Source organism: Thalassotalea euphylliae (assembly GCF_003390395.1).
GTDB lineage: Bacteria > Pseudomonadota > Gammaproteobacteria > Enterobacterales > Alteromonadaceae > Thalassotalea_F > Thalassotalea_F euphylliae_C.
The window spans coordinates 3,633,302-3,690,972 of record NZ_QUOV01000001.1; the positions used below are offsets into that span (position 1 = coordinate 3,633,302).

The 57,671-nt window shown below is 43.4% G+C and carries 53 protein-coding genes and 1 tRNA gene (2 of these 54 running past the window's edge); 17 read left to right on the forward strand and 37 right to left on the reverse strand.

All coding sequences use genetic code 11. From position 1 onward, the window contains the following. From DXX92_RS15910 to DXX92_RS15975, 14 genes are all read right to left on the reverse strand, one after another. A protein-coding gene (locus DXX92_RS15910) for a type II secretion system protein (RefSeq protein WP_116001437.1) crosses the window boundary here: on the reverse strand, positions 1 to 168 show its 5' portion. It extends 501 nt beyond the left edge of the window; the window shows 168 of its 669 coding nt (coding positions 1-168); its start codon is at positions 166 to 168; the stop codon falls past the left edge of the window. Continuing rightward, a complete protein-coding gene (locus tag DXX92_RS15915; RefSeq protein WP_116001438.1) occupies positions 158 to 718 on the reverse strand; it encodes a type IV pilin protein in 561 nt (186 codons plus the stop codon). Before DXX92_RS15915 ends, DXX92_RS15910 begins: the two co-directional genes overlap by 11 nt. A gap of 192 nt (positions 719 to 910) precedes the next feature. Continuing rightward, positions 911 to 1,420 (reverse strand): type II secretion system protein, encoded by a 510-nt coding sequence (locus DXX92_RS19345; RefSeq protein WP_116001440.1) that lies wholly within the window; start codon positions 1,418 to 1,420, stop codon positions 911 to 913. Between the two features lie 50 nt (positions 1,421 to 1,470). Beyond that, positions 1,471 to 2,106 (reverse strand): type II secretion system protein, encoded by a 636-nt coding sequence (locus DXX92_RS19350; RefSeq protein WP_116001442.1) that lies wholly within the window; start codon positions 2,104 to 2,106, stop codon positions 1,471 to 1,473. A 122-nt stretch (positions 2,107 to 2,228) separates the two neighbouring features. Beyond that, on the reverse strand, positions 2,229 to 2,720 hold the full coding sequence (locus tag DXX92_RS15930) for a hypothetical protein (RefSeq protein WP_116001444.1): 492 nt from the start codon (positions 2,718 to 2,720) through the stop codon (positions 2,229 to 2,231). Next, positions 2,720 to 3,955 carry a type II secretion system F family protein gene (locus DXX92_RS15935; protein WP_116001446.1) on the reverse strand — a complete coding sequence of 412 codons (1,236 nt, stop codon included), beginning with the start codon at positions 3,953 to 3,955 and terminating at the stop codon, positions 2,720 to 2,722. The genes DXX92_RS15930 and DXX92_RS15935 overlap by 1 nt, the downstream gene beginning before the upstream one ends. 8 nt (positions 3,956 to 3,963) lie before the next feature. Next, positions 3,964 to 5,676, reverse strand: a complete 1,713-nt coding sequence (locus DXX92_RS15940) for a GspE/PulE family protein (protein ID WP_116001448.1) — start codon at positions 5,674 to 5,676, stop codon at positions 3,964 to 3,966. Positions 5,677 to 5,679: 3 nt separating this feature from the next. Continuing rightward, positions 5,680 to 7,011 (reverse strand): tetratricopeptide repeat protein, encoded by a 1,332-nt coding sequence (locus DXX92_RS15945; protein WP_116001450.1) that lies wholly within the window; start codon positions 7,009 to 7,011, stop codon positions 5,680 to 5,682. Further along, positions 7,008 to 7,946 (reverse strand): ExeA family protein, encoded by a 939-nt coding sequence (locus tag DXX92_RS15950; protein ID WP_116001452.1) that lies wholly within the window; start codon positions 7,944 to 7,946, stop codon positions 7,008 to 7,010. Before DXX92_RS15950 ends, DXX92_RS15945 begins: the two co-directional genes overlap by 4 nt. A 52-nt stretch (positions 7,947 to 7,998) precedes the next feature. Then, the gene (gene mshL / locus DXX92_RS15955; RefSeq protein ID WP_116001454.1) at positions 7,999 to 9,657 is read right to left on the reverse strand and encodes a pilus (MSHA type) biogenesis protein MshL; all 1,659 of its coding nucleotides are present in this window, start codon (positions 9,655 to 9,657) and stop codon (positions 7,999 to 8,001) included. Positions 9,658 to 9,668: 11 nt separating this feature from the next. Beyond that, positions 9,669 to 10,055, reverse strand: coding sequence for a hypothetical protein (locus tag DXX92_RS15960; RefSeq protein WP_147301975.1), 387 nt, complete (start codon positions 10,053 to 10,055; stop codon positions 9,669 to 9,671). Next, on the reverse strand, positions 10,048 to 10,794 hold the full coding sequence (locus DXX92_RS15965; RefSeq protein ID WP_116001458.1) for a hypothetical protein: 747 nt from the start codon (positions 10,792 to 10,794) through the stop codon (positions 10,048 to 10,050). The genes DXX92_RS15960 and DXX92_RS15965 overlap by 8 nt, the downstream gene beginning before the upstream one ends. Beyond that, on the reverse strand, positions 10,794 to 11,399 hold the full coding sequence (locus tag DXX92_RS15970) for a PilN domain-containing protein (RefSeq protein WP_116001460.1): 606 nt from the start codon (positions 11,397 to 11,399) through the stop codon (positions 10,794 to 10,796). The genes DXX92_RS15965 and DXX92_RS15970 overlap by 1 nt, the downstream gene beginning before the upstream one ends. Beyond that, positions 11,392 to 12,318 carry a hypothetical protein gene (locus tag DXX92_RS15975; RefSeq protein WP_116001462.1) on the reverse strand — a complete coding sequence of 309 codons (927 nt, stop codon included), beginning with the start codon at positions 12,316 to 12,318 and terminating at the stop codon, positions 11,392 to 11,394. The genes DXX92_RS15970 and DXX92_RS15975 overlap by 8 nt, the downstream gene beginning before the upstream one ends. Before the next feature lie 333 nt (positions 12,319 to 12,651). Here DXX92_RS15975 and DXX92_RS15980 point away from each other — a divergent pair, with 333 nt between their 5' ends. Further along, on the forward strand, positions 12,652 to 13,614 hold the full coding sequence (locus DXX92_RS15980; protein WP_116001464.1) for a 1-aminocyclopropane-1-carboxylate deaminase/D-cysteine desulfhydrase: 963 nt from the start codon (positions 12,652 to 12,654) through the stop codon (positions 13,612 to 13,614). Here the strand turns inward: DXX92_RS15980 and DXX92_RS15985 are convergent. The 7 genes from DXX92_RS15985 to DXX92_RS16015 all read right to left on the reverse strand — a co-directional run bounded on the left by DXX92_RS15985 (position 13,568) and on the right by DXX92_RS16015 (position 19,531). Continuing rightward, positions 13,568 to 15,415 (reverse strand): EAL domain-containing protein, encoded by a 1,848-nt coding sequence (locus DXX92_RS15985; RefSeq protein WP_116001466.1) that lies wholly within the window; start codon positions 15,413 to 15,415, stop codon positions 13,568 to 13,570. The genes DXX92_RS15980 and DXX92_RS15985 overlap by 47 nt on opposite strands. A 200-nt stretch (positions 15,416 to 15,615) precedes the next feature. Next, on the reverse strand, positions 15,616 to 16,068 hold the full coding sequence (rplI, locus tag DXX92_RS15990) for a 50S ribosomal protein L9 (RefSeq protein WP_116001468.1): 453 nt from the start codon (positions 16,066 to 16,068) through the stop codon (positions 15,616 to 15,618). A 17-nt stretch (positions 16,069 to 16,085) separates the two neighbouring features. After that, positions 16,086 to 16,313 carry a 30S ribosomal protein S18 gene (gene rpsR, locus DXX92_RS15995; protein ID WP_116001469.1) on the reverse strand — a complete coding sequence of 76 codons (228 nt, stop codon included), beginning with the start codon at positions 16,311 to 16,313 and terminating at the stop codon, positions 16,086 to 16,088. Between the two features lie 62 nt (positions 16,314 to 16,375). Beyond that, on the reverse strand, positions 16,376 to 16,678 hold the full coding sequence (gene priB / locus DXX92_RS16000) for a primosomal replication protein N (RefSeq protein ID WP_116001471.1): 303 nt from the start codon (positions 16,676 to 16,678) through the stop codon (positions 16,376 to 16,378). Positions 16,679 to 16,688: 10 nt separating this feature from the next. Next, positions 16,689 to 17,087: a 30S ribosomal protein S6 gene (gene rpsF / locus DXX92_RS16005; RefSeq protein ID WP_116001473.1), complete on the reverse strand. Its 399-nt coding sequence runs from the start codon at positions 17,085 to 17,087 to the stop codon at positions 16,689 to 16,691. Between the two features lie 195 nt (positions 17,088 to 17,282). Further along, a complete protein-coding gene (locus DXX92_RS16010) occupies positions 17,283 to 18,392 on the reverse strand; it encodes a GGDEF domain-containing protein (protein ID WP_116001475.1) in 1,110 nt (369 codons plus the stop codon). A 356-nt stretch (positions 18,393 to 18,748) separates the two neighbouring features. Then, positions 18,749 to 19,531 carry an SDR family NAD(P)-dependent oxidoreductase gene (locus tag DXX92_RS16015; protein WP_116001477.1) on the reverse strand — a complete coding sequence of 261 codons (783 nt, stop codon included), beginning with the start codon at positions 19,529 to 19,531 and terminating at the stop codon, positions 18,749 to 18,751. A gap of 424 nt (positions 19,532 to 19,955) precedes the next feature. On the opposite strand from DXX92_RS16015, the gene DXX92_RS16020 reads away from it, so the two are divergent. Beyond that, entirely contained in the window at positions 19,956 to 21,236 is a 1,281-nt protein-coding gene (locus DXX92_RS16020) for a DUF945 family protein (protein ID WP_181901768.1), read from the forward strand. A 103-nt stretch (positions 21,237 to 21,339) separates the two neighbouring features. Here DXX92_RS16020 and rlmB read toward each other — a convergent pair whose 3' ends face one another. From rlmB to DXX92_RS16035, 3 genes are all read right to left on the reverse strand, one after another. Beyond that, positions 21,340 to 22,092: a 23S rRNA (guanosine(2251)-2'-O)-methyltransferase RlmB gene (gene rlmB, locus DXX92_RS16025; RefSeq protein WP_116001481.1), complete on the reverse strand. Its 753-nt coding sequence runs from the start codon at positions 22,090 to 22,092 to the stop codon at positions 21,340 to 21,342. A 60-nt stretch (positions 22,093 to 22,152) separates the two neighbouring features. Continuing rightward, positions 22,153 to 24,612 (reverse strand): ribonuclease R, encoded by a 2,460-nt coding sequence (gene rnr, locus DXX92_RS16030; protein ID WP_116001483.1) that lies wholly within the window; start codon positions 24,610 to 24,612, stop codon positions 22,153 to 22,155. An 86-nt stretch (positions 24,613 to 24,698) separates the two neighbouring features. Then, positions 24,699 to 25,322: a tetratricopeptide repeat protein gene (locus tag DXX92_RS16035; protein ID WP_116001485.1), complete on the reverse strand. Its 624-nt coding sequence runs from the start codon at positions 25,320 to 25,322 to the stop codon at positions 24,699 to 24,701. A 435-nt stretch (positions 25,323 to 25,757) separates the two neighbouring features. Between DXX92_RS16035 and DXX92_RS16040 the strand changes: the two genes are divergently transcribed. Both DXX92_RS16040 and DXX92_RS16045 read left to right on the forward strand, forming a co-directional pair. Further along, complete coding sequence (locus DXX92_RS16040) at positions 25,758 to 26,771, forward strand: sensor domain-containing diguanylate cyclase (protein WP_116001487.1); 1,014 nt, start codon at positions 25,758 to 25,760, stop codon at positions 26,769 to 26,771. Between the two features lie 276 nt (positions 26,772 to 27,047). After that, a complete protein-coding gene (locus tag DXX92_RS16045; protein ID WP_116001489.1) occupies positions 27,048 to 28,235 on the forward strand; it encodes an HD-GYP domain-containing protein in 1,188 nt (395 codons plus the stop codon). 122 nt (positions 28,236 to 28,357) lie between these two features. Here the strand turns inward: DXX92_RS16045 and DXX92_RS16050 are convergent, their stop codons facing one another. Continuing rightward, positions 28,358 to 30,274, reverse strand: coding sequence for a methyl-accepting chemotaxis protein (locus DXX92_RS16050; RefSeq protein ID WP_116001491.1), 1,917 nt, complete (start codon positions 30,272 to 30,274; stop codon positions 28,358 to 28,360). A 772-nt stretch (positions 30,275 to 31,046) separates the two neighbouring features. Between DXX92_RS16050 and DXX92_RS16055 the strand changes: the two genes are divergently transcribed. After that, positions 31,047 to 31,760, forward strand: a complete 714-nt coding sequence (locus DXX92_RS16055) for a substrate-binding periplasmic protein (protein ID WP_147301976.1) — start codon at positions 31,047 to 31,049, stop codon at positions 31,758 to 31,760. A gap of 63 nt (positions 31,761 to 31,823) precedes the next feature. On the opposite strand, the gene DXX92_RS16060 is transcribed toward DXX92_RS16055, so the two are convergent. Further along, positions 31,824 to 34,373, reverse strand: coding sequence for a TonB-dependent receptor plug domain-containing protein (locus DXX92_RS16060; protein WP_116001495.1), 2,550 nt, complete (start codon positions 34,371 to 34,373; stop codon positions 31,824 to 31,826). Between the two features lie 459 nt (positions 34,374 to 34,832). On the opposite strand from DXX92_RS16060, the gene DXX92_RS16065 reads away from it, so the two are divergent. After that, on the forward strand, positions 34,833 to 35,774 hold the full coding sequence (locus tag DXX92_RS16065) for a GAF domain-containing protein (RefSeq protein ID WP_147301977.1): 942 nt from the start codon (positions 34,833 to 34,835) through the stop codon (positions 35,772 to 35,774). Positions 35,775 to 35,992: 218 nt separating this feature from the next. Here DXX92_RS16065 and DXX92_RS16070 read toward each other — a convergent pair. Continuing rightward, a tRNA-Leu gene (locus DXX92_RS16070) sits at positions 35,993 to 36,079 on the reverse strand. Positions 36,080 to 36,331: 252 nt separating this feature from the next. Here DXX92_RS16070 and DXX92_RS16075 point away from each other — a divergent pair. Next, positions 36,332 to 36,880: an RDD family protein gene (locus tag DXX92_RS16075; protein WP_116001499.1), complete on the forward strand. Its 549-nt coding sequence runs from the start codon at positions 36,332 to 36,334 to the stop codon at positions 36,878 to 36,880. Between the two features lie 141 nt (positions 36,881 to 37,021). Here the strand turns inward: DXX92_RS16075 and lptG are convergent, their stop codons facing one another. After that, positions 37,022 to 38,086, reverse strand: coding sequence for an LPS export ABC transporter permease LptG (gene lptG / locus DXX92_RS16080; RefSeq protein WP_181901769.1), 1,065 nt, complete (start codon positions 38,084 to 38,086; stop codon positions 37,022 to 37,024). Continuing rightward, positions 38,086 to 39,264: an LPS export ABC transporter permease LptF gene (lptF, locus tag DXX92_RS16085; RefSeq protein WP_116001503.1), complete on the reverse strand. Its 1,179-nt coding sequence runs from the start codon at positions 39,262 to 39,264 to the stop codon at positions 38,086 to 38,088. Before lptF ends, lptG begins: the two co-directional genes overlap by 1 nt. A 333-nt stretch (positions 39,265 to 39,597) precedes the next feature. On the opposite strand from lptF, the gene pepA reads away from it, so the two are divergent. The 4 genes from pepA (at position 39,598) to DXX92_RS16105 (ending at position 45,084) form a co-directional block, all read left to right on the forward strand. Then, positions 39,598 to 41,106, forward strand: coding sequence for a leucyl aminopeptidase (pepA, locus tag DXX92_RS16090; protein WP_116001505.1), 1,509 nt, complete (start codon positions 39,598 to 39,600; stop codon positions 41,104 to 41,106). Between the two features lie 44 nt (positions 41,107 to 41,150). Next, entirely contained in the window at positions 41,151 to 41,585 is a 435-nt protein-coding gene (locus DXX92_RS16095; RefSeq protein ID WP_116001507.1) for a DNA polymerase III subunit chi, read from the forward strand. Positions 41,586 to 41,682: 97 nt separating this feature from the next. After that, a complete protein-coding gene (locus DXX92_RS16100) occupies positions 41,683 to 44,538 on the forward strand; it encodes a valine--tRNA ligase (RefSeq protein ID WP_116001509.1) in 2,856 nt (951 codons plus the stop codon). A 336-nt stretch (positions 44,539 to 44,874) separates the two neighbouring features. After that, positions 44,875 to 45,084: a cold-shock protein gene (locus tag DXX92_RS16105; protein ID WP_116001511.1), complete on the forward strand. Its 210-nt coding sequence runs from the start codon at positions 44,875 to 44,877 to the stop codon at positions 45,082 to 45,084. Positions 45,085 to 45,168: 84 nt separating this feature from the next. Here the strand turns inward: DXX92_RS16105 and hemH are convergent, their stop codons facing one another. From hemH to DXX92_RS16135, 6 genes are all read right to left on the reverse strand, one after another. After that, positions 45,169 to 46,185, reverse strand: coding sequence for a ferrochelatase (gene hemH, locus DXX92_RS16110; protein ID WP_116001513.1), 1,017 nt, complete (start codon positions 46,183 to 46,185; stop codon positions 45,169 to 45,171). Between the two features lie 49 nt (positions 46,186 to 46,234). Then, positions 46,235 to 46,774 (reverse strand): glutathione peroxidase, encoded by a 540-nt coding sequence (locus tag DXX92_RS16115; RefSeq protein WP_116002475.1) that lies wholly within the window; start codon positions 46,772 to 46,774, stop codon positions 46,235 to 46,237. A gap of 407 nt (positions 46,775 to 47,181) precedes the next feature. After that, positions 47,182 to 48,459 carry a c-type cytochrome biogenesis protein CcmI gene (gene ccmI, locus DXX92_RS16120; protein ID WP_116001515.1) on the reverse strand — a complete coding sequence of 426 codons (1,278 nt, stop codon included), beginning with the start codon at positions 48,457 to 48,459 and terminating at the stop codon, positions 47,182 to 47,184. Positions 48,460 to 48,462: 3 nt separating this feature from the next. Beyond that, complete coding sequence (locus DXX92_RS16125; RefSeq protein WP_116001517.1) at positions 48,463 to 48,930, reverse strand: cytochrome c-type biogenesis protein; 468 nt, start codon at positions 48,928 to 48,930, stop codon at positions 48,463 to 48,465. A gap of 1 nt (position 48,931) precedes the next feature. Further along, positions 48,932 to 49,480: a DsbE family thiol:disulfide interchange protein gene (locus DXX92_RS16130; RefSeq protein ID WP_116001519.1), complete on the reverse strand. Its 549-nt coding sequence runs from the start codon at positions 49,478 to 49,480 to the stop codon at positions 48,932 to 48,934. Positions 49,481 to 49,504: 24 nt separating this feature from the next. Then, positions 49,505 to 51,475, reverse strand: a complete 1,971-nt coding sequence (locus DXX92_RS16135) for a heme lyase CcmF/NrfE family subunit (RefSeq protein WP_116001521.1) — start codon at positions 51,473 to 51,475, stop codon at positions 49,505 to 49,507. Between the two features lie 368 nt (positions 51,476 to 51,843). Between DXX92_RS16135 and ccmA the strand changes: the two genes are divergently transcribed. From ccmA to ccmE, 5 genes are read left to right on the forward strand one after another with little or no spacing between them, the layout of a single operon-like run. Continuing rightward, the gene (gene ccmA, locus DXX92_RS16140) at positions 51,844 to 52,482 is read left to right on the forward strand and encodes a cytochrome c biogenesis heme-transporting ATPase CcmA (protein WP_428977349.1); all 639 of its coding nucleotides are present in this window, start codon (positions 51,844 to 51,846) and stop codon (positions 52,480 to 52,482) included. Position 52,483: 1 nt separating this feature from the next. Beyond that, positions 52,484 to 53,191, forward strand: a complete 708-nt coding sequence (gene ccmB / locus DXX92_RS16145; RefSeq protein WP_116001525.1) for a heme exporter protein CcmB — start codon at positions 52,484 to 52,486, stop codon at positions 53,189 to 53,191. Then, a complete protein-coding gene (locus tag DXX92_RS16150) occupies positions 53,192 to 53,980 on the forward strand; it encodes a heme ABC transporter permease (RefSeq protein WP_116001527.1) in 789 nt (262 codons plus the stop codon). Beyond that, positions 53,980 to 54,198: a heme exporter protein CcmD gene (gene ccmD, locus DXX92_RS16155; RefSeq protein WP_116001529.1), complete on the forward strand. Its 219-nt coding sequence runs from the start codon at positions 53,980 to 53,982 to the stop codon at positions 54,196 to 54,198. Before DXX92_RS16150 ends, ccmD begins: the two co-directional genes overlap by 1 nt. Positions 54,199 to 54,234: 36 nt before the next feature. Next, on the forward strand, positions 54,235 to 54,747 hold the full coding sequence (gene ccmE, locus DXX92_RS16160; protein WP_116001531.1) for a cytochrome c maturation protein CcmE: 513 nt from the start codon (positions 54,235 to 54,237) through the stop codon (positions 54,745 to 54,747). Between the two features lie 253 nt (positions 54,748 to 55,000). Here the strand turns inward: ccmE and DXX92_RS16165 are convergent, their stop codons facing one another. Both DXX92_RS16165 and DXX92_RS16170 read right to left on the reverse strand, forming a co-directional pair. Next, entirely contained in the window at positions 55,001 to 55,705 is a 705-nt protein-coding gene (locus DXX92_RS16165) for a SapC family protein (protein WP_116001533.1), read from the reverse strand. A 109-nt stretch (positions 55,706 to 55,814) separates the two neighbouring features. Continuing rightward, positions 55,815 to 56,426, reverse strand: a complete 612-nt coding sequence (locus tag DXX92_RS16170) for a TetR/AcrR family transcriptional regulator (protein ID WP_116001535.1) — start codon at positions 56,424 to 56,426, stop codon at positions 55,815 to 55,817. A 223-nt stretch (positions 56,427 to 56,649) separates the two neighbouring features. On the opposite strand from DXX92_RS16170, the gene DXX92_RS16175 reads away from it, so the two are divergent. Continuing rightward, positions 56,650 to 57,671, forward strand: partial view of an efflux RND transporter periplasmic adaptor subunit gene (locus DXX92_RS16175; protein WP_181901770.1) — the 5' portion only. Its footprint extends 106 nt past the window's final position; the window shows 1,022 of its 1,128 coding nt (coding positions 1-1,022); the start codon lies at positions 56,650 to 56,652; its stop codon lies off the right edge, out of view.

A 57,671-nucleotide genomic window follows, 5' to 3' on the forward strand; every position in this document is an offset into this window, starting at 1 on the left:
AAAAGAAATCGATAACACAACAATGCCAATAATCAACTCAATCAAGGTAAAACCCTTGGTTTTTTTAAGTTGAAGTTTACCTAATTGGTTAAATTTATGATTGTCCTGCAGTCCAGCTTGCTCACTAGACAAGCAAGTACTAGATAAGTGGATTCGTCTACTGGGCATGAATATACCCCTGAGATTCGATTAAAATAGTCAGCGTTTCAGTGCCTTTTATCTCAATGCTGCAATTATTACCGCAACTGGGTACACCCCATTTATCAAAACTAATTAATCCATTAGATGCTGATGTAGAGAAGGTCACATTGTCACTAGCAGTAAGTTCAGTTAGGCGGGTAAAGTCATTGTCGCGATCGCCAAAATCACTCGTAAAGCCATTACAATTAGCATTATCAGGAATACCTAAACGCGTGCTGTCAATAAGAATGCGATTACACGCACTAGCATCTTGATTCATCGCACGTTGCTGAGCATTACGCAGTATTGCGATAGCTTGGGTGCGATAGCTATATTCTTCAAAGCCATCAGAGCCAGTAAAGCGAGGTAAGATAGTTGCAGCTAAAACGCCAATAATAATAATAGTGACAATCAACTCTAGCAGTGTAAAACCGACTTGAGCGTTAAGTGTGCTGAAACTTTTAGGTAATGCAGATTTATCGATAGAGAGTGTATCTCGCCTAGCGCAGTTAGTTATTTTCAACGAATTATTGTCCACGCCAGCTACCTTTCCTTACTCATGCGACAATCTTGAGCGACAAATAACGTTCGATTAACGTATTTATACTATTGATTAGTATACTGTTAACAATGCAATAGTCCAAATTGCTAAACTAGTCCCAAGACTACTAAATCTCAGATAAAAAAAGAGGGCTAAAGAGCCCTCTTTTTTATTTATTACTACCAGTTGTTATGTACAAGGTGTAGGTTCAATAGTCGGGCGACCGTTTGCTGCGTTAACTTCAGTATAAACGATAGAACAATTGTTACCAATCGCTTGACCAGAGCTTGGCTCGCGACCTTGCGGGTATATTACAACTGATTTAGGTGTTCCTGTGATTTCATGAAAAGTAAAATCAGTGTCGTCGTCGGCATTACTGATATCTAGATCTAAAATCAATTGCAAGTTAGCAGCTGTTGCTTCTGGATATCCAAACAAAATATCAACATCACCAAAGTTGGTTGTTACATCTTCATCAGCTGCATTTGAATCTTGGTTACCCTCTACTAATGACTTGCTATATACTAGTGTTGCTGCACCTTCTAAAGCTGCCTCAACACCATTTAGTACAGAATTTTGTGCATCATCTTGCAGATCAATAAATCTAGGCGCTGCAGTAGCAGCTAAAATACCTAAAATAACAATTACAACGACGAGTTCAATTAAGGTAAAACCTTTTTGCTTCTGTAATGTTTTCATAATACGACTCTTTATTTATTAATAATTAACGTTTTTATCTTAAGACTATATTAGTTGTTAATATAAACAACTACGGAGCTATTCGCAGGATTGTAGGTAAATAAATTACCCGTGCCAGTTGCTGCCCCTGCTGTTGGCGCAATAAAGTTACCGTTAGCATCTTGATTGAGTGACTCTTTTAAGTAAAAAGCACAAATATTAGAGCTGGCTGGCGGCTGATTGGCAATAATAGTTGCTAAGTAACTTGCACCACTATTGTTATTTAAATTGCCAATGGTTGATTCTATGACCGGAGGCTGCTGCAAAATATTCTGCCAAATTTGTACACAATTGCTCACGTCAAAAGCTGCGCCTAGCGTTGCGCCATCGGTTAAGCCTGTCACATAACCTGGTCTAACGTTCGCTTGGTTGTTCGCAGGAGTTGTTAGTACAAGATTAACGCCATCATAGTTGACTGAGTTAACCGTTGCATTGTTAATACTGCTCTGTGGGCGCCCTTCCGCTTCCCACTGCGCTCTCACCAGTGATACCGCAGTAGCAAAGCCACCTGCCATACCTTCAATATTGGCTTGTTTAGCTTGGTCGGTTAAATCTAAAAACTTTGGAATAGCGGTTACCGCTAAAAACCCCAAAATAACGACCACAATAACCAACTCGATTAATGTAAAACCTGATTGTTTTTTCATGGGAACACCCGTTAATTCCGTATCTTGCTAGATTCTAGCAACGAATTGTTACATAAGTCACTGACTTTTCGCCTAACTTTAGGTCATTTTCAGCACAAAAATAGATACCAGCTTGTATTAGGTTATAGCAGTACTTTACCGCTATGTCGCTGATAATCAAAATACTGCCCTTGGGCAAAATAATATCGACAGACTTTATCTATGCTCAAGTCCTCATTATTTTCTATCGCTATCGGCTGGGTATTTAGCTCCAATACTGAAATAGGCTGATTTAGTAATTCCAGCGGCATATCCAGCACCAACTGCCAAATAGCTTCGCAGTTTACGCCATCTGGCCAACCAAATTGATTAACCTTTACTTTATTGGTTTGTCCTAAATTATCACGTAACTCGATAACCTGTGGGCGACCATCCATCAACCATTGGCCATGAATCGCATTGACTTTGGTGGTAAAGCGATTCGCCAAGGCACGAAAGCCTGCTTCCTCAATCGAGCTTTCTTGCTTAAAAAAAGCATATAGAAAATTCGCCATTAGCAAGGTAATCAATACGCCAATAATAATTAACTCAAGCACGGTTCGCTCTTTGTGCTCTGCCACTACTTGCTTAAGCATTACTTACCTTGAAATGCTGAAGCCATATCCCACATTGGCGTAAATATACCAAGTGCGAGTACCAGTACCATTGCCGCAACAATCACCAGTAAAATAGGTTCAATTCGCGCTGTTAGTGTACTTAAATCATAATCAACTTCGCGTTCATAATAATCACCCACTTCTTCAAGCAGTTCATCAACGCGGCCCGTTTCTTCGCCAACCGCCACCATTTGTAATACTAGTGGTGTGAATAAAGTGCTAGTGAGTGACGTGCGTAACAGGCTTTCACCACTTTCAATACCTTGGCGCATTTTGATAATTTTATCGCGCATATAATCGTTATCAACGGCATCAGCGACTAGGCTTAGGCCAGAAGTCATCGGCACACCCGCTTTAAGTACTATTGCGAAACTATGGGTAAAACGCGACAAAATTGAGCGCTCAATTATACTACCAACAACAGGAATTTTTAGTTTGCGTTTATCCCATTGATAGCGTCCTGCCTCCGTTTTCACATATGCCCGTATACCGATAATGGCGGCAATCAAGCTAGCTAACATATGAGGCCAATAATCAAGGAAGAAGTTTGAACTATTGATCAATAATTTAGTGGCAAATGGTAAGTCTGCACCTAAACGGGAAAACATGTTTGCAAAGGTCGGGATAACAAAAATGTTGAGGATGACAATGGCGATAACAACCGCCGCAACCACAAAACTAGGGTAGCGTAATGCTGACTTTATTCTTTTTCGCGTTTCTTGTTCGCGCTCAAAGTAGGTCGCTAATTTTAAAAATGAACCATCTAATTGACCGGTATTTTCGCCTACATGAATAATCGAAATAAACAAAGAGGAGAAAACCCTTGGGTGCTGATTAAGCGCGGAAGACAACGCATAACCGCCTTCAAGCTGGCTAGCAACTTCAGCGAGCACTTTGCGCAGCTTTGGTGATGCACTAGATTCTGCTAAACCATTAATGGCTCGCAAAATAGGAACGCCAGAGCGCATTAATGCGTACATTTGGCGACACAGTACTATCAGATCATCCAGTGCCACTGGCGAAAAACCCAATAGCTCGCCAATATCAATATTTCCCGTCGATACTTGCTGGTTTTCTTTCCCTTGTTCAATCGATACAGGCGTAATTTGCTGACGCGCTAATAGCTCAGCCACCGCATTAGCAGTGGTTGCTTCTAATGAGCCTTTTACTTGACTACCTTGCGCATCACGCCCGATATAGTTAAACATTGCCATGATTTAGATTAACCCGCTACGTCTACGGTTTCGACTAACCTTAGCACTTCTTCAACACTGGTTATACCTTCAACGGCATAATCAAAAGCGGCTTTAGCAAGCGGTTTAAATGTTGGGTGGCGTTTCGCTTGTTCGGTAAATGCTTCGGTGTCTTCTCGTTTTAACGCAGCCATCATTGGCTCGTTCATTTCTAGTAACTCAAATACACCGATACGGCCACGATAGCCCGTATACTGGCATGATTGGCAGCCTCTGCCATGTTTAAAAGATATGCTGTTACAATCTAATCCAGTTAAGTTATTTAGCCACATTTTTTCTTGTGCATCTGGGCGATAGTCTTCAGTGCAGTTTTCACAAATTCTGCGCACTAAGCGCTGGGCAATGACAGCACGCAATGAACTACCCACTAAGAAACCTGCAGCGCCCATATCAATCAAACGCAGTGCACTGGTAATCGCATCATTGGTATGCAGTGTTGATAAAACCAAGTGACCTGTTAATGCGCCTCGAAGACCAATTTCTACAGTTTCACTATCACGCATCTCACCCACCATAATAATATCGGGATCTTGTCGTAATGCAGTGCGCAGTACACTAGAGAAAGTTAAATCAATTTTGCTACTTACCTGCACTTGGTTGATACGCGGTAAACGATATTCAACCGGGTCTTCTGCGGTAATAATTTTCTTTGACGATTGGTTTAATTCGCTTAGCGCGCCGTAAAGCGTAGTTGTTTTACCGCTACCGGTTGGTCCGGTCACTAACACCATACCATGTGGACGACTTATTTGATGGCGTAAACGCTGCACCAATTCAGGTGGCATACCGGTTTCATCAAGCGATAAAATACCCGCTGACTGATCAAGTAAACGCATCACCACAGACTCACCATACTGCACTGGCATGGTCGACATCCGCACATCAACGTTGTGACCTTTCACTTGCAAATTAAAACGACCATCTTGCGGTAAACGCTTTTCAGAAATATCTAGCCCAGCCATCAGCTTTAACCGCAATACCAAAGCGGCAGCAATTTTGTTCTCATTAAGAATGTTCTCTTGCAGCACGCCGTCAATACGCTGGCGAATGCGAAGTTGCTTCTCATCTGGCTCAATGTGAATATCAGAAGCGCGCATTTGCACAGCGTCTTCAAATACCGATTGCAATAACTTACCTACTGTTGCATCACCACCGTCATCGAAGGTAGATGACATATCAAAATCAGAGGTTTGTTCGTATTCTTGCTCTAGTTGGCTGGCAAACGATTCAATCTCAGCCGTACGACGATAAAGGCTATCAAACGATTCGAATAACTGCGACTCCATCACCACCGCAAGTTGAATGCGTTTTGGGGCAAGCATTTGCTCTAGCTGATCAAGCGCGTTTAAGTCGGCAGGGTCGCTCATACCAATCAGCACGCTGTCACCGCGATCTTCCATCACAAGTGCACGCAAACGGCGAGCATGAACTTCTGGCAATAGCTTAGCCACCTCGCCCGGTACGCGCAGTTGGCTAATGTCCATAAATGGCACATCCAGTTGCTGCGCTAAAAATTCCAGTAATTGACGTTCGCTGATATAACCTAACTCGATCAACACATCACCAAGTTTTCGACCAGAGGTTTTTTGGCTATTCAGCGCCTGCATTAGCTGATCATTACTGATAATGCCTTCGTGAACCAATAAGTCACCCAGACGCATTTTTAACTTTGGTGCAGCCATCGTCTACTCTCCTAATTCTGTCATTCGTTGCTGAGCAAACTGCTGGGTTTGCAAAGACAATCCACCAATCGCTAATGCCTGCTGGTATGCATTCAAAGCATCATTAAATTGGCTGCTTTGGTCAAATGCAATTGCTAGCCCCAAGTACCATTTAGCTTGGTTTGGTTGCAGTAGCACCAACCGCTGATATGCACTAACGGCGGCTGGTAATTGCTGATATTGCTGCGCTACCGTTGCTAACATCGATTGATATTCAACCTGCGGCACGTTAGCTAATATCACTAAGGTTTCAAATGCTTGTGCCAATTGTGGTGATGTTTGAGATGATAACTGGCTAGCACTTTGAGATTGGTTTTGCTGGTAGTTTTTCAGCAGGATTTTAGCTTTCATTAACCGAAAATCTGGTTCGTTGGGCGATAAGCTAATTCCTTGATTCAGTAGGTTCATCGCGGCTTGATTCGCCCCTCTTGCAAACCAAATCGCTGCTAGTTGCTTTCTCGCATTTTTGTTTTCAGGAGCAAGCAGTAAGGCGTCTTGCAACAATTGCTCAGCTTTTTGCCCTTCTTTTTCAGCCATAGCGCGCTCTGCTTGATTCACTTTTTGAGCTGCAAGCTGGGTAGAAGTTAACTGTTTTCGAGCAATCGTCAATGAAGGCTTAGTGGTTAAGGGCATAGTGTTTAGTGGCGCTGGTTGAGGTTCTTGCTTAACAGGTTCCCGCTCAATAGATGCCTGTGTTGGTTGCGACAACAAAGGAGATTGCACTTTTGGCTGATTTAATTCAGCGCCTTTCGCTACTTCTTCTATGGCTTGTGTATTCGAGCGATGCTTTTGTACAACTGCTAATTGGTTTTCTTGCGGTTCCAGCGGCTGAGTCACAGACTCCGCGCTAGCTATTGTTTGCTTCGCTTTAACATCAGCTTGAATGTCTGTTTGCTCGCTATCTTTTTTAGAGTCTTTTTTAGTGCCATTTAAATTGGGCACTTGCTCAACATCAGCCATAGGTAAAGCCGCTGATTGGCTATTAGTGCTGCTTTTAGCATTACCATCAACTTGCGCTCGAGCATCTAACAGTGGCTTAGTATCTACTTGGGTTATAACACCTTGCTGAGCGACATGTGCTCTAGCTTGAGGCTGTGTTTGCTGCTTTAACGACTGATTCTCATAGTAAAGCCACAATGCCGCGGTAATAATTGCAGTGATAAACACAGATAACACAATAGGAAGCACAAGGGATTTTTGCGGCGCACTCACAACGACAGATGAAGTTACGGTTTCAACTCCTGCAGGTGTATTTCGCTTCTCTAGGTCTTGGAGCATTTGGTTAATGACGCTCACATGAATTCTCCAACAGGTAAAAATGGCCAAGTGGCACCAAACAACACAAGCAGAATGATCAGGAGAGCAATCGCGAGATTACCAACCGTTAGTTTCGACCAAAAGCCCCTTATACTGCCGACAGGGGCAGTATCTTCAGTATCTTTAGCCGCTAACGCTAAGTGCTTTTGGGTCAACTCATATTGCCCTTCACCATAGCCTAGCATCAACATTTTGTGGCAAAGAACATTGACCAAACGAGGAATACCCTTGCTCGTCTTAGTTAATTTTTGGCAAAGCTTGCTTGAAAATAATGCTGCACCTTTGTAGCCAGCAATGTTCAGGCGATGGCTAATATAATGCTCAACCTCTTCAGCCGTCATCGGCCTTAGCTGGTAAGAAAAAGTGATGCGCTGTCGCAACTGCCTAAAATGTTGCTCGGCTAAACGTGCATCCAGCTCTGGTTGCGCAAACATTACGACTTGCAGTAACTTTCGGCTTTCTGTTTCTAGATTAGTAAACAAACGCAACGCTTCCAGACTTTCTTCTGGCAACGCTTGGGCTTCATCAACAATTAGCACCACAGAGTGGCCTTTGCTATGCAATTCCAGCAGCCGAGTTTGAATACGCTGTGTTAGCAGCTGTACTGACATACGTTGTGCTTGTTTAACACCCAATTCAACCGCTACCGCTCGGCGCAATTCATCTGGGCTCAAATAGGGGTTTGGAATATAGGCAGTAACAAAATGATCAGGAATATCGTTGAGCAATTTACGACACAGTAAGGTTTTTCCAGTGCCTACCTCACCAATGACCTTCAGGAAGCCTTCGCCAGTTTTTAGCGCAGTAAGCAATACCGCAAGCGCCTCGTTATGCGGCGCTAGCCCAAGATAAAAGTTGGTATTAGGGGTTAGCGTAAAAGGTAACTCTCTTAACCCATAATGATAAAGGTACATTGCTCGCCAATTTACTATTTAGGTTAATGTTGGCAGCACACTGCCAACATTATTATTCGCTTTCAGGGAACCACTGCTTCAATAAGGCGCGTGCTTCTTGCAGCTGATCTTGCCAAGTATCTTGGCCAATCACTACAGGCTTGAGCATGATCACTAGCTCTTTCTTTTGAGTTGATTGCGATTTGCTCTTAAACAGCTCGCCCATCAGTGGAATATCGCCTAGTAATGGAGTTTTCGACTCTAAATCGACTTTTCGGGTTTCTATCAAGCCGCCAATGACAACGATTTCACCCGATTTAGCTCTGATAATTGTATCTGACTCACGAACACTGCTTTGTGCCAGCGGCAGTACAACATCTTCTTGGTTGATGGTCACTGTTTTTAACTGCTCTTGCGTCAAGGTCACCGACGGGTGAACATGCAAAATCACTTCGCCATTGGCATCAATTTGTGGGGTGACATCTAAAGCAATACCTGAGAAGAACGGTGTTAGGTCAATTTCTGGCGTAACCGTTGTTGATGTTCCCGTTGTCGTTGTGCTTGAGACATCGGTAACAAAATACTCATCTTCACCAACTTTAATCACCGCTTTTTGATTATTAGTCGCAGTAATTCTTGGGCTTGATAACACCTGCACATTACCTTGCGTTTGTAGAAGCTCAATAACCCCTGAAAAATCAGCATTTAAAAAGCTAATTGAAGTCGTGCCACCCAACGCTGACGAAATGGTATTACCAGCAATATTGCCTGTCGTTGAGAAGTTTAGATCTGTGCTTTCAACATGACTTAAGACATTGTCCCAGCGAATACCTTGTTGATAATCATCATTTAACGTCACTTCCATGATTTTCGCTTCAATGATGACTTGGCGACGCAAGTGTTTTTGCGTATCGTCGATAAACTTCTTAACTGATTTAATTTCGCCAGGAAACGCTCGCACAGTGACCAAACCTGCCTGCGGAGAAACAATAACAGAACGGCCATCTTCTGCGCCGACAAGTGATTCCAATGTATCTTTTAATTCTGTCCAAAAATCAGATTCGTTCTCAGTGTATAGGTTGATACCACTGCTGCCGTTTTGGTTGTTATTGCTTGAGCGGTTATTACTGTTATTGTTGCTACCGCTATTGTTGAAGCTACTGTTACTGTTGTTGCCACTGTCTGGATCGTTTTCAGAAACGCCACCAGAGTTAATACTGGTGCTAGACGTACCATAGCGTTTAACAAACAGGTAATTTAATGGGATCGTTTCAGTGCGCATACCCGCTGGGTACACCTGAATTACTTTGCCAAAACGCTTAATGTCGAAGCCATAAAGGTCTTGCAATACAATTAAGGCTTCATCAATAGTGACATCTTTAAGGTTCAACGTGATATTGCCAACGACTTCAGGATGCACCGCTGCGCTATAGTTTGAGTCTTCCACTAAAGCGGCAAAAAAGGCTTTAGCATCAACATCAACGGCAGCAATATCTAAACGTTTTTCGGCTAACAATGACGCTTTGGCATTGTTCATGGTTTGCTGCATTAATTCTTGCTGAACTGCATTTGGCAATTGAGTCAATGGCTTGCGTTTATCCGCAGCAGATTTATCAGCCATCGCTTTGTCGAGCTCTTGCTCAATAAATGTCGGTTTATCTGGTACCGAAGTACAGCCAGCTAAGGCAATTAATGAGCTTGTTACAAACAGATAAATGGGAGACTTTTTCATAATAACTTCTTTTATTTGTATGTCACGACAGAACGAGAAAACAACACTAACTCTTTGCTTTTATCTTCCGATTGAAGAACAACCTGTCGCTCACTAATATCGATAACCTGATAACCGTCAACTTGCTCGCCTAGGCTAACAAGTTGACCACTAATAATTGCTTTATGCTGCACTGCACTCCCACCTTGAGGCGAAGTACCTGCTGATGGCGAAATAATTGATTGCAAGACTAATTCGCCAGGCTTACGCGTCGCTGAGTCGACATTCGCTGATGCTAAACCTGCTACTAAAGGCCGAGTTGGATCGCTCGAAGCGTTAGCCACGGCGCAACTCGACGCAATGACTAGAGCAAGGCTGAGTTGGCTAAATACCTGCTTTTTACTCACTACTTTAAACACCAATAAATTCCCTTGCCGTACTCAAACTGTATAACGTTACCGACAGCTCATTGTTTGGGTATTCAGTCACTTTTAAATCAAACTCTTGCCAGAAAAACTTCCATTGCAATTGCTCAAGCTCGGCTAAATATGCCTGAAGCGCACTGTAACGTCCGGTTAATGTCAGCTTTATGCCGTGTCGATACAAGGCGACAGTGTCATCACTATTTCCAGCGGTTTGTTCAGCGCTACCTTCCGGCCCATTACCATCATTACCAGTAGCGTTTTCACCTGCTTGATTTAGCTCGTTTGCTTCGTCTTGAGCTTGATTGGCAATAAATAATTCACTTGGCGCAATCACTTCAAAAGAAGACAGTGACACACCAGGCTGCAACGACAATAACTCAACCAAAGCAATTCGCATTTGCACTGGGTTAATCAACTCGGACGTTAGCGTTAATAACTCTTCATCAATATTACTAAGTAAGGCTTTTTGCTGTTCAATTTCTTTGCTAACCGCCTCATTTGGGTCGGTAATCAGTGCTTCTTGATAAATATTGATCGATGCTTGTGCAGCATTAATTGAAATTTTTAGGTCTTTAATTCTCGCACTTTCTTGCTGTACTTTTTTGATATTAGGCTCTATTGCAAAGGTAAAGCCCAAGTACAAAATCAGAAATAAACCACCAAATAAGATAATGTTTTTTTCACGCTTAGTGAGCAGTAAAAACTTCTCTTGGTATTGAAGCCATTGTTCCATTATTCAGTCTCCTCAACCAAGTTGTCTGTTGAGCTCACCTGAAATGAAATAAGCTTGTCGTCAGATTCTATCAAACGCATTTGCTGAAATACCTGCCCAGACAATACTTGTGACTTTTCAAAATTGGCTAACCAACGCGGTACAGCACTCGCTTGACGCGCCATACCCGCAAAATAAAATTGACGCTCCTGAATATTAATATGAGTCAGGCTAATGTTAGGGTTATGTAATTGCGAAAGCTCAGCCATGGCAGACGCAAAACCCCCAATGTAAGAATACTCTGTATTGGTGAGGTGCCCATATAAATAGCGTTTGTTTCTAGTAAGCGCTTTTAAGCTCGCCAGTTCAGCGGTTAGTTGGCTGTCAGCTTTAGCGGAGATTTGTTGCGCCTTCAACTGCTCTAATTGATCATTAAGCTGCTGATTTTGCTCGTTTAGTATTGCCAACTCTTGCGCTGTTTTTGACTGTTGCCAATGGCTATAGCTAGCACCAGCAAACATCACAATTAGCGCCAGTCCCCAAATAGTAATAACCGTTGGTAAACTTAACCAAGGTTTCTTCGGCACTAACTCCGCTTGCAGCAAGTTGATTGATGACTTAATCATGAGTCACTTGCTCCTCGCTACTTGTTTGGCTCGATGCCAACTGGCTCGCGCCAATTGCCGCTGCATACATGGCTTTGTCTTGGTGCTGCTCAATAAAAACAAATGCCTTAACCGGCGTATTAGTATTTTCCGCCAGCTTAGTGACGATATAATTCTGCGTTTTGATCGGCAGAATCACTTGAATTTCTTTAATTGGTGCTTGCTTTAATTGGCGTTCAAAGTAGTCAGAGGAGCGCTGAATTTCAAGGCTTAACGAATCTATCGCACCAAACGAAAGCTCTTCCATGGTTTTACTTGCCAGTTGGGCGTAACCTCGAAGGCGTCGATGGAAGAAGATACGCCCATGCTTGACGATTAAAATCACCACTTCTTCATTTGGCTGCTGACAAACAAGCAATACGGCGTGCTCTTGAAATGGCACTAAGCTAGCAAACGCAAATTCTTCAGTGGAAATTGTCGTGAGCTCAACGATGCTACCCGACATTTTCTCAACAATTGCCTGTAACGCTGATTTAGTTGAAACCACAACGTTAATCTTTTCCGCACCACCTGATAGCGTTGGACCAGAGAAATAATCGAGGATCATTTCCTCTGGTGGGATAGTCACTAGGTCTTTGATCTGCCACTTTAACGCGCTAAGAATCTCATCAGTAGGTACATTCGGTTTGTCTACTTGCACGATTTGATATTGCGCGGGCGCCAAGACTAAATGACCTTCGGCACTTAACTTGCCTTCGATAGCAAATTGTTCAAGTGCTGCCAATTGATCGCCATTGGTTACAGGAAACTGATGGTAATGGTAATCGCCTTGATCGGTGGCATAACAAACTGCCAAGGCATCATGTCGAAATGCCAAGCCAACTTGGTGTGCGACTTTTTTGCCGCGAAACAGCTTAGAGAATTTAGAGGTTAACGACATCCAATGGTTCTTATTTTTTATTCCAGTATGGTACAGCTATACAGCTTCATTATCCCTTATTCCCTTTGATGCGCAAGTTTTTTAGCAACAAAAACAAGCTTTAAGTCACGTTTCTCTAGGCAGTAAATGAATCGCTTAGCAGCACCTAATACGGAGTCTATTTCACGCATTTTAGATATTGAGAATAAGTTACCCCACTTTACTTTCGATATCGTCACTTGAGACAATAGCTATACTTATGTTTCAACTTAGCTAAATAATTGGCTCAACAAGCGTCTAATTACTCGTCGTCTAGCCGCTCGTTTAGTCTGTTTAGCCCACCTATTATCACGAATGTCACCACTGCAAATCATCGAACACCCGCTATTTAGGGCACGTCAAATTGAGGTATATATCAAGCGCGATGACCTGATTCATCCAATTATCTCTGGTAATAAATGGCGTAAACTAAAGGGCAATTTGTCCTATGCCAAAGCAAAAGGGTTAAGAGGCATACTGAGTTTTGGTGGTGCTTATTCAAATCATTTGCATGCCCTAGCCTATGCCTGTCAGCAACAAGAATTAGCAGCAAAGGCAATTATTCGAGGGGAACCTGAATACCTGAGCAATTACACTTTGAGCTGGGCAACGCATTGGGGGCTAGAACCCATATTTGTCGATCGCCAAACCTATCGTCAACGAGAACAGGCTGAATATCTAGCTGCGCTCGCGGCACAATTTCCAGACCACTTAATTGTGCCAGAAGGCGGTAGTAATGAATTGGCATTATCTGGGCTCGCAGAGCTAGTGGACGAACTAAATCAGCAGATAAGCTATGACACTTTAATGTTACCCGTTGGCAGCGGCGGTACCATCGCAGGTATTATCTACGCTGATCAGTGCCAACATCAAATTCTCGGGGTTGCAGTACTCAAACAAGCCGAATATTTACGTAACAATATCAATCAACTACTCCCAACTAGTCAAAATCAAACGGCTAAGACTTTCAATAGTTGGCAGCTACTAACCGAATTTCATCGCGGTGGTTATGGAAAATTTAGTGACCAAGATTGCTTGCGTTTAACTGAGTTTATCGCAGCAACGGGCGTTCCATTTGAGCCAATCTACTCAGGGAAAATGGTACTAGCGTTACTGGACTTAATAGCACAAGGGCACTTTCCAGCAGGCCACAAAATTGTATTACTGCACACCGGCGGACTACAAGGCCTTGGCGGCCAGATAGAACGAGGATTACTACCAAACGAATTTATTAAGGTAGTACAATCGCATTTGCCATCTGCGCCACAGGTTCAGTAAAGAAGTGCCCTTGGCCGCCAGTTACACCAAGATGAACTAAGGTTCGCCACTCTTCCTTGCTCTCAACACCCAGCGCATAAATTTTTACGCCATATTGCAAGCAGCGTGCTTTTAAACTTTGAATGAAAACCTGATTTTCCATTTTCTCGTGCACTAGATATACAATACTGCGATGCAACTTAATGTAACTGATTGGGCAGTCTCTTAAGTAATCAGTACTCACCACATATTGCCCTACTTTATCAGCCAGTATTTTTACGCCCAGCTCATCTAAAAGCCCCACGACTGGTGCTAATTTATTTAGATGCGTGACTAAATGATATTCACTAATTTCAATAATTAGCCGATTGGCAATGTCAGGTACCTGCGCCAATTTAATAAACATTGCTTCGATAAATTGTTCGTCAAGTAAGGCATCTATCGATAGGTTCAAACTGCATGCATCGGGCTGTTTACTTTCGTATTGCAATAAACGGCACACTTGCTCAAATACCAACAGATCGATTTTGGCACTTAAGCCACACTTTTGCGCCATAGGTAGGAAAACGCGTGCACTGGTTAATTGCCCTTGGCTATCACGCACTTTTGACAAAACTTCGTGATGCAGAATTTGATCGCTTTGGCTTGCTATTACAGGTTGAAAGAAGATAACAAACGCATTTTTCTCAATGGCCCGCTCTAAAAATGTACGCCACTTTAGCGAGCCTTTCGCTGTTTCCGCTGCAACTTCTCCTGTGTCATACATAAACCATTGCGACGGGCCTTGCAGCTGTGCATTACGCAATGCCATATCCGCTTCAGCCATCACTTTGTAGGCTTGATTTTCGCCCGCAAAACAAACAACGCCCATATGAACAAACTCTTCTTGAGCAACACCAATCGGTAATGGCACTTGGCTAATACTCGCGAGTACGCGATTAGCAAGCTTTTCTGCTTCATCTGCGTAAAAACCCGGTAGCAACAGAGCCAGTTCAGCTTCATTCGGGCGTGCAATAAAATAGTTATTAAAGTTAACAAGGCGTTTTTGAATCAAGCCAATAGCTTGTTCAACAATATCCAGTGCTTGCTGCGCACCATAAGCTGCTTGAACCGTATCGAAATCTTTAAAACAAACTAGCATGACACAGCCCCTTGAATCTTCTTCTTTGAGCAGTGCATCTAGGCGATTGTTAAAGAATTCTCGGTTACCAACCCCTGTTTCAGGCTCTAATAAAAGTCTTTCACGAATTTGTAGCTCTGCCTGACCTTGACTCGCTTTTGCTTCTTGCAGTTTCTGTAAAAGCTCTGCAATTGACTCACTGATCGGCTCTTTCGCTTGGATTGGCTGATATTTACCATGAATACGTGACAAGGCAACCCAATTCTCCAAGGCGCGAATCGGGTCAAAAGATAAAGTGAGTGTTTTTGATAAGCTGCCACGAATTGCGAGTACAAAGGCAACAAAAACGATATTAAATGCAATAAAGAGCCACGAACTAACGAGTAGATATACTGGATGGATAAAAACCAAGGTTAAGGTGTCGTTGCTCACCTCTCTTAACAAGGTGAAATCAGATGAAGACAACTGCTCGTGATAAAGCGGTAAACCCGACTCAATATTAAAGATTTCGACCAGAGAAGCAGGATACCATTGATTAGTCGCCTGCATTATTGCTTCAGCTTGCTGATTTTGTTCGAACCAAATTGCACCCAGCGCAAAAGCAACGCTTGCCAAATAAAGTAGCAAAGCCCCAAGTTCAAACCGTTTAATAACCGCTTTTAATGTATGCTGGAAAATATGCGGCACAGCAGCCTCTGACAAAATTAACTCCGTTTAATAAGTTATAGTATTGATATTTAACTCGGTACAGGTTTTCCCTACCAATTGGTATAACGACCGAGGTATTCGCCAATTAATTCAGCTTATTTATATCTTTGTCTTTACCTATAGGCATAAAAAAACACCATGGCCGAGGCACATGGTGTTTTGCTATTAACGTCTAATTGTTATCAGAAAAGCAATTATGCTTGAGCGATTACAACAACTTTAACGTTAACGTCTACATCTGTGTGTAAGTGAAGTGCGATTTCGAATTCGCCAGTTTCACGGATTGAACCGTGAGGCATGCGAACTTCTGATTTAACAACTTCAACACCAGCTTCAGTGATAGCATCAGCAATATCTTTAGTACCGATAGAGCCGAATAGCTTGCCTTCGTCACCAGCTTTAGAAGCGATAGTCACTTCTGCAAGCTCAGTTACTTTAGCAGCACGTGCTTCAGCAGCAGCTAAAGCTTCAGCTAGTTGCTTTTCTAAGTCTGCACGACGAGCTTCAAAGTGCTCAACGTTAGCTTTAGAAGCGAATACAGCTTTACCTTTTGGTAGTAAGTAGTTACGTGCGTAACCAGACTTTACCGTCACCTTGTCACCAAGGCCGCCTAACTTGGCGATTTTGTCTAGAAGGATAACTTCCATCTTAATGCCCCTTTAGGTTACTTGTGTAAATCAGTGTATGGTAATAGTGCTAAGTAACGTGCACGCTTGATAGCAGTAGCTAGTTGGCGTTGGTATTTAGCGCTTGTACCAGTGATACGGCTAGGTACGATTTTACCACTTTCAGTGATGTAGTTTTTTAGTGTTGCGATATCTTTGTAATCGATTTGCGCAGCACCTTCCGCTGAGAAGCGGCAGAACTTACGACGTCTAAAAAAACGTGACATGGGATTTCTCCTAATCATTGATGTTATTTACTGAGCAAACACTCAATTAAACAATCATCGAATCAAATCATTTCAATCTGTTGAGCATGCAAGGCAAGTACTGGATTTCCGGTTCTTGACTCATGACGGTTAATAAAACCTGTCACTTGAATTTGCATGCCCTCAATTAATTCACTTGCTAATCGTTGTGACCATTCGCCTGTTGCGACCACTTTCATTCTAACGAATGCTTGTCGGTTTAAGCCATCTTCAACCTGAATTGAACGATGTTCGATACTAAACTGACAGTGGTGAACCCCCGCAGGGCTAGTTGATAATTTCAGTGGGCTTGCCACATTACCAACAAGAACGAAGCTGTTAGTCACGGATTACTAATTATTCAGCAGCAGCTTCTTCTTTCTTAGGAGCTTCAGCTGGCTTTTCAGTAACCTCTTTCTTAGCTTCGCGACGGTCATCTTTAGCAGTCGCCATAGGAGATGCTTCAGTTACCGCGCCTTTAGTGCGCATGATCATGTTACGTAGAACTACGTCGTTGTAACGGAAAGAAGTTTCTAATTCATCAATAACTGCCTGAGGCGCTTCAACGTTCATTAAAACGTAGTGTGCCTTGTGTAGTTTGTTGATTGGGTAAGCTAATTGACGACGACCCCAGTCTTCAAGACGTGTGATTGAGCCTTCAGCAGCTGTGATCATGTCTGAGTAACGCTGGATCATGCCAGGTACTTGTTCACTCTGATCAGGGTGAACCATAAATACGATTTCGTAATGACGCATTACGAGCTCCTTACGGTTGTAGCCTCGTATCTGGCTCAGCCAACACCAGTGTTGAGGCAAGGAACAAAACTTGCGGCTGATTTAAGGTCGCGTATTGTAGGGAAAATAACCAAGGAAGGCAAGTACGGCGCGGCAAAAAACACGTGTTATTTACCGAATAAACAACAACCCACTAACTATTGGCGTTAGCTAAGGTTAAGCCTTATTAATTACCGTGCAGTTTCGACCATTAGCTTTCGCTTGATAAAGTGCCTTATCGGCGCCGCTCATTAAGCCACTGGCGCTGCTTTGTTGATTAGGTACTAATGAATATATGCCGGCACTCACGGTGACTGAAAAGTCATGTTGATTAAAATAAATCGTCGAGGAACTGATCTCTTCACGTAGCGTTTCTACTAGGCTAAACACGTCAGTTTGCTCAGTGTCAGTAACGATAACCGCAAATTCTTCCCCCCCTATACGCGCAACAATATCGGTATCTCGTTGGAATGTTGACTTCATCACGCTGGCAATGTGTTTAATGGTTTCGTCACCCGCAGGATGACCATACTGATCATTCACTTTCTTAAAGTAATCAATATCAACGATTACAATCGACAAGGTTGTTTGTCGGCGCATATTGGCATCCCATGCATGTGCTAGGTACTGATCAAAGTGGCGGCGGTTATATATGCCGGTTAACGCGTCTTTTATTGATAGCTCTTTTAGGGTTTGCTTCTGAGTTAATTTTTCTAGGTATTCTTTGTTTAACTGTCGCCCCTGAAATAACATATAAATGCTGTAAAAAAACAGCATACCTACTTCAAGTTGAGCCACTACAGAATCCGACATTAGCACCACAGTGATAATTGGAATCACCGTATTTGACGCCAGGTAACTAGTGTACAAAGACTTATCTAGGGAATAGGTCACCGTACCACTACTTACTAACGCAAATATCGTCATAAAGATGTAGATAAACAAAGGCTCAAATTTTGGTTGCAACATAGAGAGCGCGAATACAGAGCTGAAAATAAGACAGGGCAGCAGCACACTTGCACGCAACAATAACCACCAAACTTTATGGCTATATTGCTTTAGTGATTTCGAGCTAAAGTAAAAGATAATACGAAAAGCGCCGAGCAAAAATAATGCGCCAGCAATGCCGTAAAACCATTCGGTCTGCTCACGATAAAAATCAGTGCCAATTCCTATCGCTAGCCAACCCAAGAAATAGATATAACATCCGTTAAGTGAGCGTCGTTCAATATCTTGCTCAACTTGCTCAATCACTTGAGTAGTTGCCGGTGAATTATTTGAGGTCACTTATAGTTACCTATTTGACTAACAAGATGAGATCTAAAAAAGCAGCCAATTGAGGCTGCTAGTACATTGGTATTAGTGCAATCACTAGGGCAGCTAAGACAACTTGCAAAGCTACACTCAAGGGTCGCACGATATAATATAGTATTCAGCATAAAGTCCTTTTCAATGCCACAAACTTTGTAAGGATAATAGGGAGCGCTGCCAATTAAAAGTATTTGTGTACAAAATTGGGAGAGTTGCTGTTGCTGGCTTTCTTAGCTCAACTGCAAGCGCTCGTCAAAAACTTCAGGCAAAAATAAAAGCCGTTTCTTGTTAAACGGCTTTGTCGCAGGATAAGGTTATTCTTATTAGCGCCTTTATTTACCAAAACCACGCATTACATTAACGGCCAGTCCCATCCACTTAGGCACAGCATAGCGCAGTTTAGGCTTGTCATGCTCGGCGGCTTTGACCATAGCATCAATAACAGGTTGAATATTGTCGTTCTGCATATTTAACACTGACTTTTGCTCCACTTCGGCAATATAATCTTTGTGATCGTTGTAGAGCGAGTCCGGCTTCATCCAAGAGAATTTCTTCTCCATATTGGCTTCGTTAAAGCCAGTACCGTATGGACCCGGCTCAATCATAGAAACATTAACACCAAATGGTGCTAACTCTTCTGATAAACCAGCACCCGCGCTTTCCAGCGCGAACTTAGTCATCGAATAAGGCGACAAAAATGGCAGTGGAATGCGACCAACTAACGACGTAACAATAATAATGGTACCTTTTTTCTTAGCCATCATTTTTGGAGCAGCCGCTTGAATCATGGCAATCGTGCCGATGACGTTAGTTTCAAGGTTGTTGCGAATGCGCTCTAATGGCACTTCCACTAACGCGCCACCTTCACCGATACCGGCATTATTAATTAACACATCAAGATCGAACGATTTTACCTGTTCGACATCATCAGGGTTTGTAATATCAAGCTTAATAATTTGAAGCTCAACGTTTTGCGATTTTGAAAATTCAGTTAGCGACTCTGCTTGATTTTCATCGTAAGTTGCAGCGATAACTTGATGACCTCGTTTTGCCAATGCGATAGCGGTTTCGCGACCAAAGCCAGTTGCCGCGCCAGTAATTAGTATTTTCTTCATCAATTATTCCCAGTAACTTAATAACCTGAATACCTAGGTCACTAAATATTTCAATCTCAAATTTAAAACTGACATGAATAGTACGGCATATGCCGTGAAAGTTCAGCGACAAATCACATCACCAATCAATTATTCCCTATATAAATCAGCGAAATGGGCTTAGATATTACGCCCCACCAATAGTGATGAATTCGGCGGATAAATCCCAACGCATAGGCGTGTTCGGATAACGAACTGAACCTGTGTAATTTTCACCCTGCCGAGTTTAGGGCCTAGCATTATAGTTAAGCCATTAATGAAAACCACAAGCCCATGAAAGCACTACGTTTTTGTTTGCCTAACTTATGTTTTTGTCGTACTGTTGTTGCCTGTTTGCAAAACTTACACGTTTGCATACCAAGGAATGTTTTATAAGGGAATTATCATGAAAAAAGCGACCATAGGCGCAGCAATCGCAATAACTGGCTGCCTCATACTGCCCAACTTTGTTGGCAACTCATTTCAGACTTACCACCAAAACACCATTGCTTCGATAGAAAAAAATCCAGCTATTGCTGTTAAAGATTATCAATTTACTCGTGACTGGTTTAGTGGCGAAGCCGTAACAACCTTGTCAATTGCTACGCAAGCACCTGAAATGCCAACAGTTGATCTGGTATTAACAGAGTCGTTAACCTTTGGCCCTGTCAACATTACAACCAGCGGGCTTCAGCTTTCATTGGTAAAATCGAAAGCAAGTTTCGATATTCCCCTTTTCGCGGCTCAGCCCCAAATTGTTGAACAACTCAATCAAAACATCAAAATAAGCTCTGTACTATCGTGGTTAGGAAACTATTCGACTAGGCTAGAAACGCTTGCCTTTGATATCGACGAAGTCGACCAGTCGGTTAATATCAGACCATCGCTTGGCGAGTTCACTTTAAGTGGCGACACATTAACGGGTGAATATATTTGGCAAGGACTGTCAATTAAAGGCCAAGGAAAAGCCCTTGAAGTACTGCCGTTAACTTTCAAATTAGATCAAACTCTAATTGCTGGAGATATGTACTCAGGTGATGCTGTTTCAATTGGCGACTTTAGTGTCAGTGTTGAACGCTTTTCGTTTGATAACAAAGCAAACGGCCAGTCGGTGGCGATTAATAATATGTATATTGAGGGTAATACCTCCGAGCACGATGACCTACTCGATCTGACATTAACCTATGGCGCAGATGAGATCACAGCCATGGACAAAAAGGTGACTGAAAGCAACCTAGTAGTTGCGATACGTAACCTTGATATTAAAGCAATTCAAGCACTTAATCGTGCATCGCAGTCGTTTAATGGTGATCCACAATCAGTAGCAACCCAACAGGCTTTGGCTAGCCTAATTCCAACTGCCATGGCGATGCTTGACCACAGTCCAGAAATCGCCATCGAAGAATTTAGTGTTGTAACTGAACACGGTAAATTAGCATCCAAAGCTAAATTAGACATTAATAAAGACTTGGTCGATATCAATAACCCAATGTCCGTCATTGCGGCTATGAACCTAGAGGCTGATGGCGCTGGCCCAGAAGCTTTCTTCCAACAACTTGGCCTATCGCCAATGATCGATGGCTATGTACAGCAAGGCTTAATAACAAAAGATGAAGGTAAACTAAGCTTTACCGCTAGCTTTGCACAAGGCCAGCTAAAGATTAATGACAAAGTAATGCCGCTTTAAGCTCTAAGCTCTAAGCTCTAAGCTCTTGAAGCACAAAAAACGCCAGCCTGATTTACAACTCAGGCTGGCGTTTTTATTGTGGCTTGGACACCACTAAATCAGACTATGCTCGGCGCTGGCGGACAATTTCAAACAAACAAATACCCGTTGCTACCGACACATTTAAACTAGACACACTGCCTGCCATTGGCAGCTTAACAAGTTGATCGCAATGCTCGCGCGTTAAACGGCGCATTCCTTTCCCTTCGGCGCCCATCACCAGTGCCATAGGGCCGTCGAGCTTAACATCGTACAGGCAGGTATCCGTTTCGCCAGCCGTACCGATAATCCAAACCCCCATTTGCTGCAATTGCTTCATGGTGCGCGCTAAATTAGTAACCTGAACTAAAGGCACAGTTTCCGCCGCACCAACAGCCACTTTGCGCACTGTTGCCGTAATGCGCGCCGCTTTGTCTTTTGGCACAATGATCGCCTGAACACCCGCGGCATCGGCGTTGCGCAAACAAGCGCCTAAATTATGCGGATCAGTTACGCCATCAAGGATCAGTAAGAATGGCGATTCATCTTTGCGTTCAGCTTCAGTAAGAATGTCTTCTAAATCATTTTCAGTATAGGTTTTTCCTGGCTTAACGCGTGCTACTACGCCTTGATGTTGCTCGCCATCGCTTTTGTCGTCGAGTACTTTGCGATGTACTAATTGCACAGGAATACCGTATTTTCGCGCCAAGTTGATAATGGGTAGTAGACGCTCATCATCACGCCCTTTTAGTAACCACATTTCAACAAAGCGCTCTGGTGAGCGTTTAATGAGCGCGTTAACCGCGTGGATTCCTAAAACAATTTCTTCTTTTGCCATAACACTTACTTAATTTAACTTTTTAACTTTGCTTGGAGGCCTAATTGGCTAAGACAGCAACTACTGCTTAGCACGCTTACGGGCATTCTTGCCTGGGCGAGATTTTCTCGCCTTGCGTTTTGCCGCTTTTGACTTTTCCTTTTTGGGCTGCTCGCTTTTTGCCTTAGCTTTCTTGGGCTTTTTGCCTGCAGCTTTGTCATCCTTGCGCTCAGGTTGGTAACTTACGCCGCCTCGGCCTTTTGCTTTCGTCTTACCCTTGTCCTTCGTCGCACCACCGCTTTTGTTTGCACCGCCTTTATTTGCGCCGCGTAGAGGCTTGGCTCGCTTAATCACAGCGTCTTCACCGCAAAGGACCAGATCTATTTTCTTCTCATCCAAATTTACCGCTGCTACTTGTACTTTTAACACATCACCAACATGATAACGGGTATTCGTTTTCTCGCCTGTTAGACACATACGAACGTCATCAAAATGGTAATAATCGCGACCAAGCGAGGTAATATGTACTAATCCTTCGATATGTAGGTCTGACAAACGCACAAACATACCGAAGTTGGTGACTGTTGAAATCACGCCAGTAAACTCATCACCGACATGGTCTTGCATGTATTCACATTTCAGCCAGTCTGCAACATCACGGGTCGCGTCATCTGCGCGGCGTTCTGTCATTGAGCAATGCTCGCCTAAATTGACGACTTGCTCTTGTGAATAGCTAAAACAGCCAACATTCACTGGGTTGTTTTCTTGTGCTTCTAAAATCGCTTTGATAACACGGTGAATTACCAGATCTGGGTAGCGACGAATCGGTGATGTAAAATGGCTGTATGATTGCAGCGCCAAGCCAAAGTGACCAATATTATCGCTTTGATAAACCGCTTGTTTCATTGAACGCAATAGCATGGTTTGGATCAGCTCTTGATCAGGACGTCCTGCCACTTTTGCTAACACATCGCTGTAATCGCGTGGTTCTACCTCTTCAGAAACAGGCATCGCAATGCCTAGCTCCGCTAAGTAGCTAACAAAGTTTTTATACTTCTCTTCACTCGGTTTATCGTGCACGCGGAACAAACCTGGCATCGCGTGTTTTTCAACGAACTTCGCCGTGGCGACATTCGCCAAAATCATGCACTCTTCAATCATTTTGTGCGCGTCGTTGCGCACTAGTGGCAAAATGGCTTCTATTTTTTTGTTGGCGTTAAAGATAAAACGCGACTCTTCGGTTTCGAACGCGATCGCACCGCGATTTAGGCGCGCATCGTTAAGCGCAGTATAAAGCTTGTGTAACTCTTCTAATTCACTAACACGTGGCGCGTATTGCTCTCGTAGCGTCTCATCACCATCTAAAATGGCGGCCACTTTGGTGTAAGTAAAACGCGCGTGTGAGCGCATTACCGCCGGATAAAATTTGCTGCCAGAGAGTTTGCCACGCTCGCTAATGGTCATTTCACAGACCATACAAAGACGGTCAACATCAGGGTTAAGCGAACATAAACCATTGGAAAGCTTTTCTGGCAACATCGGAATGACTTGGCTTGGGAAGTAAACCGAGTTACCACGGGCAATTGCTTCATCATCTAAGCCACTACCCGGTCGCACGTAATAACTGACATCAGCAATTGCCACCCACAAGCGCCAACCACCTGATTTTTTGCGCTCGCAGTAAACCGCATCATCAAAATCGCGCGCGTCTTCACCATCAATGGTTACAAGTGGCAAGTCGCGCAAATCGACACGCCCTTGTTTGGCAGACTCTTCAACTTCTTCGCTAAGCTCAGCTATTTCATCTGTTACCGCTTGCGACCATTGATGCGGTAAATCGTGTTCGCGCAGCGCAATGTCTATCTCCATACCCGGCGCCAAGTGATCACCCAGTACTTCAATTACTTTGCCGACTGCGTTACTGCGCTTACTCGGACGTTGCACCACTTCAACCACCACCACTTGGCCGTGGCGAGCACCGAGTTTGCCATCGGGCACAATCAAAATATCTTGGTTAATACGGGCATCATCAGGCACAACAAAGGCCAAGTGATTTTCAACAAAAAATCGGCCTACAATTCCAGCTTTTCGCGGCTCGATGACATCGAGTATTTTAATTTCTTTGCGGCCTTGGCGATCGGTACGGTCAAGTAATATCGCTTCAACGATATCGCCGTGGATCGCTCGCTGCATTTCATGTGAGGAAATAAAAAAGTCTTTACCTCCAGTATCTGGAGCAAAGAAACCGTAGCCATCGCGATGGCCAATGACCCTACCAGTCAGCTTGGCACTTTGATCAGCAATTACGTATTGCTTAAATTTATTGAACGTCAGTTGACCAGCATTTTCCATGGCTCGCAAACGACGCTTTACCCCGATTTTGCGATCTTCATCTTTGCCATAACCTAGCTTTTTAACGATGGCGCTAAACGTCATAGGTACTGCAGATAGTTTGATGAGTTCTAATAGGTGTTCACGGCTAGCGACAGGCTTTTCGTATTTATTAGCTTCACGCTCTAGGAATGGGTCTTTTGGGCTCACATGAAATGCTCAGGATTTTTTTTGTAGTATAACCTGTGTTGAACATTTCTAGTGAGCTATTTAGCTTATTTTGTGAAAACTAAAAGCTAGTATTTTATTCGTTTAGCTTTGGCGACAATATGTTCCGGCATTTTATTCGCGAGTTTCGCTAACGACATACTGATGCGCTTATGCACCTTTTTATCATCAGTTACTGCGTGATGTAACTGTGAGTATAGCTCTGGAAAGTCTAGTGGGCTGCCATGACCTTGGTTGTAAATTTCGGCTAGACGCAATTGCGCTTTTAAATTGTTCGATGCAGAAGCCGCTTTTAAATACATAATGGCTTTGTTTAAGTCAGGCTGCATAAACTTACCAACATGGTGATAACGGCCAAGCTGCTCTAACCCTTCAGGCAGCCCTTGATCGGCAGATAGCTGCATGTAGTAAAGACCAAGTTCAATGTCTTTTTCAATGCAAACGCCAAAGGCCAGCATATCGCCCCATAAAAATTGATACGATGGTAGTTTTGCCTTCACAGCACGTGCTTCAATATCTTGCACAAGCTGGCACTCATCTAGCACCACTTGACTCAAATGTTTATTTTCTTTGATTAAATCAAGTAATTGATTGTCCGTATAAATTTGCACCGCTTCAAAGCTTTGTGCCTTGCTTGGCAACGCAAATAGCCAAGATAGCGCTACAGTAAATAGAATAAAACAAAATCGCATTGTTAAAATACCAGCTTACCTACCATTTAAATTATTAGTCGGAAATACACTTCCGATTATTCATCAATTGCCCACTTGGTTTACGTACATTTACGCATGTCGTTAAACCAATAGCTCTGCCAATACTGCAAAGTATTGCCGTCTTAACTTCCGTTATCGGCAACAACAAATAAAGTCTTAGTCATAGCGTTAATTTATACCTCGCAATGGTGCTACCACATAGCAGCATTCTATGAGCCAAGAAACCGCTACACTAGTTGTGACAATGAGCGCGCCAAAAACATGGCGAACAATACTGTGGAACTCAACTGATAGGCTAAATAAAGCAATTTAGATACCAGTGTCACAAATCCCAATTTCAGGTGATTTTTCGCTTGCCTCATGCGCAAGAATTCTTAACAATTACAAAGTAGAAAAATAGTCGAGTGGACAGCTATGTCATCAATACAGCAGTTAATTGAAAACTCCAGAACCAATGAAGCAATCGCTAAAAAACTGTTTGAAATTGAGACAGAAATTCTTAGCTGCTCATCAAGCAAAGAGTTATTGCAAACGCTACTGACATTGATAAAAAACAAGTTCCAACTGCATGATATTCACCTACTGCTGATTGATCCTCCACCGCTCAGCTATATGTTAAGTCAAGTGGCTCAAACCGACTGGCACAAGCAACATACCCGTCAAATTAGTGCCGAACGACTAGCGCTATTCCATGGCGACGAAAAACCATTGTTAACCAATCAACTGGCAGAACTTGACTGTATTTTACCAACAAGCTTATTCGAAGGGGCAAAATCTGCCGCTTTTATTCCGGTAAAATTAGAAGGAAAGCTGTTTGGTAGTTTGCTGTTAACCGATCGCAGCAGCGGACGGTTTGCACCGGACTTAGGGACAATACACCTTGAGCAGCTGGCAGTTAAAGTCAGTCTTTGTTTATCTAATGTGCTGATTCGTGAACAACTCGAATATATGGCGAATTACGATCGCCTAACCGGCGTTGCCAATCGTCGCTTAATGGAAGTGACAATTACCGAAGAGTTAAGTCGCCAAAAACGCTACAACACGCCATTTTCACTGCTATTTATTGACTGTAATAAATTTAAGCAAATCAATGACACCTACGGTCACGATTGTGGTGACAAAGTGCTGATTTATGTTGCCAGCCAAATTAAAGAACTGATTCGCGATACTGACCATTGCTTTAGATACGCTGGCGATGAATTTGTCATTACGCTTGCCAACCAACGCCAACACGAAGCCGACCAAGTTGCACAGCGACTAGTGAGTTTCTTTGCGAATCATCAAATGCGTTACCAAGATAAGTTGCTGCCGGTTACTATTAGTTGTGGTGCTATTCAAAGTAATGGTGAACAAACAATGGATGACCTTTTAAAGCTGGCAGACCAAGCCCAATATCGCCACAAAGCAGCACATCCGACTCACTCTTAATTCATATCTTTAAACCAATTACATGGCTTATTAAATAGCTTTTCCCTGCGCTAATGGAGAGCCCAGCGCTAATAGGCAAGCCCTACTTTAGCACTTGCTTTTTGCACGCGTATCGCTGGCTTGATACTGATCACAATTACTGATGATTAGGCCGCCTCCTAAAATTGCAATGCCCCCCTTGACGTCTACACTTAACATTAACACCACTGGCAGGTTACATGGTTCGCTACCCTTGCTCGATTGTTTTATTAAATAGACAAAACGGAATGGCAGTAAATGATTATTGAAGTAGGGATAACCAAAATAAAACTGGGACAATACATTGTTGATATTGTTGAACAAACTGGCACCTATCAACTGAAAGGTCCTGGCCATGTTAAGTCGCAAGCGATCATTGATCACCTCGCTAATCACGGTGTTTCCAGTGTTCTAATTGACACTAGCAAGTCACTAGTTATCAAAAATTCAGACAATGGTGACATTCAGTTTACTCGTCCTGAGCAAACTGACACTTATATAGAACCATTGGCCTTCGAAATCAGTCAAGCAAAAGCCCTATTTTCCCATTCAAAAAGTATTCAACGACAACTCTTGCGCAATATCATGAACGATATTGACGTCGACCTTGCACCTGTTAAAGAAGTAACCGATGACGCTGTAGAGGCAGTGTTTAAAAATCCAGATGCATTAGCCTGTGTACTCAATATCCGCATTAAAGATGACTACCTGCTGGAACATGCAGTTTCTGTTTCTATTTTGATGACCATATTTTGCCGTCATTTAGGCATTGAAAAGCGTTTAGCTAAAGAGGTTGCTATCGGCGCTTTTTTACACGATGTTGGCAAAGTCAAAATACCTGATGAAATTCTCAATAAACCGGCCAAGTTAACTCCTGAGGAGTTTGCGGTAATGCAAACTCATGTTCAACACTCAATTGATATCATTAATAACATTGCTGGTATTTCAGATTTGAGCATGGAAGTCGCTGCCCTTCATCATGAAAAGCTCAATGGCTCAGGCTATCCATACCAATTGGCGGCTGATGATATTTCAATGTACGGCAGGATGATCACTATTTGTGATATTTTCGATGCGCTTACTGCAAACCGAGTCTACAAGGCAGGCTACTGCCATATTAAAGCGTTTAATATTTTAAGAAAGCTTGCTAAAGATGGGGAGCTTGATCAAATTCTGGTTGATCAATTTATCCGCTGCATGGGAGTTTACCCGATAGGCTCTTTGGTCGAACTAAACGCCAATCGCTTAGCCATTGTTGAAGCAAGAACCGATGACCCAACTCGCCCAAAAGTTCGCTCGTTTTACGATATTGATCACCGCCACTACACCATGGCTGAAGATATTGATTTATCAAGTACTGAAGGTATCGTAATTAAGAGTGTGCGGGCCGATGATTTTAATCTAGAAATGAATAAAATTGTCGAGTTTTTAATGCTGCAAGGCTAACGCACTATAAATAGATATTAGACAAGTTAAACACAAGCCAAGTAGCGACTTTGCTTGTGTTTACAGACATTAGGTTTTCTCAGTCTTGCTTGTTATTGGGTTCAAGCACATTCAAATGAAAACTAATCTAACTTAAAGTTAGCAACTAACTTATTTAGGCTTCTTGCCATTTCGTTTAATTGTTGACTGTCATCAGCCATTTCATTGAGGTTAGATGAATTGTGCTGCGCGACTTCCGCAATGGCTGCTACGTGCGGCGTAATTTCACCAACCACGTTAGACTGCTCTTCCGTTGCTGAAGCTATTTGAAAGTTCATCTCATTGACTTGCGCCATGTTGCCAACAATTTCTTCCAAGTGCTCACCTGACTTAGTCGCTTGTGCCAAGCTCGAATTACTCAGTTCAACGGATTGCGCGATAGACTCAACTACCACTTGGGTTTGCTCTTTAAATGACTCAATCGTGGTTTTAATTTCCTCTGCCGACTGGTGACTGCGAGACGCAAGGCTGCGCACTTCATCAGCAACCACGGCAAAGCCTCGACCATGCTCACCAGCGCGAGCCGCTTCAATCGCAGCGTTTAACGCTAATAAGTTAGTTTGCTCTGACACCGAACGAATCACTTCCAAAATAGCGTCAATCGATTCAGTGTTATCGGATAATTGATTAACTAAATCGGTAGTTTCTGCTAACTGTGAGGTTGTACTATTCACCGTCGCTAAGGTTTCTACCACTGACTCTGTACCTTGATTTGCTAGATCCTCAGCGGCTTTTGAGTAGTCAGCAGCTGACTGGGCATTATTGGCAATTTCTCTTGCAGTAACCCCCATTTCATCAATTGCCGTAGCGACTTGCTCGGTGTTTTGTGTTTGCACTGAAAGCTCGTCAGTCATCTCTGAGGTTTTAACATCTACATGACTAACCGAACTTTGTAATTCATCAGCGGCACGAGAAACCTGACGTAAAATATCGGCTAGGTGCTCAACAAAGTTGTTGTAGCCGCGCGCCATTCGACCCACTTCATCAGTTCTAGACTCGTCTAAGCGAATCGTTAAATCACCACCACCTTGGCCAATTTGCTCTAATAATTTGGTCATATCACTAAACGGTGAAATAAGACGCGTGATTACTAGCGTAACAAATACTAGAAATACCACAGCGATAATAACGCCAAGTAAAACAAGCGAGTAGGTTAGGCTATCAAGTTGCCCGAAAACGTCGTCGTAAGGCACGTCAGCAACAATATACCAGCCAAGATCAGCCAAGTAGCTGCTGGCTAATAAACTATGGTGCTCAGCATTGCTTAGTTCATAACTGGCAAATGCCTGTTTCGTAAGAAGTGCCGATTTGTCTACGCCAATGTGTGAGAAGTAATTTTGGCCAACCTTGTCGGCATCTGGGTGCGCAGCAATCTTACCGTCGCCGTCAACCAAAAAAACGATGCCCTTTTCGCCAATTTTATATTGTCTAATAAGCTCAGCCATACTATCGACGGCAAAGCCGACACCTGCAAGCGCTTTAAACTGACCATCAATTTCAACACGGTAGTTTACGAACAAGGTCATTTTGCCATTCGCCTCGTCAACATTAATAACTACAGCAAAAGGCTTACCACTGGCTTTAAAACCGTAGAACCAAGAGAAGCCGGGATCATTGGGGGTAACTTTCGTTAAAATTCCATCCGCCGTGTAGTAGTTACCTGTAATATCTGAAACATAGAATGAAGAGGTTGCATTAAACTCCTCTTTAATCGCTTTTAGGTAGTTAGACAACTTAGCACTGTCTTGCTCACCACTCGCTAAGAATTGTTTGTAATCAGGATTGGTTGCCAACACGCGAGAAACAGCAATTGGGCGCTGTAAGTCAGTATTGATACTGTTGGCTACCTCCCCCATTACGGCAGGAAGTTGCTTATCTACTGTGTTAGACAGCACAATATCTCGCGTGTTAATAATGCTAAAAGTACTAACAAGCGCAATGGCTAAAACAATTACGATTGCTGACGCTGCAACAACTTTAGAACGAATATCAAGTTTCATTGATTCCCTATTACATTTTTAAATGGGCTAGTGGCTAATGCCAATATGAGTGATTTGAGTGAACAGTTTTCTCGGCTTAACGATCGAAAACCGACATAGTAAGTGCAATAAGCCAGCTATTCCTTATTGCCTGCCGCACATTTTTTAAACTGTTCTGATGAATTTCGCGCGCATTATAAAGCAGTGAACCTACAGTGCAATCACAACCTTTAACCAGTTACAGCAAATTAACAATTTTGCAACCTATCGTTACGTTATTTCAACACTACATAACTCAGCTTACAAACCTAACAATTAGTTGCTTGGGCATTAGGTTAAAGGTCACTTAAAGCCAAGCGGCGAAAGGTAAAAGTCCTGTATCTATAGATCGGTAGTTAGCCTCAGAAATATAGGATTTACCAGTAAGCTAGATTCAAAGTTAAAGCGCTTATTATGAATAAAAAACTAAAAGGCCGAGTTCATGACTCGGCCTGCTTTTAACAAATTTAACTTGGTGGCTTTACCTTTAATTTTGCAGCTTATCACGATCAACTTATTACAACTAACTTAGTCCAACTAACGTAGAGTAAGCAAAGCAGAATTAAACTCGTAGCAGTTATTCAATCAAACATTAGTTGTGACATTAAATGGGATGTTAATTGAAACACTCATAGAGTAACGAATACAGCCACACGCTCGACCGATTAATAAAGGCTTATCAAGTTAGGTTATAATTACCTCAATTTGAATTAACAAACTGTTAACACGCACTAACCTTTAGGAGTTTTCTAATTTGCGTATTTCCATTAATACATTGGTAATGAGTATTTTTCTATTTAGCGCAACTTCGTTGGCTAAAGAAACTATAGTTGCCTCTGTATCACCTGGTTTTCCTGATGGGCTACATGCAAAGTACTTTCAATTTCTGGCCGATGAGCTCAACCAAAACATTCGCATCAAACCTTTACCACTTGCCCGCCGAGTCAAAGAGTTAGAAAAAGGAGATGTCGATATTATTATATTTGGTAAAGATGATAACCCTGCGCTAGTTGCCTTGATGCCAGCGTACACTGCGGTTACGGAAATGCTCTTTGTCAGCGCGGATGATCGCGACAAAATTGCTAATACAAAACAGCTAAAAGCTGCAATAATTGGGCTCAGCCAAGGGGCAAATAGCTATTCAATGTTTGAAAAAGAAGATTATTCAAACAAAGTGAGAGTTAAATCGCTTAGTCAAAAAATTCAGTTACTTGAGCGAAAGCGTATCGATGGCTTTTTCCATACCGCACTTAGCACGAATCAAGTGCTGACTGAACGAAAACTTAGCGATGCGATTATGCCTTCGAGATGGCAACCAACATCATTAAAAAGCAGCTCGCATTTTATTATTTCAAAAAAATCACATCTTTTCGCGCACAAAGATGAATTAGAAAAGGTCATCGAAAAAGCGAAACGCGAAGGAAAATTTAAGCAAATTCGTAGTCAATACTACCAACGCAAAAAATAAAAAAGCCCCAAAGGTTTCTAAAACTTTGGAGCTTTTGTTTAGTTCAAACGTTATTAATAACGATTAGAACGAGTAGCTAACTTTTCCGTACACAAATCGACCCGTGAAACCATATGGTGCAAACGGAGAATAAGCGAAAATACGGGTAAAAGTGGTCACATCGTCAATCAAGTTACGGCTTGCATCTGGGTATTGATCGAATACATTGTTCGCGCCGACACTTAACGATAAGCCATCAGTTAATTGGTAAGCGACATCAATGTCTGTAACCCACTCGGTAGGGATCACTTCGTTACGCGCTGGGTTAATTGATGGGTCTTGCGTTTCACCGTAACGAGTGGTGCGCAACGTTGCCTTAACATCATCAAAGTTCCATGTCGCACTTAAGTTCAGCTTACTTTTTGGCGAGCCCACTTCAAAGCGCAAAATTTCTGTGCCTGAGAACAAGTTACCTTGATCAACACCTGCACCTTGTAGTGCCGCTGGTGGCTCAATAATGTTAGTCACTTCATTGTCGTTATAGTTGTAACCTGCGTTTAATAACACATTGCCGTATGTGTTTAGGTCTAACGAATAAGTGGCGACCACATCAACACCTTCTGTGCGGCTATCAATGGCGTTTGAGAAGAAACGTGCACGCGTAGCGCCAGTTCCTGCCAATAAGCTTTCAATACCTGGGCCTGAAAGGTTGTTTGATAAAACAATACGATCATCAATATCAATGCGGTAAGCATCGATTGATAAGCTAAATTCCGCCACTGGTGTCCAAGTAATACCGCCAGCGATGCTTACTGACTCTTCTGCGTCTAAGCCCGGCGAGCCTAATGCTTTAGCAACATCACTGCCCGGTGCAAAGGTGCCCGTTTCTACTGGCACAGAATCGACAAACGTGGTTTGAATATTGGTAAAAAACTGCTGCTGTAGTGATGGCGCTCTAAAACCTGTTGATGCTGATAAACGCAAAGCAAGTTCTTCGGTTAAGCTAAAGCGGTTAGCAATTTTACCATTTAACGTTGAGCCAAAATCTGAGTAGTCTTCGTAACGCGCCGCGACCGTCATGTTCCAAAAGTCAGTAACGTCGGTTTCTAAGTCGATATAAGCACTAACATTATGGCGACTATTGTCGCCTGCAGATGCTGGGCTAAAGCCAACAAAGACTTGTGAACCTGCTGCGCCAAAAGCGTCGTCATTTGAAGTGCGCACGGCGCCACCACGCCCAAATTCACCGCGTTGATACGACGCTGCTTCGCCCGCTTCAATTTCATAACTTTCGTGGCGATACTCAACACCAAACGCTACGTTCAAGCCGTTTTCAAATAATGCTGATTCAAATACACGGCTAAAATCAGCGTTTAATGTAAGCTGATCGTAAATCAAACTACCGGCATCAATATCAGTAGGGCTTTGTGCACCAAACGAGGTATTCAAGCTATTTTCGACGCCAAATTGGAACTGATCGCGACCATAAACCGCTGAAACATCGTAGTTCCACTCTTCTAATACATAACCTTTAACCCCAGCGGCTAATGAGTAGTCGTTGATTTTTGAGGTAATGCGCGGCGCAAAGCCGTCTGGATAAATGGCTTGAACATTGCGGCTGTCTTTGGCGCGGCGGTAAAAGCCGCCACTTTCACCTTCTCGGCCACTGTATGAGCCAAAGGCGTAAAGTTCAGTATCTTCATCAAGGTAATACCCCGCATTAACAAAAACTGCGATATCTTCTACTTCACCATTGCCAAAGGTATGGTTGTAACGGTTAATTGTTAGTTCTCTAGGGTCTAATGAGCCATCTGCTTGGCGTTCGTAATTTTCACGTGGATCAAAGTCAGCACGGTTGGCGGTATTGCGATCTCGATATTCCAAAGACACATTAACAAAGCCGTCTTGGCCTAAAGCAAAACCAGAATTAGCACGCAGTGTTAACGTTTGTCCGTCAGTCACATCGCGGTCACCACCTGTTTCAAAGGCTAAGTTGCCGTCTTCGCCAACACTAACACCTTCTAAATTTGGCACCCCTTCCATTTCAGTAACATTACCACCGTAAGTAACTGACACTTCACCGCCACTTGATGCGTTTTTTAGTACAATGTTGATCACACCAGCAATCGCGTCTGAACCATACTGTGCTGCCGCACCGTCACGCAGTACTTCAATACGCTCAATGGCATTCACCGGAATCGCGTTTAGATCAACCGCTGAAGAGCCGCGGCCTGCTGAACCACCTAAGTTCAATAAAGCGCTGGTATGACGGCGCTTGCCATTGATTAAGACTAAAGTGTGATCTGGCGCTAAACCGCGTAGCTGAGCTGGGCGAACGTGATCGGTACCGTCGGTTAATGAAGGCTGAGGAAAGTTAAAGCTAGGTAGTAAAGTGTTTAATAGCTGATTCGTTTCTGTCAGGCCGGTTCCCGCTAGCGTATCAGCGTCCAGAATATCAATAGGCACAGGGCTGTCTTCAATGCTGCGCCCTAAACGGCGAGAACCAATAATGCTGATTTTTTCAATTTCTTGTTCATTTGCCGTTTCAGCAAATGCAACATTTGTCGCAACACTGCCAGCAGATGCTGCGGTTGCAATAGCCATAGCAATAAGAGAAGGCTTAAAGTAAGTCATAACACTACCTAGAAAAAAGTCTGGGAATAAATATGAAACGCTAACGCGCTAGTTAACGTTGATAAATGGCACTTGACCGACAGTTGTTGATGACACAGAAAGGAGCGATCAAGTAATGTTATTATTTTATCATTGGTTGACCACATGTATTTAGAACTAGATGGACTAACAAATTACGAATGGTTTCGTGATTCGTGTAATAACACTTAAACCTCTTTGCGATTGCATAAATTAACTCTTTGCGATTGTCTGAATTAAATAGTGGCAAGATAGCTTTCTCTATCTAGGCAATAACCGAGAACGACTACACAACAAAGTTTCAAACAAGTATTTACGTAAATTTCACATAAAATATATACCCGAAAAAAAGTTATCTCGATTGCTTACTAAGTGAGCAGCTAGATATTGCATACTGATAACCTTGCTCTACAATTTCGGGCTTATTTAGAATTTATAGCCATGCTCAAACCCTCACTTCCTGCGAATGAAACAAGTCGAATAGCGTCGCTTAAAAAGCTGAATATTTTAGACACAGCACCTGAAGATAAATATGACCGTCTGACCCAATTTGTTTCGCAACTTTTTGGTGTTCCTATTGCCCTATTTTCCATCGTTGATAGCAAACGAACTTGGTATAAATCGAGAATTGGAATAGATGCAAAAGAATCGCACCGCAATGATTCTTTTTGTGCGCACGCCATTCTTCAAGAAGAAAGCTTTATCGTGCAAGACACATTAAAAGACAAACGCTTTGCGGAAAATCCGTTTGTATTGAACAAACCTGATATCAGATTTTACGCCGCTCAACCAATAAAGTCTCCTGAAGGGTTCAATATTGGCTCATTGTGTTTAATCGATAACAAGCCGAAAGAATTTAATTTAGCCTCACAGCGGCAGTTAAAACAAATCGCCGCTATTATTGAACTTGAGCTTGCCGCACGAAATGGCAAAGCATATTGCCTTGAAAGCCAGTTGCTTAATCATGATGGGTTTAATCAAATAGCCACAATTGGTCAAAAGATTTGCCGAGATGCTGATATCCCGCTAGCCGTTATGTACTTTTATGTAAAAGGTTTAGCTGGATTAAAGGATTCAAAACCCGATAGCTATACAACGATCCTCAAGATTGTTGTCGATTCTTTGAAATTAAGCTCTACTGGCTCAGACGTTATTGCACGATATGAAGAATCTGGCTTTGTTGGCCTATTTTCAAATTGCTCAATGGATTCGTTAACTAGCACAGCTCAACAAATAACAAACCTTGTTAACAACAACCTACACCACAGGCGCATTAGCAATATTGAAGTGATTTGCGGTTTAGCCGAAGACGACGGGAAGCAATCGCTCGACGAGTTAATTTTTAACGCTTATATGGCTCACTATTTTAATGCCAGAAACTAACGAACAATACGCTAATTTCGGCACTACCTCGAATACGGAAAATAACATGCTTTAATATCAGTGAAATAACACAAAGACGTATTGGCGAGTGTTATCAAGTTAGTTGCACAAACATAGGATTGGAGCTTGAGGCAGGAGCGAAATTTGAGTTTTTACAGGCAGTAGAAACAAAAAAACCTGCATTAAGCAGGTTTATTAGTTTTCTCTTTTAGAGAAAATGGTACCGGAGGCCGGACTTGAACCGGCACGCCCGCAAAGGCAACGGATTTTGAATCCGTCGTGTCTACCAATTCCACCACTCCGGCAACACATGTCGTTTCGTTAACTAACGAAAGTGCTTGGCATTATACGAAAAGATCTTGATGAATCAATCCTTTTTATCAGTAAACAAGGCTAAGTGGCGATTAATTATGCGAATGGCATATAAATCCTGTTTTACTTAGGCTGCGAGACAAGCACACTACCTTCCCCACGTAACTTAAGCTTGGGTTTGTTAAGTAGAGCGCTGTATACTAGCCCCTTAATGTAATCCGAATTTACTAAGCTTATCTCCCCCTATGGCTAAACAAGAAACGGCTAAACAAGAAACGGCTAAACAAGAAGATACCACTTTTGTCCGTTATACCGAATTTCCTCGCGCTGGCTTTTTCCGTCGTTTTGGCTCTTGGGTTTATGATGCATTGATCGCCATTGCGGTTTATATGGTCGCGGGTGCCATAGGCTTTGGACTTTTCGCCTTGGCTGCCAATATTGGTTTGGTGGATACGGCAGGATTTGATCATCTAATTGATGTTAAAGAGAGCTCTATCATTTACCGAATATTAGTGGATGGCTGGGGCATTGGCTGGGTCGCGTTTTTCTTCATTTATTTTTGGGCACGTAACGGCCAGACTATCGGTATGAAAGCATGGCGACTGCGAGTACAGAATTTAGACGGCAGTGTTATCGATAAAAAAACAGGCTTAAAGCGCTTGTTACCAACACTTTTGGGATTAGGGAATTTCTTAGTACTGTTTGATAGAAAGAATAAGCAGAGCCTGCAAGATAAACTTACCAATACCGAAGTTGTTGTTTTATCACTTGCTGCCAATGAGCCAAGACGTTAACCCAAAACTGAAGACAGAGTGTTAAAGGGCGAGTGCTGAAGAAAGACTATTGAAGATCGAATAACAACAAAAAGAGCAGCTAAATCGCTGCTCTTTTGATTTATCGATTTGGTTTATTGGTTTTAGTTTGTCGGTCTTGCTTTATGCCTTTCGCTTCATCAAGAACAGCGCGACACTGACAAACAAGATGCTCGGCATAACTGCCCCAATAATTGGCGGCAACTGATATACCAAGCTTAAACTACCAAACACTTGGTTGGTGATGTGAAACAACAAGCCAGTCAATACACCCATCATGATGCGCGCCCCCATCGACACTGAGCGCAGTGGGCCGAAGATAAACGACAAAGCAACCAAGAGCATGACCGCAACAGTTAATGGCTGAACCAATTTTCGCCAAAATGCTAACAAGTAACGACTTTGATCTTGCTCGTTTTGTGAAAGATATTCTAAGTAGCTAACCAAGCCTTGTACCGACAGCGACTCTGGTTTTACTGTTACCACACCGAGTTTTTCCGGCGTTAAGCTGGACTGCCACGCCAACGTTTCAAACGTTTCTTCAACTACCGCGCGATCGGTGACTTTTGTGTCTTTGACATTGCTAAGTTGCCAAGCACCGTCTGCAAAAGTTGCTGAATCTGCCGATAGCCAGCTCTCTAGCTTTAATGACTCATCAAAGCGATAGACTTGCACCTTGTTTAGCGTGCCTTGATCTTCTACTTCCGTAATATGAACAAAGTAATCGCCATCTTTCGCCCACACACCATTCTTCGCGGAAATTAGGCTACCACCCGAGATGGCTTGTGCTCTAAGTTCTCGTGCCGACGCTTCTCCTGCTGGCGCTAACCACTCACCTACCGCCATCGACACGATAATTAACAGCACCGCCGTTTTCATCGCCGATTTAACTATAGTAAGTTTTGACAAGCCTGCAGCTTGCATTACCACCAGCTCACTATTGCTGGCCAACATACCAATACCAATCAAGCCACCAATCAGCGCCGCCATCGGGAAGAATATTTCGATATCACGCGGCACCGCATATAAGACATAAAGCGCAGCATGCGCTAGCTCGTAGTTACCACGACCAACATCGCCCATTTGCTCAACAAACTTGATAATGCCACTGACACTGACAAACACCATAAGCGTGATAAATGTGGTTGAAGCAATAACACGGCCGATATAAGCATCTAAAATACGCATTATTGTTGCCTCCGCTCTAGCTCAGATTGAGCGGTTGATTTAACGTCGCTGGCTCTTCTATTTCTGGCTCGTTTGGGTAATCTAGCTTTTAAGCGCAAGCCACTAGTTCTACTTTGCATTAATAAACTCGCACCAAGCGCCAGAGCTATCAGGTGCACAGGCCAAAGCCCGACATAATAAGGTAGCGCGTTGCCTTCAACACCTGAGCGCATCGCCGTTAGTAACAAGAAGTAGGCGAGGAATAAAAGCAGTGCAGGTAACAATTTAGCGAATTTCCCTTGTCTTGGATTAACCACAGACAACGGCACTGCAACTAAGGTTAAAATAATACAAGCGAGTGGAAAGGCTAAACGCCACTGTATCGCGGCTTGTGCATCTTGCGAGTCATCTAACAGTAAGTCTTCGGTAGCAATCGCACTGATTTTTCGGCGTTTATGCTCAACTTTTTGATCTTGAATTTGAATGTAGTATTTGTCAAAAGCGACGGCGCGAAACTCGCCTGAATTAATATCGCTTTGATAACGTGTGCCATCTTCTAGTACCAAGCGCTGTGAGCCAGATTCTTCTTCAACAACGCGCCCTTTGTCTGCGTAAACTAGGCTGGAATTAATCACACTTTCAACGCCACCCGCTTCACTCGGTAGTTGGGCTACAAATACTTTGTTAAGCGAGCTGTCGGCTCTGTCTTTATCGTGGATAAACACCACCGCTTTATCGTTACCCGTTTTTTGAAAACGCCCCGCGACCATAGCACTGATGCCGGAATCGGCCGCCAGCCTTTCTTTTACTTGATATTCATATTCGGCCGCCATAGGCGCAAGGTACAGCGTAAATATCCCCGTAAATATCGCAGTGATTAAACTGAGTACGAGTGTGACTCGCACGACATACCATTCGCTGACTCCGCATGCATGCAATACCGTCATTTCACTGTCAGCATAGATGCGACCATAAGCGAGCAAAACGCCGAGGAATAAGCTCAATGGCAATAACATGCCCGCTAAATCAGGCATTTTCAGGCCAATAAACACCATAACCAGATGACCAGGAATCCCCCCTTCAGAGGCGTCATCAAGCACACGAACAAACTTCTGACTTATAAAAATGGTCATCAACACAAAGAAAACAGCAAGCTGCGCTTTAGCCACTTCCTTTAATAGATAACGAAATACAATCACTTAAACCTCAAATCGATAACCATGATTAAAAACTTAGTTTTTTTCTGACAATGGCGCAATTTTTAAGTAAAATTGCTATTTTTATACATAATTGAACGTACTTGCGCGTAGCAAACCCGTTGAATGTGGCTATAATTATAGCCCTTAGCCCTATCTAATTGATAGTAACCTAATAGGTTAATTAGATATTTTAGCTAGTTTATCTGTCGCTAAACGAGAGATCCAACGCTTTGTTTGGCTGATTTGTTGAGGTCAGAGACGGGTAAATACAAGTGAAATACAGTTTCGCACCAAAAAAGATAATTGCACGCAAGCAATCCAGTAGGAGAATTCATGGAATTTAGTGTAAAAAGTGGTAGCCCAGAAAAACAACGCAGCGCCTGTATTGTTGTTGGCGTTTTTGAACCTCGCCGTTTATCTGCTACTGCTGAACAACTAGACGAAATTAGTGAAGGTTACATTAGTAACTTACTGCGCCGCGGTGACTTAGAAGGTAAGTCAGGCCAAATGCTTTTACTTCATCACGTGCCAAACATTTTAAGTGAGCGCGTGCTACTTGTTGGTTGTGGTAAAGAGCGTGAATTAGACGAACGTCAATACCGTCAAATCATCAGTAAAACGATTAACACCTTAAATGAAACAGGCTCAATGGAAGCCGTATGTTTCTTATCTGAGTTGCATGTTAAGGGCCGTGATACCTACTGGAAAGTGCGCCAAGCCGTTGAAGCAACACAAGACTGCCTATACAGCTTTAACAGCTTAAAAACGCGTAAAGAAGAGCCTCGCCGCCCATTGCGTAAAATTGTTTTCAACGTACCAACGCGCCGTGAATTGCCAATTGGTGAACGAGCCATTACGCACGGTTTAGGTGTCGCTGAAGGTATCAATACCTGTAAAAACGTGGCTAACATGCCACCAAATATCTGTAACCCAGCTTACCTTGCCGAGCAAGCCAATATCTTAGCGAACGACTACGACAAAGTAACCACCGAAGTTGTTGGTGAGAAGCAAATGGAAGAACTGGGTATGGGCTCTTACCTTGCCGTTGGTCGCGGTTCGGCGAATGAATCTATGATGAGTATCATCAACTATCAAGGTGGTGATGAAGATCAAGCGCCCATTGTGCTGGTCGGCAAAGGTTTAACCTTTGATTCTGGTGGTATTTCAATTAAGCCAGGCGAAGCCATGGATGAAATGAAATACGACATGGGCGGCGCAGCTGGCGTGCTAGGTGCAATGCATTCACTAGCGGAATTAGACCTACCAATTAACGTCATTGGTGTATTGGCTGGTTGTGAAAATATGCCTGATGCCAATGCTTATCGCCCAGGTGATATTTTAACGACAATGTCAGGTCAAACAGTTGAAGTGTTAAACACTGATGCCGAAGGCCGCTTGGTGCTATGTGATGCATTAACTTACGTAGAACGCTTTGAACCAGAAGCGGTGATTGACGTGGCAACCTTAACTGGCGCTTGTGTCGTTGCCTTAGGTAAACATGCAACGGGCTTGATGAGTACGCATAACCCATTAGCACATGAACTACTTAATGCTTCTGATCAAAGCGGTGACCGCGCATGGCGTTTACCGTTATGGGATGACTACCATGAGCAGTTAGAAAGTCCATTTGCAGATTTCACTAACTTAGGTGGTCGTGCGGCAGGTGCCATTACTGCTGGTTGTTTCTTAGCTAAATTTACTAAGAAGTACCATTGGGCGCATTTAGATATAGCCGGTACAGCATGGCGCAGCGGCGGTAAAGACAAAGGTTCAACAGGTCGCCCGGTTAGCATGCTAACCCAGTTTTTACTCAACAAAAGTGGTGCCGAGCAAGGCGAATAATACGCCAGCTCTAACACAGAATAAAACGTTAGGTTGACTCGCGAATGCAAACCCAAGCAGTTTTTCATTTGATGCCTGATGGCAGCAGCGAACAAGCAAGACTACATTATGCCTGTAGCTTGGCTGCCAACTACTTTCGTCAACAGCAAAAGGTGTATATTTTCACCGAAGATCAGCAGTTGGCCCATCATGTTGATGAACTACTTTGGTCATTCGAGCCTGACAGTTTCGTACCACACAACCTAGTGGGCGAAGGCCCTAAGCAGGGGGCGCCAGTTGAAATCGGCTGGCAACCACCACGCGGCAGACGCGCAGTGCTAATTAATTTAGCACAAAACATGCCTGTGTTTGCCAACCAATTTTCACATGTAATGGACTTTGTACCAGCACCCGAGCAAGAAAAACAACTTGCCCGCGAGCGCTTTAAGGCTTGCCGCCAGTTAGGCTTTCAAGTCGACACGCACGCCGTATCGAATTAGGCCAAGCGAGTTAAACATAGCAGCTAGCTTTAGCAAACTAACACAGTACAAATGCCAAACATATTACGAACACAACTTACGCAGACAGACTTTAAAGATGGAAAAAACATTTAATCCTTCTGATATCGAACAGCAGCTTTACCAAAGCTGGGAAGAAAAAGGCTACTTTAGCCCTACAGGTGAAGGCGATGGCTACTCAATTGCTATTCCACCACCAAACGTTACTGGTAGCTTGCATATGGGTCATGCCTTCCAACAAACCATTATGGATACCTTAATCCGTTTCCAACGTATGCAAGGCAAAAAGACCTTATGGCAGTCAGGTACTGACCATGCTGGTATTGCTACGCAAATGGTGGTTGAGCGTAAAATTGGCGCGGAAGAAGACAAAACTCGTCACGATTACGGCCGTGATGCCTTTATCGATAAAATCTGGGAATGGAAAGCAGAGTCTGGTGGCAACATCAGTCAGCAAATGCGCCGCCTAGGCAACTCAATTGACTGGCAACGTGAACGCTTCACCATGGATGATGGCTTATCACATGCCGTGCAAGAAGTGTTTGTTCGCTTATATCAAGACGATTTAATTTATCGTGGTAAGCGCCTCGTTAACTGGGACCCTAAACTTCACACCGCTATTTCTGATCTTGAAGTTGAAAACAAAGACAAAAAAGGCCACATGTGGCACTTGCGTTACCCGCTTGCTGATGGTGCAAAAACCAGTGAAGGCCAAGATCACTTAGTAGTCGCCACTACTCGCCCAGAAACTATGTTAGGTGACACAGGTGTTGCGGTTAACCCAGAAGACCCACGTTACAAAGACTTAATTGGCAAATTCGTTGAGTTGCCGTTAGTTGGCCGTCGCATTCCAATTGTTGGCGACGAGCACGCGGATATGGAAAAAGGCACAGGTTGTGTGAAAATCACACCAGCGCACGACTTTAACGATAACGAAGTCGGTAAGCGTTGTGGCCTAGCCATGATCAATATCTTTGATAAAGATGCAGCAGTACTCGCCCAAGCTGAAGTTTACGACACCAACGGTGAGCCTTCTGACGCATTTGATACTGCCCTACCAGCTGAATTTGCTGGCCTTGACCGTTTTGAAGCGCGTAAAGCCATTATTGCTAAGTTCGACGAACTTGGCTTGCTAGACAGCATTAAAGATCACGACTTAGTTGCACCGTACGGTGATCGTTCAGGTGTGATTATCGAGCCACTATTAACTGACCAATGGTATGTACGCGTTGCACCACTAGCAAAACCGGCGATTGAAGCCGTTGAAAACGGTGACATTGAATTCGTTCCTAAGCAATACGAAAACATGTACTTTGCTTGGATGCGCGACATTCAAGACTGGTGTATTTCACGTCAGTTATGGTGGGGTCATCGAATCCCAGCATGGTACGACGACAACGGCAATGTATACGTAGGCCGAGATGAAGCGGAAGTACGCGCGACAAACGGCTTAGCTGACGACGTTGCACTTCGCCAAGACGATGATGTATTAGATACATGGTTCTCATCTGCCCTATGGACTTTCTCAACATTAGGTTGGCCAGCAAAAACGCCAGAGCTAGAAGACTTCCACTCTACTGATGTGTTAGTTACTGGTTTTGACATCATTTTCTTCTGGGTTGCCCGTATGATCATGATGACCATGCACTTTGTTAAAGATGACGACGGCAAGCCACAAGTACCATTTAAGCAAGTGTATGTAACAGGTCTCATTCGCGATGACCATGGCGACAAGATGTCGAAGTCGAAAGGTAATGTTATTGACCCTATCGATATGATTGACGGCATTTCATTAGATGAGTTGCTGACCAAACGTACTGGCAATATGATGCAGCCTCAACTGGCGGAAAAGATAGCCAAACGCACCAAGAAAGAATTCCCAGAAGGCATTGAAGCACACGGCACTGACGCGTTGCGCTTTACCTTATCAGCACTTGCTTCAACAGGTCGCGACATCAATTGGGATATGAAACGTTTAGACGGTTACCGCAACTTCTGTAACAAGTTATGGAACGCTAGTCGCTATGTGTTAATGAATACTGAAGAGCACGACTGCGGCAAGGCAGGCGGTGAGATGGAGTTCTCACTAGCGGATCGCTGGATCACTAGCCAATTCCAACAAACCGTAAAAGCTGTGCACGAAGCGTTTAACACATTCCGTTTCGACTTAGCGTCACAAGCGCTATACGAATTCACTTGGAATCAATTCTGTGACTGGTATTTAGAACTGACTAAACCAGTATTGTTCAAAGGCAGTGAAGCACAGCAACGTGGTACCCGTTACACGCTGGTAAACACGTTAGAAGCGCTATTACGCTTAATGCACCCTATCATGCCATTTATCACTGAAACGGTGTGGCAATCAGTTCAGCCGCTATCTGCGTTTGACGCTAAGGGTGATAGCATTATGATCCAAAGCTTCCCGCAATACGACGAAAGCGCAGTTGATGAACAAGCGCTGACGGATGTTGAGTGGGTCAAGCAGTTTATCGTCGCCATTCGTAATATTCGCGGCGAAATGGATATTGCGCCAAGCAAGCCATTACCTGTGCTGTTGACTAATGTGTCAGCAGAAGATCTGCGCCGTTTAGACGATAATGAGCAGTTCTTAAGCTCACTCGCGAAACTTGAGTCAATTCAGGTATTAGATGATGCCAGCGAAGCCCCAGCTTCTGCATCAGCAGTGATTGGCGAAATGACCGTGCTTATCCCAATGGCGGGTTTAATTGATAAAGATGCTGAGCTTGCTCGTTTAAGCAAAGGTATCGAAAAGCTGGAAAAAGACGTACAACGCGTGAAAGGTAAACTAAGCAACGAAAACTTCGTTGGCAAAGCGCCTGAAGCCGTTATCGAAAAAGAAAAAGCTAAGCTTGCAGAAGCAGAGTCAACGCTAGCGAAAATGCTAGAGCAAAAGGCGCAAATTGAAGCGCTTTAATTAGCTTTCGCGTTTTTGGGCTAACCCACATCTGGTAAGACCTCAAGGCCATTACAATCTGTAATGGCCTTTTCTTTTTATGTCATCTGTTTGCAACATAAATTATTTATTTTTTGCATGCTTAATGCTAATTCGTGTGTTAAGCTTATTTCGCGTTGAGTTTTTGCGTTCGGATGAAGGTTTTAATTAGCTATTTGTGTAGTAAGTTAAGTCACCTGACGCGTTTTGTGTTAATGGATATACCTTCCTCTGTCTGTACTTTTGGGTAGAGGGCATTTACTCCGTGAGCGACGGTAACGTCATTATTTAAATTTATTGACTACGGGAAAATTAGGTATGTCAGACACAGTAACTGGTAAAGTAAAATTCTTTAATGAGTCGAAAGGCTTTGGTTTCATCGAGCAAGAAAATGGCCCAGATGTATTCGTACACTTCAGCGCTATCCAAGGTTCAGGTTTCCGTACATTAACTGACGGTCAATCTGTTTCTTTCAGCGTTAAGCAAGGTCAAAAAGGCCCAGAAGCTGAGAACGTAACAGCTCTTTAATCTTTACACATTCGTAAAGGTTAAATACCAGATTCAAAAAAAGCAGCCATTTGGCTGCTTTTTTATTACCTCAAGCTTTTTGAGCTAGACGATATGAGGCTTGATCAAATCTTCAAGCACATCAATATGATCATCGCGATCATTAAGCGCAGGAATATAGTGATAGGTTTCCCCACCAGCTTCCATAAACTCTTCGCGATTTTCAGACTCAAGCTCTTCTAACGTCTCCAAACAGTCAGCACTAAATGCAGGACTAACAATGGCTACATGCTTATCACCATTTTGTGCTAACTCTGCCAACGTTGCATCTGTGTATGGCTTAAGCCATTCTGCTTTGCCAAAGCGCGACTGAAAGGTCATCACGAAGTCATCCTCACTCAGTTCAAGTGCCTCTGCCAATAAACGTGTGGTTTTCGCGCAGAAGCAGTAGTAAGGGTCACCATTATCATGGAACAGCTTAGGCATACCGTGGTAAGACAACACAAGCTTATCTGGCTTGCCATGCTGCTCAAAGTGCTCACGAATACTATTAGCAAGTGCTTTGATATACAGCGGATGGTCGTGATACGAACCGATGAAGTTCACACTTGGAATCCAACGCCACTGTTGAATTTCCTTCACCACAGCATCAAAGGCTGAGGCCGTGGTAGGGCCAGCATACTGCGGATATAAAGGCAGCACCACTAAGTTGTTGATACCACGTTGCTGCATTTGTTTGAGCACCGAGCTGACGCCTGGATTGCCATAGCGCATAGCAACATCCACGGTCACGTCTTCACCGTAAGTTTGATGTAGACGCTGCTTTACCTTGCCCATTTGGCGTTTACTAATGGCTAACAATGGTGAGCCATCTTTCGTCCAAATGCTTTTGTAAAGTTTGGCAGATTTCGCCGGCCTTACTCGCAAGATAATGCCATGAAGGATGATCATCCATACCAAGCGTGGAATTTCTACCACGCGAGGATCAGACAAAAACTCTTTTAAATAACGGCGCAGAGCGCTTGGAGTCGGTGCATCAGGTGTACCAAGGTTGACCAATAGTACACCAGTTTTTAAACGCTTATCGTGGATGCTTTTATCGAGCCCGATAAATCGAGACATACAGCTACCTTATCTCTTTTGTTGTCTGTAAGAGGTCAAGAGCGTGAGCTTACAATACAGCTTGTACTGCTTGAATAAACTCAGCTTCGTCAGGTTTAACGCGACTATTAAAGTGCTTAACCTGCTTGCCATCTTTACTAATTAAATATTTGTAGAAATTCCACTTAGGAGCAGTGGTTTCATCCGCTAAATGCTTGAATACTGGGTTAGCATCTGAGCCACGAACTGGTGAAGTTTGTAGCATGGTAAAAGTTACCCCGTAATTAACAAAGCACACTTCAGCGGTGTCTTTTTCATCGTCTTCTTCTTGGAAAAAATCATCTGACGGAAAGCCAACGACCACTAAGCCTTGGTCTTTATATTCCTTGTGAAGTGCTTCTAATGCTTTAAATTGCGGTGTAAAACCACAATTAGAGGCAGTGTTGATAACGAGCACTGGTTTGCCTGCGGTTAGCTCACATAAATCAACTTGATCTTGAGCATGTAGCTTGCGGAAACTATGATTCAAAAAAGGTGCGCATTGTGCTGATGACTTGCTGGCACTAGCGTCTACTGAAGCACTGCTTGTTGCATTTGCTGCTGGCGCCATCATAGCGACACCAGCAATAGTAGATAGTAAGGTAAGCGTTAATTTTTTCACGTTATATCCTTATCGAATTATTATGTTAGCTGTTCAACGTTACAGACAGTCTATAAACGTAGATCAACAAATGATGTATTGTCGTAAGCGCTCATATATTAACTAAATTGAATGTAAGCCAAATTGGATTTACACCAGATTGAATTACTACCAAATTAGTGTTTGGCGCTACCTGTTGTGTTAGCGACTATGTATTGGCGACTGCCTTTTAACTAATGTTATAGATAACAAATGCCTCTAGCCATAATTAAAGACCTGCGATCAGGCAGGTCTCTTCTCAAATATGCTTATTTAAATAGGTGCGCGCTAAATTTAACAGTATTTCTTATTCTTTTGGCAATGCCAACAGCTAACACCTACGGCACTAACGTATCAATTTTAACGGCGATAGGTGCTGTTGTATTCACCTTAACGTTGTTAACTTCAGCTTTGAAATCACCCGGTTGAATGCCTGCACCACCAAGCTGAGAGACCACTGCATAGACATTGACAGTCTCTACCATACTTAAGGTCATTTGTGGACTCATGGCACGAGCGTCATTTAATACCACTTGCGTTGGTAAATCAGACGCCATCAATTTTACCGCTGCAACTGGCATGCGCCCACCATTGGCTGGTACTGCGTAAACGAATACGACTTTATCTTCACCTTGGTTTAACTGATCAACAAATTTTTCATCTAATTCAACCGACAAGGTTAACTGAGGTCCAATAGCTGCTGTATTTGCATCAGTAGCATCACCTTGATTTGATTCTCCTTGCGTCAGCGACAAGCGGCTTTTCGCTTCATTAATCGCTTCGGTTAGCGCTGCGACATTAACCGTTTGGCGGCCAGCATCAACAACTTTTTGCCAGTAATTTATCGCCTGTTGATAAGACTGATTCATAAAATTGTGCATACCAAGCAAAATATTCGTTGATGGATCATTGGCATCTAATGCTAAGGCGCGATCAATCAGTGTTTGTACTTCTGGGGTAATGGTTTGATTTGCACCATAATAAGTCGCTTGTGCTTTCGCACCTAGCAAGTCGGCTTGTTCACCTTCAATGGCAATCACTTTATCAAATGCCTCAACCGCTAGTTGAAATTGACCACCAGTAACATACAGCTGACCTAGGCCATACCATGCATCAGCATTGTTGGGGTCAGTAGCTACTGCTTGTTGTAATTGTTGCAGTTGCGCGTGCATTTGCTCCTGCTGCGCTTGTTGTGCCTGATCGTTGCTCGCCACCATTCTTGGCTGTGCCAATCTTTCATAAGCACCGTGCTGACTGTACATGGCTAAGCTGAACATCAGTACAAAAACACTTAGACCAATAGGCCAAATAACTGACAACTTTTGCACGCTGGCATCGTTAGTCGCTTGGGCTTTTTTATTCTGCTCAATATCCTGCAGCAGACTTTTATCAAGCTCGGCCAATAAGTACTGATGGCTTTCTTCATCAATCTTGCCATCGTTAAAGTCTTTTTCAATTTCCGCTTTATGCTCTTTGTAAAGCGCAACATTAGTGTCTTCTCGATGAGCACCTGTCATGGCGACAGCTTGTTGTTTGCTGCTGCGAATAAAATGCCACCAAATAACGGCTAGTAGCAGAATAATAAAACCAACTATTAAAACTAATACTTCAAACATGAATTAATCTTTTTCTTTTAGAATTTCGTCAAGTTGTTGTTGTTGTTCGGCTGACAAACTCAGCTCTTTTTTGCTCGCCGCTTTTCGACGTGCAGCGATCACAACAATAACAACACCGATAAACAAGATAACCGCTGGGCCAAACCACAGAATGTAGGTCAGCTGATTCACTTTTGGGCGATATAAAACGAACTCACCGTAGCGATCGACCATGTAACTGGTGATTTCCATGTCCGCTTTGCCTTGGTTGAGCATGTCATAGACTTCATTGCGCAGATCAACGGCAATCTGTGAATTTGAATCAGCCAAGTTTTGGTTTTGGCATTTCGGGCAGCGTAGTTCTTTAATTAACGACTGATAGCGCTTTTCCATCACGGGATCATCAAACGCTTGGGTTTGGCTTGGCATGGCCAACACAATAGTTGCACCGGCAAACAATAAAGCGATTAAGCATAATATTCGGGTTAACATCTTATTCTCCTCGTGCTTGCTCTTGGCGAATAGTTTTTACCAGCGGCGCAAACTCTTGTTGCCACACTTTCGCATCAATAGGGCCAGCAAAGCGTTTACGAATAATGCCATGATGGTCAATCACAAAGGTTTCAGGCGCCGCGTAAACGCCTAAATCTAATCCTAATCTGCCGGCTTCATCAAAGACATTGAGCAAATAAGGGTCGCCTAAATCATCTAACCACTTAAGCGCAGCTTGGCGTTCATCTTTGTAGTTCAAGCCGTATAAGCTCACTTGGCCGCTTTTCGCTAAATCCAGTAAATAAGGATGTTCATAGCGACATGACGGACACCAAGTTGCCCAAACATTTAACAACACAATATCGCCAGACAAGTCGGCTGGCGTAAGCACTCTCTCTGCATTTTTTAAGCCCGGCAAACTAAACGCAGGGACGGATTTGCCAACAAGCGCCGAAGGCAATTCTTGAGGCTTTAGAAATAAACCGCGATAAAGCACTGCACCCAGCGCAATAAAGACAATGAGTGGTAAAAAACGAATAACTTTTCCCATAATACTGACTACTTGGCCTACTGCTTAAACTGTTTGCTGAGTTAATGGTGCACTTTCATCTGCGCGAGATGTTGCGTGCTGTTTACGGCGTTGACGGTAGCGTTTATCCATCATGGCGACAAAACCACCTAGTCCCATAAATATCGCGCCTAACCAAATCCAGCGTACGAATGGTTTAATATGCACGCGAATCGCCCAAGCGCCATCGCCCAGTGGATCGCCCAGTGCTAAATAGACATCGCGCGTCAAACCTGGGTCAATAGCCGCTTCGGTCATGCCCATCGTTTGTACTAAGTAAGTACGACGCTCAGGTTGCAATAAAGCAACAAAGTCATCACCTTGATAAACTTCTAGCTGACCTTGTTCAGCTGAGTAGTTTGGCCCTTTAACTGGTTTGATACCAATAAAAGCAATGGTGTAACCGTCGATCGTTACTTTTTCACCAGCCACCATTCGCACGTTGGTTTCGGTTTCATAAACAGATACTAAGGTAACACCAACAATGGTTACTGCGATACCAAAGTGAGCAAGGGTCATACCCAGTTGGCTCAAGGTGAGCTTGCCCGTTTTTTGCTTCTGATTAATGGCTTCTTTGATCACTACACAAGCCACCCACATCGCCAAACCAATCCCTAGGCTGACTAACCAATTAAAACTGCCAGCGTAGACAAATGGAAAGGCCAAACCAACCAGCACACTCAATACAGTGATTGGGTTAAGTTGTTTGCGCAGCTCACCTTGCTTTGCTTTTTTCCAGCGAATTAGTGGGCCAATGCCCATTACGACAAACAACAAGCACATCATAGGCACAAATACCGCGTTAAAGTACGGTGGCCCTACTGATATTTTCCCCAGTCCCATGGCATCGATAAATAACGGGTATAAGGTACCGAGCATTACCGTTACCGCTGATGTCACCAAAATCACATTAGCGGCGAGTAAAGCGGTTTCGCGAGAGTAAAAAGAGAAGCGCGAGAAGCTTTGCACATTGCTGGCACGAAACGCATATAGCGTTAATGAGCTGCCTACTGCAATGGCAAGTAATAGCAGGATGAAGGCACCACGAGTTGGATCAGCGGCAAATGAATGCACCGAAGTAATTACGCCAGAGCGAACAATGAAGGTGCCTAATAAGCTTAAACTAAACGCGAAAATGGCTAACAGCACGGTCCAGTTTCTAAATGTACCGCGCTTTTCTGTTACCGCTAATGAGTGAATCAAGGCAGTACCGACCAGCCAAGGCATAAACGAGGCATTTTCTACTGGATCCCAGAACCACCAGCCGCCCCAGCCAAGCTCGTAATAGGCCCACCAACTACCTAGCGCAATACCAAGTGTTAAGAAAATCCAAGCACCTACTGTCCACGGACGAGACCAACGCGCCCAAGCCGCATCCATCTTGCCAGACATCAAAGCGGCAACCGCAAAAGCAAAGGCAACCGAGAAACCTACGTAACCTAAGTAAAGCATTGGCGGATGAAGGATCAGACCAATGTCTTGTAGCAGTGGGTTAAGGTCGCGCCCTTCCATCGGAACATTCGGCCATAAACGTTCAAACGGGTTAGACGTTAGTAGCGTAAACGCCATAAAGCCTACCGCAATCATCCCCATTACCGCTAATACGCGTGCGATAAATGCCTGCTCAATGTTTTTGCTGTATACCGCAACCGCCATGGTCCAGGCGGTTAATGAAAATACCCAAAGCAGTAAGGAGCCTTCATGGCCGCCCCAAACCGCGCTAATTTTAAAATAATAAGGCAGTAAACTATTGGAATGACTGGCAATGTAACGCACAGAGAAGTCATCGACTACAAAGCTATAACCGAGAATAAAAATACTGATTGCAGTAAAAATGAACATACCAAAAGTAAGGGGTTTGGCATAGGCTGCCAACTTTGGCTGGTTAGCGTAGACACCGATTAACGGAACTACTGACAAGCACATGGCAAACGCCATGGCGATGATCAGGGAAAAATGCCCAAGTTCTGGGATCATGTATAACTCCAAGCTCTGTAATAATTTCTCAGCACTGACTTATTAGCATCCACCGCGATGTAAATGCGTTAAATCATGTTAAGCCAATAATACCCACATAATTTATATGCCTATAACAGCGAATAATGGGCTTTCATGCCGTTGAAAAACCCGGCGATTTTACCATTAAATTTTGCATTATTTCAGCTTTTTCACCGTAACAATTCGCAACTAATCTCATGCTTTTATGATTTAACACAACAAAAGCGAGACTCATCGTATGTCAGACTGTTTTGTCGGCGCCAATTTGTAGTATGATTAACGCTCGTTATCAATTACGGCGAATTGGCCAAAAAAGTTGTACCTCGCCCTAACCTGCTGAAGTTATCTTGTCTGACACACCATCTTTGATCCAAGCCAAGCAATTAACCTGCATTCGTGAAGAGCGCGTGCTGTTCGAGCACCTATCTTTCGCCATTCAGCCGGGAGAAATTGTCCAAGTGGCTGGCCCTAACGGCGCCGGAAAAACCAGCTTACTGCGTATTCTCGCTGGTTTGTCTATGCCATTTGAAGGCGATATTTTTTATAAAACTCACTCAATTCACGAACAACCTGAAGCTTACTGCCAAGATTTGCTTTATTTAGGCCATATGCCAGGTGTTAAAGCTGAGCTAAGTGCGCAAGAGAACTTAGCCTTTAATTTAGCGCTCAATGGTGAAGACCCAGAGCTCGCTGAAGAAACGTTATCAAACGTTAACCTATTGGGGTTTGAAGACTGTTACGCATCGCATTTAAGTGCTGGCCAGCATCGTCGTATTGCATTGGCGAGGTTATGGCAAAACAAAGCCAAAGTGTGGATTTTAGACGAACCGTTTACCGCCATTGATAAACAAGGCGTTGCGGCACTTGAAGCATTGTTTGTTGCTCATGCAAAAGCAGGTGGCTGTGTGATATTAACGACACACCAAGATTTAGCGATTGATCCTGCCTTGGTTAAAACTATCGAACTTAGTTATAGGTTATTTTGATATGACAAACGCATCGAATCGCCAAGCAGGGGCATTGTCATACCGCCAAGCATTTATGTTAACGCTAAAACGCGATCTCATTATTGCCTTTCGTCATAAAGACGAAATGATTAACCCGCTGTTGTTTTTTATCATTGTGATCACTCTTTTCCCGCTGGGTATAGGTCCACAGCCCAATACACTGGCGAAAATAGCACCGGGGATTATTTGGGTATCGGCGTTATTGGCAACGCTACTGTCACTCGACCGTTTATTTAAAGCCGATCACAGCGACGGGTCACTGGAGCAAATGCTGATCAGCCCACAGCCACTGTTTATTTTTACCTTGGCAAAAATTTGCGCGCACTGGCTGTTAACAGGCTTACCACTAATTTTAATCGCGCCACTGTTGGCGGTATTACTGCATTTACCCGAGCAAAGTTATTCGGCTTTAATGCTAACCCTATTGTTGGGTACGCCCGTATTAAGTTTTATTGGCGCAATTGGTGCAGCACTAACCGTGGGCATTAAAAAAGGCGGGGTGTTACTAAGTTTGATTGTGCTACCGCTTTATATTCCGGTGCTCATTTTTGCCACTAGTGCCATTGATACTGCGAGCTTAAGCTTACCCTACAATGGACAACTTGCTATAATTGCCGCGCTGTTTTTTGGTTCACTAACGCTTGCACCTTTTGCCGTTGGAGCCGCCTTAAAAGTGAGTACTAACTAAATGTGGAAATGGTTACACCCATACGCTAACCCTGAAGTGTCATACCACTTCACTGAAAAAATAAAACCTTGGTTTGGTTTAGCTAGCATTGTACTGCTCAGTACTGGTCTAGTTTGGGCACTATTGTTTGCGCCGGCAGACTACCAACAAGGTGACAGCTTTCGTATTTTCTACGTGCATGTACCCAGTGCCATCCTCTCAATGAGCTTATACGTTGCCATGGCCATTGCGGCACTTTCTAGCCTAGTGTGGCAAGTAAAACTGGCCGACGCCTCTGCGGCGGCACTGGCACCTATTGGCGCGGTGTTTACTGCAATCGCATTGTTAACCGGCGCCGCATGGGGTAAACCTATGTGGGGCACTTGGTGGGTATGGGATGCGCGCCTAACATCAGAGCTTATTTTATTATTTTTGTACTTGGGCGTTATCGCATTGCACAACGCTTTCGATGACAAGCAAATGGCGGGTAAAGCCGCTGGTATCTTGTCGCTGGTAGGTGTGATTAATATTCCGATCATCAAATATTCGGTTGAATGGTGGAACACGCTACACCAAGGTGCAACGGTGTCTAAACTCGGTATGCCAGCCATGGCACCTGAGATGTACTGGCCATTTTTGCTGTGCTTCTTTGGATTTGGCTGTTTAGCTGGCTACATTGCCTGTATTCGCTTTCAAACCGAAGTACTGTCACGCAATAAAATGCGCCCTTGGGTACGCACGCTCGTTACAGGTGATGACAATGCACCTCACCTTGCAACCAACAAGCAAGCAAACGCCGGAGGTAACTAATGCAATTTGACAGTTTTTCTGCCTTCCTCGATATGGGTGGTTATGGCTTTTTTGTTTGGTTAAGCTATGGCGCGTCAATCGTGCTATTTTTGCTGTTGATTGTTAGTAGCCTCAAAGCGAGCAAAGCAATTAAAGGGCAAATTGCTAGCCAAATTAAACGTGAACAAAAATTAAAACTTGCCGCTGAGCAACAAGCAGCCCAACAGGCAAAAAGCTAAGCTCTGGCAATAAAAAAGGTAATAAAGAGGTAACGCATGAATCCTAGAAGGAAAAAACGATTAACCATCGTTGTCGCCGTTTTATCAGGATTAGGTGTCGTCGCAGGGCTAATTCTGTACGCGCTTAGCCAAAATATCGATTTATTTTATAAACCTTCTGAAATCCATTACGGCAAAGAAGATACAGGCTTAAAAGCACAAATCGGTCAGCGACTTCGTGTGGGTGGCTTAGTGGTGCCAGAAACAGTTAACCGTGATCCTGACAGCTTAAAAGTCACCTTTAGACTCGCTGATATGAAAATGCCGATTAGCTTTGATGCGAATGACCCTATGATCACCGTTAAGTACGATGGTATCTTGCCTGACTTGTTCCGTGAAGGACAAGGTATTGTGGCTAACGGCGTACTAACCGATGGCTTTATTATTCAGGCCTCTGAAGTTTTGGCAAAGCATGACGAGAACTACATGCCAAAAGAGTTGGCTGACGCAGCGGGCACTATGCACCAAAAGCCTAGCTATAGTGGCAAGCAGTTAGAGAGTTCGAATTAAGCACAGTCGCGAATCACAATTCGCTCTGCAATGTAGTCAACAATTCGCCCAACTATTCACCCAATAAAAAAACCGGCATTTAGCCGGTTTTTACTAGGGCGTGTTGATCTTTCGAGATTGAATTTTCTGCTGTGTTGGCACTTATTTATGGAGAATGACTACACTGCACAAGTGCCGCCTTGTATAAAACCCAAACAGACTGCTGCAAAAACAACCCTGAAAGATCAACACGCCCTAATTGTTCGAACAACAATTACGTTGTTTTGTTTTTCAATTTCGCTAAGTTATTAAACTGCTGCATTGATAATAGGTGCGCGTAAATCGGCGATAGGTAACCGCGCTTCTTCATTTCTAAGAAGTCTTCATCAGGTAGGGCATTAAGCTTTTTCTCGTCAATAAGGTGAATACCATTTAACTGACGTTTTTGGCCGTTTACTTCTAGGTTCAGCGTTTGCTCAACGATCAACGCTTTCTCTACTAGGAAATTAACAAAACCTTTAGTAATAAAAGTATTTTCAAAGTACTTACCTAATGCATTTTTACGCTGCTCTAAATACTGGGTTTCTTCACCAGCCTCAGTAAACAATGCCTCACCTTCAGTGCCATTAAGCACTTCATCCGTTTCTGAAATAACCAATTGCATTTGCTCTGGGTTATCTTGTGCAGGCATTAATGCAAACGGATGGTGCATGATTACCGCTGGTACATAGCTCGCAAGCCATTGTTGGCCATAAAACAAGTTTTCACCTTGTTCAAAGCCTAATATTGCCACTGGCGTAAACTCACCTGTTTCAGAGTTTTTCACGAATACAATTGGCATTTCTGCAGCCGTGCTAGCAAATTCGTGAACGATAAGTGGCACAATTTGCTCTTTTTCAACGTGAGCAAAATGACGTGATGGGTTAATTTTTACTTTACCGTGGTCAACAGCGTTGAGCGGCCTAACAGGTGCAGGCATAAAGGATCCTTTAAAACGATTAGAATAATTTTAATGACAGCGTTATAGCAAAATGTGAAGCGAATGTAACCCTGAATATTGGGAATTCTTAAAGCAAGGTTATCGCAACTTATTCCGGGCTGTAGCCCCGTAAAAAGAAATCTACACTGTCAGATAAATATTCATCAATTTCTGCGTTAGAAAGCTGCTTAGGCGTATTAAACTCAACACGGCCCCAAGCTTCACCTTTCATCAGCAGTAAGAACTGCACCGCTGCTGTGTGAGGTGCTTTAATACTGATCAACTGACGCGCATTGAGCTCTGCTAACAGTTTTGCGACATCTGCCGTTAAGCGCTCTGGGCCAGCCTGGTAGAAGAGTTCCGATAGTTGCGGGTACTTTTTTGATTCATAAGCACAAATTTTGTGAACGGCAAGCGCCTCTTTGGACGTAACCATAAGAAAAAATCGCTTTGCAACGGCAAGTAAAGCGGATTTGGGATCTGACAAGTCGATGTGGTTAATGTCTAGCAAACCTGAGGTATCACACTTTTGTTCAATGGCAGCAGCAAACAATTCCTCTTTTGAGCCAAAGTGGCTATAGACTGTTTGTTTAGACACATTTGCATGTTGCGCGATGAGCGCCATACTCGTGGCATGATAGCCCTGCTCAGTGAATAGCTCAGTGGCAGCGTTAAGAATTTGCTGCTGCTTGGTTCGGTTTCGACTGCGAGGTTTAGTCATCGTGCGTGCCGTTATACTTAAAGTTTGTTTGCATTGCCTTTATTTGCGTGGTGTTTATTTGCATAGCGTTAATGTGCAAAGTGAAACATTAATAATACTGTAGCTAAAGTAGACTAGACAGTCCAGTACACTTCATCTAGACTGAATAGACTGAGCAGTCCAGTAAAGACTAATTTATTAGCAAATGCCAGTTAGTGGCAAAAGCATATGGATAAGGATGGTTATGAATAACGCTAATTCAGCTAGCACTTGGTTGAAACTAAACATTTGGCAGAAATTAGCCATTGCAATAACAGCGGTCGTTAGTGTTACCTCTTGCTCAGAGCAGGCTGTCGGCAAGCCAGACGATACCCCTTACCTTCACGCCGCAAGCATCGAGCAGATCAACCAACAAACTAGCTATACCATTACCCGCGAGTACATCGGCGAAATTGCCGCTAAGCAACAAACTAGGCTAAGTTTTGAGTTTGGTGGTCGCGTTACTGAAGTGATTAAAGACAGTGGTGATGCCATTAAAGCAGGCGAATTACTTGCCAGTCTAGACGTTGAACTGCTTAATATTCGCGCCTACGAGCTAAAAGCACAAATCGCGCAAGTTGAGGCGCAACTCACCTTGAACCAAGCAAACTTGGCAAGAGTTAAGTCCCTAATCAGTAAACAATATGCGTCCGAGCAAAATATAGACGAACTAGAAGCGCAGTATGGCGTGTTAACCGCAAATAAGGATGCCTTAGTAGCCTCTTATGATGCCTTGAGTTACCAAATCGCAAAAGCCGAGTTGCGCGCTCCGTATGATGGTATTGTCAACGAACGTATTGTTTCTCAAGGTGAATTAGTCAGTCCAGGCTCGCCAGCCTTTACTGTATTCAAACAAAGCCAGCAAGAGATCACCATCGGCGTACCCGCCAAAGTTGCTGCCAGTTTAACGCTTGGTGAGCAGCTACCTGTCACCATCGCCCAGCAACAAAATACCGCGACGATTAAAGCCATTGGGCAACAAATCAATCCAACTACTCGAACTGTTAATATCCGTTTAGTACTTGATCAAGCCCAGCAGAACGTAAGCGGTTTAATTACCCGTGTTGCCATCAAGCAAGAAATTGCTCAAGCAGGTTATTGGTTGCCACTTACTGCCATTACCGATGGGGTTCGCGGTCAATGGAATATCTATGCAGCGGTTGAGCAAAACAGTCATTTTGTCATCAAGCCATATACTGTCAATGTTGTGCATACAACTGACTCGAT

Bases quoted from the DNA above. Each gene is read 5' to 3' on its own strand.
- DXX92_RS19345 (WP_116001440.1), bottom strand. From the start codon at position 1,420: ATGAAAACATTACAGAAGCAAAAAGGTTTTACCTTAATTGAACTCGTC.
- DXX92_RS19350 (WP_116001442.1), bottom strand. From the start codon at position 2,106: ATGAAAAAACAATCAGGTTTTACATTAATCGAGTTGGTTATTGTGGTC.
- DXX92_RS15930 (WP_116001444.1), bottom strand. From the start codon at position 2,720: ATGCTTAAGCAAGTAGTGGCAGAGCACAAAGAGCGAACCGTGCTTGAG.
- DXX92_RS15935 (WP_116001446.1), bottom strand. From the start codon at position 3,955: ATGGCAATGTTTAACTATATCGGGCGTGATGCGCAAGGTAGTCAAGTA.
- DXX92_RS15940 (WP_116001448.1), bottom strand. From the start codon at position 5,676: ATGGCTGCACCAAAGTTAAAAATGCGTCTGGGTGACTTATTGGTTCAC.
- DXX92_RS15950 (WP_116001452.1), bottom strand. From the start codon at position 7,946: ATGTACCTTTATCATTATGGGTTAAGAGAGTTACCTTTTACGCTAACC.
- mshL (WP_116001454.1), bottom strand. From the start codon at position 9,657: ATGAAAAAGTCTCCCATTTATCTGTTTGTAACAAGCTCATTAATTGCC.
- DXX92_RS15965 (WP_116001458.1), bottom strand. From the start codon at position 10,794: ATGGAACAATGGCTTCAATACCAAGAGAAGTTTTTACTGCTCACTAAG.
- DXX92_RS15970 (WP_116001460.1), bottom strand. From the start codon at position 11,399: ATGATTAAGTCATCAATCAACTTGCTGCAAGCGGAGTTAGTGCCGAAG.
- DXX92_RS15975 (WP_116001462.1), bottom strand. From the start codon at position 12,318: ATGTCGTTAACCTCTAAATTCTCTAAGCTGTTTCGCGGCAAAAAAGTC.
- DXX92_RS15980 (WP_116001464.1), top strand. From the start codon at position 12,652: ATGTCACCACTGCAAATCATCGAACACCCGCTATTTAGGGCACGTCAA.
- rplI (WP_116001468.1), bottom strand. From the start codon at position 16,068: ATGGAAGTTATCCTTCTAGACAAAATCGCCAAGTTAGGCGGCCTTGGT.
- rpsR (WP_116001469.1), bottom strand. From the start codon at position 16,313: ATGTCACGTTTTTTTAGACGTCGTAAGTTCTGCCGCTTCTCAGCGGAA.
- rpsF (WP_116001473.1), bottom strand. From the start codon at position 17,087: ATGCGTCATTACGAAATCGTATTTATGGTTCACCCTGATCAGAGTGAA.
- DXX92_RS16015 (WP_116001477.1), bottom strand. From the start codon at position 19,531: ATGAAGAAAATACTAATTACTGGCGCGGCAACTGGCTTTGGTCGCGAA.
- DXX92_RS16020 (WP_181901768.1), top strand. From the start codon at position 19,956: ATGAAAAAAGCGACCATAGGCGCAGCAATCGCAATAACTGGCTGCCTC.
- rlmB (WP_116001481.1), bottom strand. From the start codon at position 22,092: ATGGCAAAAGAAGAAATTGTTTTAGGAATCCACGCGGTTAACGCGCTC.
- DXX92_RS16035 (WP_116001485.1), bottom strand. From the start codon at position 25,322: ATGCGATTTTGTTTTATTCTATTTACTGTAGCGCTATCTTGGCTATTT.
- DXX92_RS16040 (WP_116001487.1), top strand. From the start codon at position 25,758: ATGTCATCAATACAGCAGTTAATTGAAAACTCCAGAACCAATGAAGCA.
- DXX92_RS16045 (WP_116001489.1), top strand. From the start codon at position 27,048: ATGATTATTGAAGTAGGGATAACCAAAATAAAACTGGGACAATACATT.
- DXX92_RS16050 (WP_116001491.1), bottom strand. From the start codon at position 30,274: ATGAAACTTGATATTCGTTCTAAAGTTGTTGCAGCGTCAGCAATCGTA.
- DXX92_RS16060 (WP_116001495.1), bottom strand. From the start codon at position 34,373: ATGACTTACTTTAAGCCTTCTCTTATTGCTATGGCTATTGCAACCGCA.
- DXX92_RS16065 (WP_147301977.1), top strand. From the start codon at position 34,833: ATGCTCAAACCCTCACTTCCTGCGAATGAAACAAGTCGAATAGCGTCG.
- DXX92_RS16075 (WP_116001499.1), top strand. From the start codon at position 36,332: ATGGCTAAACAAGAAACGGCTAAACAAGAAACGGCTAAACAAGAAGAT.
- lptG (WP_181901769.1), bottom strand. From the start codon at position 38,086: ATGCGTATTTTAGATGCTTATATCGGCCGTGTTATTGCTTCAACCACA.
- pepA (WP_116001505.1), top strand. From the start codon at position 39,598: ATGGAATTTAGTGTAAAAAGTGGTAGCCCAGAAAAACAACGCAGCGCC.
- DXX92_RS16095 (WP_116001507.1), top strand. From the start codon at position 41,151: ATGCAAACCCAAGCAGTTTTTCATTTGATGCCTGATGGCAGCAGCGAA.
- DXX92_RS16100 (WP_116001509.1), top strand. From the start codon at position 41,683: ATGGAAAAAACATTTAATCCTTCTGATATCGAACAGCAGCTTTACCAA.
- DXX92_RS16105 (WP_116001511.1), top strand. From the start codon at position 44,875: ATGTCAGACACAGTAACTGGTAAAGTAAAATTCTTTAATGAGTCGAAA.
- hemH (WP_116001513.1), bottom strand. From the start codon at position 46,185: ATGTCTCGATTTATCGGGCTCGATAAAAGCATCCACGATAAGCGTTTA.
- DXX92_RS16115 (WP_116002475.1), bottom strand. From the start codon at position 46,774: ATGGCGCCAGCAGCAAATGCAACAAGCAGTGCTTCAGTAGACGCTAGT.
- ccmI (WP_116001515.1), bottom strand. From the start codon at position 48,459: ATGTTTGAAGTATTAGTTTTAATAGTTGGTTTTATTATTCTGCTACTA.
- DXX92_RS16125 (WP_116001517.1), bottom strand. From the start codon at position 48,930: ATGTTAACCCGAATATTATGCTTAATCGCTTTATTGTTTGCCGGTGCA.
- DXX92_RS16130 (WP_116001519.1), bottom strand. From the start codon at position 49,480: ATGGGAAAAGTTATTCGTTTTTTACCACTCATTGTCTTTATTGCGCTG.
- DXX92_RS16135 (WP_116001521.1), bottom strand. From the start codon at position 51,475: ATGATCCCAGAACTTGGGCATTTTTCCCTGATCATCGCCATGGCGTTT.
- ccmB (WP_116001525.1), top strand. From the start codon at position 52,484: ATGACAAACGCATCGAATCGCCAAGCAGGGGCATTGTCATACCGCCAA.
- DXX92_RS16150 (WP_116001527.1), top strand. From the start codon at position 53,192: ATGTGGAAATGGTTACACCCATACGCTAACCCTGAAGTGTCATACCAC.
- ccmD (WP_116001529.1), top strand. From the start codon at position 53,980: ATGCAATTTGACAGTTTTTCTGCCTTCCTCGATATGGGTGGTTATGGC.
- ccmE (WP_116001531.1), top strand. From the start codon at position 54,235: ATGAATCCTAGAAGGAAAAAACGATTAACCATCGTTGTCGCCGTTTTA.
- DXX92_RS16165 (WP_116001533.1), bottom strand. From the start codon at position 55,705: ATGCCTGCACCTGTTAGGCCGCTCAACGCTGTTGACCACGGTAAAGTA.
- DXX92_RS16170 (WP_116001535.1), bottom strand. From the start codon at position 56,426: ATGACTAAACCTCGCAGTCGAAACCGAACCAAGCAGCAGCAAATTCTT.